48 protein-coding genes (2 of these 48 only partly in view) are annotated in these 57,343 nt (G+C 70.5%); 19 read left to right on the top strand and 29 right to left on the bottom strand.

The window, feature by feature from the left end; all coding sequences use genetic code 11:
• From ACZ4N5_RS03850 to ACZ4N5_RS03840, 3 genes are all read right to left on the bottom strand, one after another.
• Positions 1-1,543, bottom strand: partial view of an AAA family ATPase gene (locus ACZ4N5_RS03850; RefSeq protein ID WP_467755529.1) — the 5' portion only. 98 nt of this gene lie to the left of the window's left edge; only the first 1,543 of its 1,641 coding nucleotides appear in the window; the start codon lies at positions 1,541-1,543; the stop codon falls past the left edge of the window.
• Between the two features lie 441 nt (positions 1,544-1,984).
• The gene (gene cpaB, locus ACZ4N5_RS03845) at positions 1,985-2,698 is read right to left on the bottom strand and encodes a Flp pilus assembly protein CpaB (protein WP_467755528.1); all 714 of its coding nucleotides are present in this window, start codon (positions 2,696-2,698) and stop codon (positions 1,985-1,987) included.
• A 172-nt stretch (positions 2,699-2,870) separates the two neighbouring features.
• Positions 2,871-3,752: a hypothetical protein gene (locus tag ACZ4N5_RS03840; RefSeq protein ID WP_467755527.1), complete on the bottom strand. Its 882-nt coding sequence runs from the start codon at positions 3,750-3,752 to the stop codon at positions 2,871-2,873.
• A 375-nt stretch (positions 3,753-4,127) separates the two neighbouring features.
• Here ACZ4N5_RS03840 and ACZ4N5_RS03835 point away from each other — a divergent pair, with 375 nt between their 5' ends.
• Both ACZ4N5_RS03835 and ACZ4N5_RS03830 read left to right on the top strand, forming a co-directional pair.
• Positions 4,128-5,813 (top strand): chitinase, encoded by a 1,686-nt coding sequence (locus tag ACZ4N5_RS03835; protein WP_467755871.1) that lies wholly within the window; start codon positions 4,128-4,130, stop codon positions 5,811-5,813.
• A 261-nt stretch (positions 5,814-6,074) separates the two neighbouring features.
• Entirely contained in the window at positions 6,075-7,451 is a 1,377-nt protein-coding gene (locus tag ACZ4N5_RS03830; protein WP_467755526.1) for a M14 family metallopeptidase, read from the top strand.
• A 93-nt stretch (positions 7,452-7,544) separates the two neighbouring features.
• Here the strand turns inward: ACZ4N5_RS03830 and ACZ4N5_RS03825 are convergent, their stop codons facing one another.
• The 5 genes from ACZ4N5_RS03825 to ACZ4N5_RS03805 form a co-directional block, all read right to left on the bottom strand.
• Positions 7,545-8,303 (bottom strand): hypothetical protein, encoded by a 759-nt coding sequence (locus ACZ4N5_RS03825; protein WP_467755525.1) that lies wholly within the window; start codon positions 8,301-8,303, stop codon positions 7,545-7,547.
• Between the two features lie 177 nt (positions 8,304-8,480).
• Positions 8,481-10,004, bottom strand: coding sequence for a GntP family permease (locus ACZ4N5_RS03820; protein ID WP_467755524.1), 1,524 nt, complete (start codon positions 10,002-10,004; stop codon positions 8,481-8,483).
• 157 nt (positions 10,005-10,161) lie between these two features.
• Positions 10,162-10,572 carry a RidA family protein gene (locus ACZ4N5_RS03815; RefSeq protein WP_467755523.1) on the bottom strand — a complete coding sequence of 137 codons (411 nt, stop codon included), beginning with the start codon at positions 10,570-10,572 and terminating at the stop codon, positions 10,162-10,164.
• Between the two features lie 7 nt (positions 10,573-10,579).
• Complete coding sequence (locus ACZ4N5_RS03810) at positions 10,580-11,347, bottom strand: IclR family transcriptional regulator (protein WP_467755522.1); 768 nt, start codon at positions 11,345-11,347, stop codon at positions 10,580-10,582.
• Positions 11,344-12,603, bottom strand: a complete 1,260-nt coding sequence (locus ACZ4N5_RS03805) for a sugar kinase (protein WP_467755870.1) — start codon at positions 12,601-12,603, stop codon at positions 11,344-11,346. Before ACZ4N5_RS03805 ends, ACZ4N5_RS03810 begins: the two co-directional genes overlap by 4 nt.
• 263 nt (positions 12,604-12,866) lie before the next feature.
• Between ACZ4N5_RS03805 and ACZ4N5_RS03800 the strand changes: the two genes are divergently transcribed.
• Positions 12,867-14,144 carry an amino acid deaminase gene (locus tag ACZ4N5_RS03800; RefSeq protein WP_467755521.1) on the top strand — a complete coding sequence of 426 codons (1,278 nt, stop codon included), beginning with the start codon at positions 12,867-12,869 and terminating at the stop codon, positions 14,142-14,144.
• Between the two features lie 16 nt (positions 14,145-14,160).
• On the top strand, positions 14,161-15,789 hold the full coding sequence (locus ACZ4N5_RS03795) for an N-acyl-D-amino-acid deacylase family protein (protein WP_467755520.1): 1,629 nt from the start codon (positions 14,161-14,163) through the stop codon (positions 15,787-15,789).
• Between the two features lie 20 nt (positions 15,790-15,809).
• Here ACZ4N5_RS03795 and ACZ4N5_RS03790 read toward each other — a convergent pair whose 3' ends face one another.
• From ACZ4N5_RS03790 to ACZ4N5_RS03780, 3 genes are all read right to left on the bottom strand, one after another.
• Positions 15,810-16,709 (bottom strand): S1 family peptidase, encoded by a 900-nt coding sequence (locus tag ACZ4N5_RS03790; RefSeq protein ID WP_467755519.1) that lies wholly within the window; start codon positions 16,707-16,709, stop codon positions 15,810-15,812.
• Positions 16,710-16,845: 136 nt separating this feature from the next.
• The gene (locus ACZ4N5_RS03785) at positions 16,846-18,624 is read right to left on the bottom strand and encodes a P-loop NTPase fold protein (RefSeq protein ID WP_467755518.1); all 1,779 of its coding nucleotides are present in this window, start codon (positions 18,622-18,624) and stop codon (positions 16,846-16,848) included.
• 46 nt (positions 18,625-18,670) lie between these two features.
• The gene (locus tag ACZ4N5_RS03780; RefSeq protein ID WP_467755517.1) at positions 18,671-19,306 is read right to left on the bottom strand and encodes a hypothetical protein; all 636 of its coding nucleotides are present in this window, start codon (positions 19,304-19,306) and stop codon (positions 18,671-18,673) included.
• 126 nt (positions 19,307-19,432) lie between these two features.
• On the opposite strand from ACZ4N5_RS03780, the gene ACZ4N5_RS03775 reads away from it, so the two are divergent.
• The 6 genes from ACZ4N5_RS03775 (at position 19,433) to ACZ4N5_RS03750 (ending at position 25,809) form a co-directional block, all read left to right on the top strand.
• The gene (locus ACZ4N5_RS03775; RefSeq protein ID WP_355847556.1) at positions 19,433-20,644 is read left to right on the top strand and encodes a pyridoxal phosphate-dependent aminotransferase; all 1,212 of its coding nucleotides are present in this window, start codon (positions 19,433-19,435) and stop codon (positions 20,642-20,644) included.
• 124 nt (positions 20,645-20,768) lie between these two features.
• Positions 20,769-21,191: an SCO4983 family protein gene (locus tag ACZ4N5_RS03770; protein WP_467755516.1), complete on the top strand. Its 423-nt coding sequence runs from the start codon at positions 20,769-20,771 to the stop codon at positions 21,189-21,191.
• 223 nt (positions 21,192-21,414) lie between these two features.
• Entirely contained in the window at positions 21,415-22,488 is a 1,074-nt protein-coding gene (locus ACZ4N5_RS03765) for a hypothetical protein (protein WP_467755515.1), read from the top strand.
• 12 nt (positions 22,489-22,500) lie between these two features.
• Positions 22,501-23,673, top strand: a complete 1,173-nt coding sequence (locus tag ACZ4N5_RS03760) for a toxic anion resistance protein (protein ID WP_467755514.1) — start codon at positions 22,501-22,503, stop codon at positions 23,671-23,673.
• Positions 23,670-25,214, top strand: a complete 1,545-nt coding sequence (locus tag ACZ4N5_RS03755; protein WP_467755513.1) for a substrate-binding and vWA domain-containing protein — start codon at positions 23,670-23,672, stop codon at positions 25,212-25,214. The genes ACZ4N5_RS03760 and ACZ4N5_RS03755 overlap by 4 nt, the downstream gene beginning before the upstream one ends.
• Positions 25,201-25,809, top strand: coding sequence for a hypothetical protein (locus ACZ4N5_RS03750; protein ID WP_467755512.1), 609 nt, complete (start codon positions 25,201-25,203; stop codon positions 25,807-25,809). The genes ACZ4N5_RS03755 and ACZ4N5_RS03750 overlap by 14 nt, the downstream gene beginning before the upstream one ends.
• Before the next feature lie 77 nt (positions 25,810-25,886).
• Here the strand turns inward: ACZ4N5_RS03750 and ACZ4N5_RS03745 are convergent, their stop codons facing one another.
• From ACZ4N5_RS03745 to ACZ4N5_RS03715, 7 genes are all read right to left on the bottom strand, one after another.
• The gene (locus ACZ4N5_RS03745) at positions 25,887-27,047 is read right to left on the bottom strand and encodes a hypothetical protein (protein WP_467755511.1); all 1,161 of its coding nucleotides are present in this window, start codon (positions 27,045-27,047) and stop codon (positions 25,887-25,889) included.
• Positions 27,044-27,850 carry a PP2C family serine/threonine-protein phosphatase gene (locus ACZ4N5_RS03740; RefSeq protein WP_467755510.1) on the bottom strand — a complete coding sequence of 269 codons (807 nt, stop codon included), beginning with the start codon at positions 27,848-27,850 and terminating at the stop codon, positions 27,044-27,046. The genes ACZ4N5_RS03745 and ACZ4N5_RS03740 overlap by 4 nt, the downstream gene beginning before the upstream one ends.
• Before the next feature lie 27 nt (positions 27,851-27,877).
• Positions 27,878-28,639, bottom strand: coding sequence for a vWA domain-containing protein (locus ACZ4N5_RS03735; protein WP_467755509.1), 762 nt, complete (start codon positions 28,637-28,639; stop codon positions 27,878-27,880).
• Between the two features lie 17 nt (positions 28,640-28,656).
• Positions 28,657-29,832 (bottom strand): hypothetical protein, encoded by a 1,176-nt coding sequence (locus ACZ4N5_RS03730; RefSeq protein ID WP_467755508.1) that lies wholly within the window; start codon positions 29,830-29,832, stop codon positions 28,657-28,659.
• A gap of 115 nt (positions 29,833-29,947) precedes the next feature.
• Entirely contained in the window at positions 29,948-30,412 is a 465-nt protein-coding gene (locus ACZ4N5_RS03725; protein WP_467755507.1) for a hypothetical protein, read from the bottom strand.
• Positions 30,399-31,361, bottom strand: coding sequence for a serine/threonine-protein kinase (locus ACZ4N5_RS03720; RefSeq protein WP_467755506.1), 963 nt, complete (start codon positions 31,359-31,361; stop codon positions 30,399-30,401). The genes ACZ4N5_RS03725 and ACZ4N5_RS03720 overlap by 14 nt, the downstream gene beginning before the upstream one ends.
• A gap of 245 nt (positions 31,362-31,606) precedes the next feature.
• Positions 31,607-33,424, bottom strand: coding sequence for a phosphoenolpyruvate carboxykinase (GTP) (locus ACZ4N5_RS03715; RefSeq protein ID WP_467755505.1), 1,818 nt, complete (start codon positions 33,422-33,424; stop codon positions 31,607-31,609).
• 323 nt (positions 33,425-33,747) lie between these two features.
• Between ACZ4N5_RS03715 and trhA the strand changes: the two genes are divergently transcribed.
• The 4 genes from trhA (at position 33,748) to ACZ4N5_RS03695 (ending at position 37,662) form a co-directional block, all read left to right on the top strand.
• Positions 33,748-34,461, top strand: a complete 714-nt coding sequence (gene trhA, locus ACZ4N5_RS03710; RefSeq protein WP_467755504.1) for a PAQR family membrane homeostasis protein TrhA — start codon at positions 33,748-33,750, stop codon at positions 34,459-34,461.
• 234 nt (positions 34,462-34,695) lie between these two features.
• Complete coding sequence (locus ACZ4N5_RS03705) at positions 34,696-36,264, top strand: MFS transporter (RefSeq protein ID WP_467755503.1); 1,569 nt, start codon at positions 34,696-34,698, stop codon at positions 36,262-36,264.
• 5 nt (positions 36,265-36,269) lie between these two features.
• Positions 36,270-36,932, top strand: a complete 663-nt coding sequence (locus ACZ4N5_RS03700) for a TetR/AcrR family transcriptional regulator (RefSeq protein ID WP_467755502.1) — start codon at positions 36,270-36,272, stop codon at positions 36,930-36,932.
• Positions 36,933-36,936: 4 nt separating this feature from the next.
• Complete coding sequence (locus tag ACZ4N5_RS03695; RefSeq protein WP_467755501.1) at positions 36,937-37,662, top strand: Mut7-C RNAse domain-containing protein; 726 nt, start codon at positions 36,937-36,939, stop codon at positions 37,660-37,662.
• A gap of 107 nt (positions 37,663-37,769) precedes the next feature.
• Here ACZ4N5_RS03695 and ACZ4N5_RS03690 read toward each other — a convergent pair whose 3' ends face one another.
• The 6 genes from ACZ4N5_RS03690 to ACZ4N5_RS03665 form a co-directional block, all read right to left on the bottom strand.
• Positions 37,770-40,034: a galactose oxidase-like domain-containing protein gene (locus ACZ4N5_RS03690; RefSeq protein ID WP_467755869.1), complete on the bottom strand. Its 2,265-nt coding sequence runs from the start codon at positions 40,032-40,034 to the stop codon at positions 37,770-37,772.
• Between the two features lie 143 nt (positions 40,035-40,177).
• Positions 40,178-41,383 (bottom strand): glycosyltransferase, encoded by a 1,206-nt coding sequence (locus ACZ4N5_RS03685; RefSeq protein WP_467755500.1) that lies wholly within the window; start codon positions 41,381-41,383, stop codon positions 40,178-40,180.
• Positions 41,380-43,056, bottom strand: coding sequence for an ArnT family glycosyltransferase (locus tag ACZ4N5_RS03680; RefSeq protein ID WP_467755499.1), 1,677 nt, complete (start codon positions 43,054-43,056; stop codon positions 41,380-41,382). The genes ACZ4N5_RS03685 and ACZ4N5_RS03680 overlap by 4 nt, the downstream gene beginning before the upstream one ends.
• Positions 43,053-44,315 (bottom strand): glycosyltransferase, encoded by a 1,263-nt coding sequence (locus ACZ4N5_RS03675; RefSeq protein ID WP_467755498.1) that lies wholly within the window; start codon positions 44,313-44,315, stop codon positions 43,053-43,055. Before ACZ4N5_RS03675 ends, ACZ4N5_RS03680 begins: the two co-directional genes overlap by 4 nt.
• 184 nt (positions 44,316-44,499) lie before the next feature.
• Complete coding sequence (locus tag ACZ4N5_RS03670; protein ID WP_467755497.1) at positions 44,500-46,536, bottom strand: thioredoxin domain-containing protein; 2,037 nt, start codon at positions 46,534-46,536, stop codon at positions 44,500-44,502.
• Positions 46,517-47,101 (bottom strand): ArsR/SmtB family transcription factor, encoded by a 585-nt coding sequence (locus ACZ4N5_RS03665; protein ID WP_467755496.1) that lies wholly within the window; start codon positions 47,099-47,101, stop codon positions 46,517-46,519. The genes ACZ4N5_RS03670 and ACZ4N5_RS03665 overlap by 20 nt, the downstream gene beginning before the upstream one ends.
• A 114-nt stretch (positions 47,102-47,215) precedes the next feature.
• Between ACZ4N5_RS03665 and ACZ4N5_RS03660 the strand changes: the two genes are divergently transcribed.
• Entirely contained in the window at positions 47,216-47,659 is a 444-nt protein-coding gene (locus tag ACZ4N5_RS03660; RefSeq protein ID WP_467755495.1) for a hypothetical protein, read from the top strand.
• 78 nt (positions 47,660-47,737) lie between these two features.
• Entirely contained in the window at positions 47,738-50,932 is a 3,195-nt protein-coding gene (locus tag ACZ4N5_RS03655) for a tetratricopeptide repeat protein (RefSeq protein WP_467755494.1), read from the top strand.
• Positions 50,933-50,999: 67 nt separating this feature from the next.
• On the opposite strand, the gene ACZ4N5_RS03650 is transcribed toward ACZ4N5_RS03655, so the two are convergent.
• Both ACZ4N5_RS03650 and mca read right to left on the bottom strand, forming a co-directional pair.
• The gene (locus ACZ4N5_RS03650; RefSeq protein WP_467755493.1) at positions 51,000-51,296 is read right to left on the bottom strand and encodes a hypothetical protein; all 297 of its coding nucleotides are present in this window, start codon (positions 51,294-51,296) and stop codon (positions 51,000-51,002) included.
• Between the two features lies 1 nt (position 51,297).
• The gene (gene mca, locus ACZ4N5_RS03645; RefSeq protein ID WP_467755492.1) at positions 51,298-52,179 is read right to left on the bottom strand and encodes a mycothiol conjugate amidase Mca; all 882 of its coding nucleotides are present in this window, start codon (positions 52,177-52,179) and stop codon (positions 51,298-51,300) included.
• A gap of 151 nt (positions 52,180-52,330) precedes the next feature.
• Here mca and ACZ4N5_RS03640 point away from each other — a divergent pair, with 151 nt between their 5' ends.
• The gene (locus ACZ4N5_RS03640; RefSeq protein WP_467755491.1) at positions 52,331-52,732 is read left to right on the top strand and encodes a DUF4307 domain-containing protein; all 402 of its coding nucleotides are present in this window, start codon (positions 52,331-52,333) and stop codon (positions 52,730-52,732) included.
• Positions 52,733-52,941: 209 nt separating this feature from the next.
• Entirely contained in the window at positions 52,942-53,439 is a 498-nt protein-coding gene (gene greA / locus ACZ4N5_RS03635) for a transcription elongation factor GreA (protein WP_467755490.1), read from the top strand.
• 153 nt (positions 53,440-53,592) lie between these two features.
• Here the strand turns inward: greA and ACZ4N5_RS03630 are convergent, their stop codons facing one another.
• The 3 genes from ACZ4N5_RS03630 to ilvA all read right to left on the bottom strand — a co-directional run bounded on the left by ACZ4N5_RS03630 (position 53,593) and on the right by ilvA (position 56,899).
• Positions 53,593-54,450 carry an ABC transporter permease gene (locus tag ACZ4N5_RS03630; protein ID WP_467755489.1) on the bottom strand — a complete coding sequence of 286 codons (858 nt, stop codon included), beginning with the start codon at positions 54,448-54,450 and terminating at the stop codon, positions 53,593-53,595.
• A complete protein-coding gene (locus tag ACZ4N5_RS03625) occupies positions 54,447-55,481 on the bottom strand; it encodes an ATP-binding cassette domain-containing protein (RefSeq protein ID WP_467755488.1) in 1,035 nt (344 codons plus the stop codon). Before ACZ4N5_RS03625 ends, ACZ4N5_RS03630 begins: the two co-directional genes overlap by 4 nt.
• 188 nt (positions 55,482-55,669) lie before the next feature.
• A complete protein-coding gene (gene ilvA, locus ACZ4N5_RS03620; RefSeq protein WP_467755487.1) occupies positions 55,670-56,899 on the bottom strand; it encodes a threonine ammonia-lyase in 1,230 nt (409 codons plus the stop codon).
• Positions 56,900-57,064: 165 nt separating this feature from the next.
• Here ilvA and ACZ4N5_RS03615 point away from each other — a divergent pair, with 165 nt between their 5' ends.
• Positions 57,065-57,343 carry the 5' portion of a MarR family winged helix-turn-helix transcriptional regulator gene (locus ACZ4N5_RS03615; protein WP_467755486.1) on the top strand. It continues 228 nt past the right edge of the window, so only the first 279 of its 507 coding nucleotides appear in the window; it begins with the start codon at positions 57,065-57,067; the stop codon falls past the right edge of the window.

Genomic DNA, 57,343 nt, shown 5'->3' with positions numbered 1-57,343 from the left:
GCGGGACGTCGACGTCGACGGTGGCCTTCATGACCGGGCCCGCCGCGCCGCAGTCGATGCCCGCGTCCTTCCAGGAGCCCGGCAGATGCTTGCTCCCGGCCGCCGCGCAGGCGCCCGGGACGTCGCCGTGCACCGCGTACGCGGCGGTGGCGGCCCGTGCCGCCTCGTCCGCCGCGTTCCCGGCCAGCGAGTACGAGTAGCCGTACAGCACGCACTGCCACAGGATCGTCATGACGACGAGCAGCAGCGGGAACATCCCGGCGAATTCGAGGGTGACCGCTCCCCGGTCGCCGCCCCGGCGGCGGAGCGAGAGCGCGCCCCGGTCCGACGCGGACGCCTTGCGACGCCTGCCGCCGCCCCCGCTTTCCTGGGGGACCACGAGACCCAGCTCGGCGGCGAGTTCCCACAGCGCCTGCTTGACGGTCGAGCGGGTGTCCAGGTCCTGCAGCCGCCCCGCGTCGACGACCGACTGGAGTTCCTTGAAGGCGGCGGGGACCGCGGAGCGGGCGACCTTGGTGCCGGTGACGCGTTCGACGAGGGACGGCTGGATCTCCGTGCCGCGGGCGAAGCGGTTCACGACCGTCGTGGTCTCCTCGGCCTTGCGGATCTGGAGGCGGTCCCACATACGGACCATGCGTTTGGCGGCGCGGACGGCGATGACGTCGGGGGTGACGAGGAGCAGGGCCTGGTCGGCCATCTCGACGGCCGCCGCGGTGGCCGAGTTCATCTGGGAGCCGCAGTCGACGACCACCAGGTCGTGACGGGAGCGCAGCGCGCCGATCACCTGGCGGGCCACGCGGTCGGTGACCTCCTCGCCCCGTTCGCCCTCGGCGGGGGCCAGGAGCAGGGCGATGCCGGTGTCGTGGGTGTAGACGGCGTCCTGGAGGACGCGCGGGTTGATGTCGGTGATGGCCGCCAGGTCGGCCACCGACCGGCGGAACTGCACATCGAGGTACGAGGCCACGTCACCGGACTGGAGGTCCAGGTCGAGCAGCGCCACGTCGCGGCCGGACGCCCGTGCGGCGAGGGCGAGTTGGACCGCCGTGACCGTCGCGCCGACGCCGCCCTTCGCGCCGGTCACCGTGACGACGGTGCCGCCGGGGCCCACGTACATTTCGGGCGCGCCGCTGTGCAGGTGGCGGCGCATGCCGGCGGACCAGGCGGCGGCCGCCTGGACGCGCTCGGCGAGGGCGTCGTAGCCGAGGGGCAGGCCGATGATGCCGCGGGCGCCGGAGTCCATGGCGGCGGTGAGGACGCTGTTGCTGGTGTCGGCGGTGATGAGGACGACGCCGACCGCGGGGAAGCGCATCACCAGGTCACGGATGAGGTCCAACGCCGGTACAGGGCCTATGCGTTCATGGACCAGGACCACTTCGGGGAGCTCGTCGAGGGACTCGGCGGCGAGGCGCGCGAGGGTGTCGAGGAGGGCCGTCGAGTCGGGTACGGGCGGGGCGGGTTCGGTGTCGGCGAGCTGGCTCAGCAGGGTGGTGAGCGCGCGGGCCGAGTCGATGTCGCCGACGGCGGGAAGGATACGGATGGTCATGGGCGCAGCCCCTCACTCGCGTACCGCACGCCCGACCATCGGCCCCGCGACCCGTCGGCCTGCCCCACACAGGCCCCCCGGCCCAGCACCCAACGAACCTGCCGCCGTGCCCCGGGCCCGCGGTCCGGCAACCCCCCGACCTGCCGCACACCCGGGCCCCGGCCGAACGTCCCCCGGGTTCCGCGCACGCCGGACCCCTGGGCCGGCACCCCACGAACCTGCCGCCGGACGCCGCGCTCCCGGTCCGGCACCCCGTCGGCCAGCCCCGCATCGGGGCCTCGGTCCGGCACCCAGGGACGCCGTGGCGCGGCCGGTCGTCGGTACCGTCCGTCGCGCGTCCGGTGCGGCGACGCCGCCGGCCGTCGGTCCGGACCCGTGCGCGTCGGCCTCGTACGCGACCCTCCGCACCGCCCCGTGGGCATGGACCTCATGCGCGGCCTCCTACTTGTCCTCGTCGAGGGTGTACGTACGGTCGCCGGGCGCCACGATCGTGTCGGAGCCGCCGGCGACCAGGGCGAGCCGCACGTGTTCGGCGAACGACTCGGCGTACGCGACGCGTTGGGCGTCGGCGGTGTCGAGCGCGAAGGTGATGGGGACGGCCTGGGTGGCGCTGTTGCGCCGGTCGGAGCTGGACTGGGCGGGGTCGAGGGCGGTGAGTTTGCCGACGTCGATGACGCGGGCGTTCTCGACGATCACCTTGGACTGGTCCTTGCCCTTGTCGTTCGGGGCCTTGAAGGTGGCGTAGATGTTGACCCGCGAGCCGGGGTCGATCTTGCCCGCGACACCGGTCGACGCGTCGATCATGATGGCGATCTCCTGTTGCCCGGCGGCCAGTTGGGGCTTCTCCACGATCATGTCGGCCTGCAGCAGCGAGCCCTTCTCCAGTTTGGTGACGGCGATCTTGCCGCGGATGCGGGAGAGGTCGGTGACGGCGGTGGACGACAGCCACCGCTCGGGCATCGAGATCTTCTCGAACTGGTCGGCCGACAGCTCCTTGTAGGGCGGGATGTCGCTCTTCAGGCGGTACGCCGTGACCTCCGGGCCGACCTTGGAGTTCACGTCGCGGATCACCGAGAGGACTCCGGCGAAGGCGCCGAGGGCGCACAGGACCGAGAGGACCAGCAGGATGACGCCGCGGCGCTGGCGCGAGTTCACTGAATCTCACCTCGTGGGGCGGTACCGGGGAGTGGACCGAGCTGTCGTTCCTGCCGGGGATCCGGGGGGTGACCTCCGGGGTGATGCAGCATGTTCCGGACAACCTCGATCTACGGGGACGGCGGGGTCGAGCGGGTCGTGCCTGGTGCTGTTCAGATGTGCCCGAGGGTGCCTATGTGGCGCCTCGGGGCAGAGCGCGTACCGAAGAGGCTGCCCGGACGACGGTGGCCGGAAGCTCCTGAGCGGACGGCGGCGGCAGCGGTGCGGCGCAGAACCCGCAGCGGTCACCGATGAGTTCGAGGCCGCACCAGCGGCACTCGTCCCGCCGCACGGACGAGACGAGCTGATAGAGGACGGAGACGTCGTACAGTCCGGCGGCGAATTCGACGAGCCGTGACGTCCCCCACCAGCGGACCGATTCCTCGGGTAGCGGGACGGTCGCCACGCCCTGGACCTGCCAGGCCTGCGCGAGGGTCGAGGTCACCCAGTCGGAGGGCGGCTGGCCCGCGGCCGAGAGCAGCCGGGTGCCGAACTCCGGTCCGGGCAGCTCGTCCTGGCCGACTCTGATCAGCTCGGGCCGCGGATTGGCGAGTACGGCGAACTGGGCGCCCGGCACCCACGACTTGGCGTGCGACTTCAGGGAGACCGGGACCCGGTCGAGCTTGGCGACCGAGCCGAGCAGGGCGCCGGCGTAGATGTAGTGGGCGAGCAGCCGGGCGGCGGAGGCGAGCACGCCGGGGCTGAAGTCGCAGACGGACAGCTGGCGCAACTGCTGGGCCAGCAGCGCGATTCCGAGCGGTGGCAGGTCGATGCCGAGCAGCGCGATCCGGTCGCTCTCCAGGACGGAGCGGACGGTGTGCAGCCGCTGGGTGACGGCGCTCTCGGCGGAGGACGGGTAGAGGGAGATGACATACCCGTGCTGTTCGATGAGCCCGTGCATCCCGGTGAGGGAGTCCTCCAGGGTGCCGAGCGGCTGGACGGCCGCCGGCGGGGTCTGCCGGTCGTGCGGTGGGAGCACCAGATCGGGACTGGTGACGGCTATCGCGGTCGGCACGCTGCACACACCCCGTTCGCTGCGGCGGGGTGGTCAACCACCGCCTCAGATCGCCCCTTTATCGCCATGGAGCATCACGGACGACCAGATACGGCCGCAGATCGCCACTGTGACGTCCTCTTGCATCAGCACCATATCCACGGCATGGCCCGCTCAACACCGAATCTCCGAGATCATCTCACCGAAGGTGCGGGCGTGATCAACGGAGAGTAAGCCGGGTTGAGACAACTGGACGCCTCCGCAGGGACGTTGAAAGCTCCACAGGTCTTGACAACCCGATTGGTCTGGACCAACTTGTATCCACCGGCGGTGGCCACCGTTCCGTTCCCCCTCCCCCACCTCTCCCTGGAGGACCCAGTGGACCGCGTCATCCGTATGCCCGGGCGGAGATGGGCGGGAGCCCTCGCCGCCGTCGTCACCGCGTCCGTTCTCTCCCTCACCGGTCTGGCAGGCCAGGCCCAGGCCGCCGACGTCAACAACGCCAAGAACGGCGGCTTCGAGTCCGGCCTGAGCAACTGGAACTGTTCGGCGGGCAGTGGTGCGACCGTCTCCTCGCCGGTGCACAGCGGCTCGTCCGCACTGAAGGCCACGCCCGCGGGGCAGGACTTCGCCCAGTGTTCCCAGTCGGTCGCCGTGAAGCCCAACTCGACGTACACACTGAGCGCCTGGGTTCAGGGGGCCTACACCTACATCGGCGCAAGCGGCACGGGGACGACGGACGTCTCGACCTGGACGCCCAACACCACCTGGACGCAGCTCTCGACCACCTTCACCACCGGCGCCTCGACGACATCGGTGACGGTCTGGACGCACGGCTGGTACGGACAGCCCGCCTACTTCGCCGACGACGTCTCGGTGTTCGGCCCCGACGGCGGCGGTGGCGGCGACCCGGCCCCGACGGTCCCGGCGACCCCCGCGGGCCTCGCGGTGTCCGGTACGACCTCCTCGTCCGTCTCGCTGGCCTGGAACACGGTGTCGGGCGCGACCGGCTACAACGTGTACCAGGGCGGCTCCAAGGTCCAGGCGGTGACCGGGACCTCCGCGACCGTCTCGGGGCTCACCGCCTCCACGGCGTACTCGTTCCAGGTCAGCGCGACCAACTCGGCCGGTGAGTCGGCGAAGTCGTCGGCCGTCACGGGGACGACGACCGCGTCCGGCGGTGGGGGCGGCGGCGGTTCCGTGCCCGCGCACGCCGTGACGGGCTACTGGCAGAACTTCAACAACGGCGCGACCGTCCAGAAGATCTCCGCCGTGCAGTCGCAGTACGACATCATCGCCGTCGCCTTCGCCGACGCCACCAGCACGCCGGGCGCGGTGAGCTTCACCCTCGACTCGGCCGGGCTCGGCGGCTACACCGTCGACCAGTTCAAGGCCGACATCAAGGCCAAGCAGGCCGCGGGCAAGAAGGTCATCATCTCGATCGGCGGCCAGAACGGCACCATCTCGGTGAGCGACTCGGCATCGGCCACGAACTTCGCCAACTCCGTCTACTCCCTGATGCAGACGTACGGCTTCGACGGCGTCGACATCGACCTGGAGAACGGTCTCAACGCGACCTACATGTCGCAGGCGCTGCGGTCCCTGTCCGCGAAGGCGGGCTCGTCCCTGGTCATCACCATGGCCCCGCAGACGATCGACATGCAGTCCACGTCGAACTCGTACTTCCAGACCGCCCTGAACATCAAGGACATCCTGACCGTCGTCAACATGCAGTACTACAACAGCGGTTCGATGCTCGGCTGCGACGGCAAGGTCTACTCGCAGGGCTCGGTCGACTTCCTGACGGCGCTCGCCTGCATCCAGCTGGAGGGCGGTCTCGCCCCGGCCCAGGTCGGCCTCGGCCTCCCTGCCTCCACCAGCGGGGCGGGCAGCGGTTACGTCTCCCCGACGATCGTGAACAACGCCCTCGACTGCCTGACCAAGGCCACCAACTGCGGTTCCTTCAAGCCCTCCAGGACCTACCCGGGCCTGCGCGGCGCGATGACCTGGTCGACCAACTGGGACGCCTCGGCGGGCAACGCCTGGTCGAACGCCGTGGGCCCGCACGTGCACGCGCTGTAGTTCCGCCCGCTCCCCTCACCCTTCTCCGGCAGCCCTTCCCCTCCCCCTGGCCCCGCCCGTCGCAGCCGCGACGGGCGGGGCCGGAACCGTTTCCGCGGCCGATTCCCGCCATCGGCTCTTTGTCGTCTCTTGACCTGCTCATGCCATCCCCCTCACCATGAGCGCCACACCCGCACCAGGCACGTCGCCATGAGCCACCCCCCCAGCTCCACTCCCCACATTCCGGAGATCCCGGAATTCCTGGAGAAACTAGGAGACTTCATGCGACTTCGCATCCGCGGCAGCGGCAGGGCCGACGGCACGGGCAGAGGCGGTCGGCGTACCGCCGCCCTCGCCGTCCTCGCGGCCCTCGCCCTCGCGGCTCCCCTCACCGCCACCGCCACCGCCACCGACGCCACGGCGAGCGGAGCCAAGGCCCTCGCGCCCTCGTCCGACGACGTCAAGCAGTACGAGATCCACCAGAGCTCGACTCCCGTGTCCCGTACGGCGATCCAGCGGTCGGGCGTCACCGTGGACGAGGCCGACGAGGAGACCGTGGTCGTCTCGGGCCGCGCGGACCAGATCACCACCTTGCGCCGACAGGGCTACGACGTCTCGCTGTTGGGCTCCGCGCCCAACCGTGCCGCCTCCGCAGGCGACGTACGCCTCTTCGACTTCCCGACGGCGGACTCGAAGTACCACAACTACGCCGAGATGAACGCGGAGATCGACCAGCGGCTCGCGGCCTACCCGAGCATCATGAGCAAGAAGGTGATCGGCAAGTCCTACCAGGGCCGGGACATCGTCGCCATCAAGGTCAGCGACAACGTCGCGACCGACGAGAACGAGCCCGAGGTGCTGCTCACCTTCCACCAGCACGCCCGCGAGCACCTCACGGTGGAGATGGCGCTGTATCTGCTGCGCGAACTCGGAGCCGGGTACGGCAGCGACTCCCGTGTCACCAACATGGTGAACAACCGCGAGATCTGGATCGTCCCGGACCTCAACCCGGACGGCGGCGAGTACGACATCGCGAGCGGCTCCTACCGCTCGTGGCGCAAGAACCGCCAGCCCAACTCCGGCTCGTCGTACGTCGGTACGGACCTGAACCGCAACTGGAACTACAAGTGGGGCTGCTGTGGCGGCTCTTCGGGTTCCACGTCCTCCGAGACCTACCGCGGCGCTTCGGCCGAGTCCGCGCCCGAGGTGAAGGTGGTCGCCGACTTCGTGCGCGGCCGGGTCGTCGGCGGCAAGCAGCAGATCACCGCCGGAATCGACTTCCACACCTACAGCGAGCTGGTGCTGTGGCCGTTCGGGTACACCTACTCCGACACGGCGACGGGGATGACGGCGGACGACGCGAACGCCTTCAAGGCCGTCGGCCAGAAGATGGCCGCGAGCAACGGCTACACGGCCGAGCAGTCCAGTGATCTGTACATCACGGACGGCTCGATCGACGACTATCTCTGGGGCACTCAGAAGATCTTCGACTTCACCTTCGAGATGTACCCGACGTCCAGCTCCGGCGGCGGCTTCTATCCGCCCGACGAGGTCATCGAGCGGGAGACGTCCCGCAACCGGGACGCGGTGCTCCAACTCCTGGAGAACGCCGACTGCATGTACCGGTCCATCGGCAAGGCGGCCCAGTACTGCGCCTAGGACCTGTCCTGGGCGGCGACGCGCCGGCCGCACCGGCCGGTGACCGGGGATCCACGCGCCCCTCGTGATCGGGCGCGTGGATCCCCGTACCGCTTACGGCTTTTCGCCCTCGTTCTTGCTCTCGGCCGCGACCTTGACCTCGGCCTTGACCTCGGCCTTGACCTCGTCCGCCGTCTCTGCCGACTCGGACACCTCGGACGTGTCGGTCGCCTCGGACGGGGCGGCGGACGTGACGTCGTCGGCGTCCTCAGTGGCCTCGGCGTCGTCACCGTCCTCGAAGTAGGCGTCCAGGACGGCGTCGAGCTGCTCCTCCCACTCCTTGAAGCGTGCTCGGGCGTTCGCCTCGATCTCTATCGGATACCAGCGGCGCTCCGGCGTGTGCACCGTGATGGTGAACCGCTTGCCGAAGCGCGGCGACTCCGTCTCGACGGCGCCGATCTCGTCCCAGCGGAACTCCGCCTCCTGGTCGTCCAGGCGGAGACGAACACCGCTGTGGTCGGCCGTGATCGAGGCGCGCCGGTCGGAGGCCTCGAAGACGGGGACGTCGGGGGCGGGGCCGGATTCCGGGTCGGTCCCGGACTCCGTTTCCGTCCCGGAGCCGGTCTCCTCCTCGGACACGGGCTCCTCTTCGGAGACGGACTCCTTCGGGGTCTCGGCGGCGGGCGCCTCGTCGGACGCCGCGTCGTCGGAGACCGTCTCGTCGGAGACGGTCCCCTCGGCGGCGGCCTCCTCGGTCTGCTCGACCGCGTCCTTCGGCTCCGCCGGCACGGGTGACGTAAGCCCGGGGATGTACGCCGGGTTCACCGCGGCGGCGTCCAGGGGCTGGCTCTTCGAACCTATGCGCTGCTCCACAGCGGGAAGTATGGTCGAAGATCCTGTGTCGGACACAGCCAGCCCCTACTTAGCTATGCCTCTGTTACACGAAGAGACTCATCCGACCGCGCGAAGAGGCTCACAGGGCGGTACGAAGGAGCCGGCCGCGGCCGTGGGAAGACACCGGCCGCGGCCTTACGAGGACGCCGACCGCGGTTACACGAAGACGCTGACCACGGCGGCCACGGCGAATCCCGCGACGGACAGCACCGACTCCAGGACGGTCCAGGTCCGGAGGGTGTCGCGCTCGCTGATGCCGAAGTACTTGGCCACCATCCAGAAGCCGCCGTCGTTGACGTGCGAGGCGAAGATGGAGCCCGCCGAGATCGCCATGATGACCAGGGCGACGAAGGCCTGCGAGTGGTTGCCCTCGACGAGCAGCGGCGCGACGATGCCGGCCGTTGTGACGATCGCGACCGTCGCCGAACCCTGGGCGACCCGCAGGGCCAGGGAGATCAGATAGGCCAGGACGATCACCGGGAGGCCGACGTCGTTGAAGGTGTCCGAGAGCGCCTGGGCGACTCCGCTCGCCTTCAGCACTGCGCCGAAGACGCCGCCGGCGCCGACCACCAGCAGGATGTTGCCGACCGGCTTGAGGGACGAAGTCGAGACCGTCTCCAGGGACTTGCGGGACCAGCCGCGCCGGATGCCGAGCAGGTAGTAGGCGAGGAGCAGGGCGATCGTGAGGGCGACGAACGGGCTCCCGAAAAACTCGATGACCGAGCGAAGGGTGGAGGGGTCGAGGGCGATCGAGGAGAAGGTGGCGGCGAGGATCAGCACCAGGGGCGTACCGATGATGCCGAGGACCGTGCCGAGCGGCACCGGCTTCTCCTGCGGCTCGACCTCGTCCCCCGGGCTCTCGGCTTCACCCGGCAAGGGGGCGCCCGCACCGCGCTGTTCGGCCACGACGGCCCGCTTGGCCTCGGCCGCCGCCTCGACCATGTCCTGCGGTACGGGGACGAAGATCCGCTTGCCGATCCAGGCGGCGTAGACCCAGGCGGCCAGTACGGCGGGGATGCCGCAGACGATGCCCATGAGGATGACCCAGCCGAGCTGGACGTGCAGCAGTCCCGCGGCGGCGACCGGGCCGGGGTGCGGCGGCAGGAAGGCGTGGGTCATCGACAGGCCGGCGAGCAGCGGCAGGCAGTAGAGCAGGATCGACTTGCCGGAGCGCTTGGCGGCGGCGTAGACGAGCGGCGCGAGGACGAAGATGCCGACGTCGAAGAAGACCGGGATGCCGAAGATCAGGCCGGTCAGGCCCATGGCGAGCGGGGCCCGCTTCTCTCCGAAGAGGTTGAGCAGCCGGGAGGCCAACACCTCGGCGCCGCCGCTGACTTCGAGGATCGCGCCGAGCATCGTGCCGAGGCCGATGATGATCGCGACATGGCCGAGGATGCCGCCCATGCCGGTCTCGACGACCGACACCGCGGTGGACCGCTGGACCGTGCCGAACAGCTCCGTGACCGAGAGTCCGGCGGCGAGGCCGACGGCTATGGAGACGGCGAGCAGGGCGACGAACGGCTGGAGCCTGACCTTGATGATCAGGACGAGGAGGAGAGCGATACCGAGGGCGGCGACCGTGAGCAGTCCGGCCGTGCCGTCGAGAAGGAGCAGGAGACCACCGGTGTGCGGTGGTGTCTCCGGGGCCGGGGCTGTCGCGGCGAGCGGATACGACGACATGTCGGGGGGCCTCGCTTTCTTGGGTCCATGGAGCTTTCGGGCAGGGCGGATCGCGGTGCGGCACCCCGGGTTCTGCGGGTGCCGCACCGTGACGTCGTACGCGGTGCGGGAGTTGCGCGGGCGTCGGCCCGGAGGGAGGACGCCCGGAGGGGCGACGTCAGCCGAGAACGGCGAGTACGTCGATCTCGACGAGGAGTCCGGCCGGCAGGCCGACGTAGACCGTCGTGCGGGCGGCGGAGGGCGCGGTGAGGCCCTGCTCCTCGAAGTACTGGTTGTAGATCTCGTTCATCTCGGCGAAGTGGCCGACGTCCGTGAGGTAGACGCGGATCATCATCGCGTCGTCCCAGCCGGAGCCGCCCTCTTCGAGGATGGCCTTGACGTTGGCGAGGGTCTGCAGGGTCTGCTCGCGCAGGGTCGGGCCGACGGGCGTCGGGGGCTTGCCGTCCTCGGCGGGCAGGAAGCCGACCTGTCCGGCGACCTGGAGGATGTTCCCCTTCCGCACACCGTGCGAGAACTTGGCGGGCGGGGTGGTGTGGGTCGTGGGGGTGAGGGCGATCTTGTCGGTCATGCGGTGATCATTCCTTCGGGTCTTCCTTCGTGGGGGCTTTGCCGGAGTAGTCGCGGCTGATGGCGTCCGCCGTACGGCGGACCAGCGGGAGCAGGGCGAGGAGTTCCTCGGCGGTGACGACGACGTTGGGCGCGGAGACCGACATGGCGGCGGCGACGCGTCCGTCGGCGCCGCGGACGGGGGCGGCCACGCAGTTGATGGATTCCTCGTGGCCGCCGAGGTCGGTGGCCCAGCCCTGTTCGCGCACCGTCGCCAGCTCCTTCAGGAAGGCGGGGGCGTTGGGGGTCGAACGGGCCGTGTACATGGGGTAGTCGAGCTTGTCGGCGACGGCGCGGCGCTCGGCCTCGGGCAGGTCGGCGAGGAGGAGTTTGGCCACCGCCGCGACCGTGATGGCGACGGGCTTTCCGATCCGCGAGTACATGCGCACCGGGTACCGGCTCTCCACCTTGTCGATGTAGAGCACCTCGTTCTCCTCGTACACGGCGAGGTGGACGGTGTGTCCGCAGCTCTCGTTGAGTCGGACGAGGTGGGGGTGGGCGATCTCGCGGACGTCGAGGTTCTCGACGGCCTCCTGGGCGAGGGCGAAGAGCCGGGCGCCGAGGCGGTAGCGCTGGTCGGACTGGCGGTACACCAGGCCGTGTTCGTGCAGGGTGCGCAGCAGGCGGAGCGCCGTGGACTTGTGGACGCCGAGGCGGTCGGCGACCTGTCCGAGGTCGGCGGGGCCCTCGGCGAGCAGCGGCAGAATGCTCAGCGCTCGGTCGACGGTCTGGCTCATGGCGTACGTTCCTCCTCCGCGGCCCGTGTGTCGGCTTCGGTCCAGCCGGGGCCGAGACGAAGTGTCTCCCAGGCACGGTCGTCGAGAGCGGCCAGCCGGTCGGCGTGCCCCCGGGCGGGCGGCTCGGCGAGGTCGCCCGGCACGGTGAGGGCGGCGGCGGCCATCAGGTGGCCGTGCCGCAGCCGGTCGCGGACGGGAAGGCCGCGCAGAGTGGCGGAGAGGAATCCGGCGGCGAAGGCGTCACCGGCGCCGACGGCCGCGACGACGTCGACCCGCAGGGCGCGGACGAAGGTGGCGGTGCCAAGGGCGTCCCCGGCCCCGTCGACGACGCCCTCGGTCCCCTTGATGTCGCCCCGGGCCCCTTCGGTGTCGCCCTCGGCCCCCTTGATGTCAGTCCCGGTCCCGTCGACGACGCCCCCGGCCCCCTTGAGGTCAGTCTCGGTCCCATCGACGACGCCCCCGGCCCCCTTGGCGGCGCCCTCGGCCTCCTTGGTGTCGCCCCCGTCCCCCTTGGCGGTGTCCTCTGTCCCGTCGGTGGCTCTCTCGGTCCCCTCGATGGCGTCCGTCCCGTCGTCGGCGTTCCTGTCGAACACGACGGCGCCGTCCTTGCCGTACTTGACGACCAGGACGGCCGGTTCGGGCAGCGCGGCACGGATCGCGTGCGCGCCGCTCAGACCCCAGGCCTCGCGGGCCTCGTCGTCGCCGACGAAGACGATGTCGGCGCCGCGCGCGAGGTCGAGCAGGACGCGCGGTCCTTCGGGGCCGCGCCACAGCCCCGGCCGGTGGTTGACGTCGAAGGAGACGAGGGGGCGGCCGGGCCGGGCGGCGGTCAGTTCGCGCATCAGGGCCAGGCAGTCGTCGGAGAGTGCGGCGGTGATGCCGGACAGGTGCAGCACACGGCCCGACCGGGCGGCGGCCAGGTCCACGTTCCCGGCCGTCATGGCCGAGGCGGCGGATCCGGCGCGGTAGTAGGCGACTTCGTGGGCGTCGGTCGCCCGGTCGCCCGCGGTGCGGAAGTAGACGCCGGTCGGGCGGTCGGGGTCCTGGCGTACGGCGGAGGTGTCGACGCCGTACGCGGTGATCGCCTCCACCAGGTGGTCGCCGAACCCGTCGGCGCCGACCCTGCCGACCCAGCGCGCGGAGTGTCCGGCACGGGCGAGCACGCACGCCACGTTCGACTCGGCGCCGCCGATGCCCCGCTCGAACGACGGCACGTCGGCGAGGCGTCCGGCCCGGGTGGGCAGAAAGGTGACCATGGACTCGCCGAGCGCCACCAGGTCGACCGTGCCGATGCCGGTGACGGCGTCGACATCGATGTCGGCGTCGGCGTCGGCGTCGGGGGACGCGGCACCTGCGGGTCCGTTGCTGGTCACGGCGGTCGGGGCTCCTCGCTCTGGCGGCCGACGGCGGCGAACGGCACCGTTGACCCTGCGTTGGCTGGGATGTTAGACAGCAGTGAGCGACATACGCAATGAGCGTTGCGCATGATGCAACGCAACTGGCCCATCAGGGAGGCTCCATGAGCGCCGACACCGCCGCCGCACCGCTGGCCGCTCTCGCGGCGGAGCGCGTCGACCACCGATTCAAGGGCCTGCCTCCGGACGCGGACGGCCTGAGCGTCGGCGAGTTGGCCGCCCAGCGCCGCAACCTCTTCACGGACGGCTTCACCACCCCCGTCCTCGCGCTCTCCGCAGAGCGCCTGACGCACAACCTCGAACTCATGGAGACGTACGCCACCCGGCACGGCCTCGCCTTCGCCCCGCACGGCAAGACGTCCATGGCGCCTCAGCTGTTCTGGCGGCAGATCGAGCACGGCGCCTGGGGCATCACCCTCGCGGTCCCCCACCAGGTGAGGGTGGCCCGGGAGTTCGGCATCGACCGGATCTTCCTCGCGAACGAACTCGTCGACCCGGCGGCCCTGCGCTGGATCGCCGCCGAGCTGGCCGGGGACCCGGACTTCCGGTTCGTCTGTTACGTCGACTCGGTGCGCGGTGTCGAGCTGATGGACGCCGCGCTGCGCGGGAGCGCCCACCCGGTGGACGTCGTCGTCGAACTCGCCGCCGGTGCGGGCGCCCGTACCGGCGTGCGTACGGAGGCGGAGTGCGCGGCCGTGGCGGACGCGGTGGCCGCGACGGCGACGCTCCGGCTGACCGGTGTCGCGGGGTACGAGGGCGAGGTCCCGGACGCGAACCCCGAGCGGGTGCACGCCTGGCTGCGGCGACTGACCGCGCTCGCGGCGGAGTTCGACGGTGCCGGACGCTTCAAGGGCCTCGACGAGATCGTCGTCAGCGCGGGGGGCAGCGCCTGGTTCGACGCGGTCGCCGATGTCTTCGCGGAGATCCCCGGACTCTCGCTCCCCGTGCTGAAGTTGCTGCGGTCGGGCGCGTACGTCTCGCACGACGACGGCCACTACCGGAAGCTGACCCCCTTCGTCCGCGTCCCGGAGGAGGGCGCCCTGCACCCGGCGTTCCGCCTCTGGTCGCAGGTCGTCTCCCGGCCCTCCCCCGAGCAGGCCTTCACCAACGCCGGCAAGCGGGACGCGGCCTACGACCTCGGCCTCCCCTTCGCCCAGGTGGTCCGCCGGGACGGCGAGGAGCGCCCGGCGGCAGGCATCGAGGTCAGCGGGCTCTCCGACCAGCACGCGTGGCTGCGTACGGCCCCCGGGGCGGACCTGGAGGTCGGCGACTGGTTCGGCATGGGTCTGTCCCATCCGTGCACGTCCTTCGACAAGTGGCAGCTGATCCCGCTGGTCGAGGCGGACGGCACGGTCGTCGACTACATCCGTACGTTCTTCTAGAGCCGGGAGACACCCCATGGATCACGCCGATCTCGTCATCCAGGACGTGGACGTCGCCGACGGGAGTGGCGCCCCCACCTACCGCGCCGACGTCGCCGTCAAGGGCGGCCGGATCGTCGCGATCGTCCAGGAGGCCGCGGCGGCAGGCTGTCAACGGCCGCGCGGCACACGGGAACTGGACGCCGAGGGTCTCGTCCTGTCCCCCGGCTTCATCGACATGCACGCGCACAGCGACCTCGCGCTGCTGCGGGACCCGGACCACAGCGCGAAGGCCGCCCAGGGCGTGACCCTCGAAGTCATCGGCCAGGACGGCCTGTCGTACGCCCCCGTCGACGACCGCACGCTCGCCGAGGTCCGCCGGACGATCACCGGCTGGAACGGCCACGGCGACGACATCGACTTCACCTGGCGCTCCGTGGGCGAGTACCTGGACCGCCTCGACCACGGCTTCGACGGCGAGGGCATCGCGGTGAACGCCGCCTACCTCGTCCCCCAGGGCACCGTCCGCATGCTCGCCGTCGGCTGGGAGGACCGCGAGGCGAGCCCCCAGGAGCTGGACCGGATGCGGCAGTTGGTGGCGGACGGGCTGCGGGAGGGCGCGGTCGGCATGTCCTCCGGACTGACGTACACCCCGGGGATGTACGCGAAGGACGCCGAACTCACCGCCCTGTGCCGGGTGGTGGCGGAGCACGGCGGCTACTACTGCCCGCACCACCGCTCGTACGGGGCGGGCGCCCTGGAGGCGTACGAGGAGATGGTGACCCTCACGCGAGAGGCGGGCTGCCCGCTCCATCTCGCCCACGCCACCATGAACTTCGGCGTGAACGAGGGAAGGGCGCCGGAGCTCCTCGCCCTGCTGGACAAGGCGCTGGCGGAGGGTGCGGACATCACCCTGGACACCTATCCGTACACCCCGGGGTGCACCACCCTCGTGGCGATGCTGCCGAGCTGGGCGGGCGAGGGCGGACCGGAGGCGGTCCTCGCCCGGCTGCGGGACGACGCGACCGCCGAACGCGTCCGGCACCACATGGAGGTCGTGGGCGCCGACGGCTGCCACGGCGTCCCCATCGAGTGGGACACGATCGAGATCTCCGGGGTGTCCGGCCCGGACCTCGGGCCGTACGTCGGCCGGACCGTCCAGGAATCCGCCGACCTGCGCGGCGAGACCCCCTGGACCACCGCCCGCCGTCTGCTGATCGAGGACCGGCTCGGCCCGACGATCCTGCAGCACGTCGGACACGAGGAGAACGTCCGGGCGATCATGCGGCACCCCGTGCACACCGGCGGCTCCGACGGCATCCTGACCGGCGACAAGCCGCACCCGCGCGCCTACGGCACCTTCCCGCACTATCTCGGCCGGTACGTACGGGAGTTGGGCGTCCTCTCGCTGGAGGAGTGCGTCGCCCATCTCACCGGCCGCCCCGCCGCCCGGCTGCGGCTGCCCGACCGCGGCCTCGTCCGCGAGGGGTACCGCGCCGACCTGGTCCTCTTCGACCCGGCGACGGTCGCGGCGGGTTCGACCTTCGCGGCGCCGCGCACCCTGCCGACCGGTGTCCCGCACGTCCTGATCGACGGCCGCTTCGTCGTCGAGGACGGGCGCCGGACGGACGTCCTGGCGGGACGGGCGGTCCGCCGCACGGCGTGACCGCCCGCCCTCCCGCCGCACTACGGCTTGGGCAGAACGCACCCGCTCGCGCTCAGGTTGAGTTTGTTGCCGGTCGTGAAGCACGCCGGGATCTGGTAGGTCTCCTCGGCGTAGTTGATGCCCTCACGAACCGTGACGTTGCCGCTCGCGTCGACCTCGCACGGGTTGTTCACCGTGCAGGTCTCGCCGTCCTCGTTGCCGGTGTTGTTGACGGCGACGACCTTGCCGGTCGACTGGTCGATGACCGGCGAGCCCGAGGTGCCGCCGATCGTGTTGCAGGCGGAGGTGTAGCGGACCGAGTCCTTCCAGGTCCAGCTGCCCTCCTTGAGGCGGTACACGAACCCGTCGATGCTGCAGTTGTAGAGACGCTTCCAGTAGCCGGAGGCCACGGTGATGGCGGCGCCGGCGGTCGGGTGCGTGTCCTGCACCGTCAGCGCGGTGATGCCGTACGAGTTCTTGATGGTCGCGTACGTACTGGTGAGCTGGTAGATCGTGATGTCCGTGTCGGTCATCGTCGAGTACGCGACCTTGCTCGCGCGCAGGGTCGCGACCTTGGTGCCCGCCGAGTTCAGCAGACCGAAGGTACGGCTGGACGACTGCCCGACGATCACCTCACCGGGGTCCGGGAAGCCGGTCTCCAGGCAGTGGCCGTTGGAGAGCACGAGCGCCGGGTCGGTGTCCGCCGAGTTGGGGAAGCGGATGACCGAACCGGAGCAGTTGCTGAGCGCGACGGTCCCGGCCAGGCCGACGGCCTGGACGGTGGGCGCAGCCGCCCTGCTGCCCGCCGCGGTGTCCGTCGTGACGGCGGAGGCCGACACGCGCGCGGGAGCCGAGTGGGGAGCGGGTGCCGCGACCGCGGGTGCCGCGCCCGCCCCGGCCATCACCAGGGCGAACAGAGCGGCGACGAGAGGCTTTCTCATGTGGGGGTCCCCTCTTGCGACGTGGGCGACCGAAGGTCATCCGATCGCCTTCTGTTGACCGGAGGTCTTCCGGCCATCTGTTTGTCATGCGCATTGTGAGGGGGGAGGGAAAGGCGGACAAGGAGCCGTTTTCGGCCTAAGCGGCGGAAACCTCGTAGGCCTCCTCGGCGTAGCGGAAGAGCAGCGCGCCGCTCGTGGCGACCTTCGCGTCGAGGGCCGCGGCGCGGGTTTCGCGGTTCGGGGTGGTGCGGCTGGTGAAGAAGACGGCGGGCCCGCGATACCGTCCGCTCTCCCGCCAGCGGCCCAGATCGGTGAGGCCCGCATCCCGGTCCAGTCCGCGCTGTACGTCGGAGATGAGCAGGTCGATCCGGGTGACGTCGAGGATCTGTTCGGCGCGTTCCCGGTCCGTGGCCACCCGGACGCGGGCGCCCCGCGCCTCCAGCAGCTCGACGAACTGGGTGTTGCGCTCGGGGTGGTCGTCGACCCAGAGCACCTGCATCCCGGCGTACGGCATCCCGGCGTACGAGGGGTCGACGCCGCCCGGCTGCACGGACGAACCGGGCTCCGGTGCCCGGTCCGGAGGAACCGCCGCGAGCTGGGGCGCCCCCTGCTGCAACTGCCCCACCAGGTCGTCCACCTCGGACAATTCCATGAGTTCCTCGATGAGCCGGACGAAGTTCGGGTCGAGCGCCAACTCCGGGAATCCGGTGGGCAGATGCTCCTCCAGCCGGGCGAGCAGCGTGCCCCAGTCCCCGGGCCGGTCCGGCTCCGGCGCGACCAGGTCGTACGCGCGCAGACAGCTCACCGCGACCGGCCAGGTCCCCTCCGCGGGCTGGGCGAACGGCTGGCTCAGCACCCGCCGGGTCGCGCGGTAGCGCAGGAACTCCCGGGCCGCGTGCACATCGGCGCCGTCGCGGGCGAGCAGCACCCGGTAGAACTCGGGGTACAGCTGCTGGAGCAGCAGAACCCGGATCACCGCCTCCGACCTGAACGACTCCCAGACGGGATTGAGCGCGCACTCCAGGCCGAAGCCGTTGATGAGCCGCTTGATCCGACGCGGGTTGCGGGCGGAGCGCAGGGCGATCAGTTCGGCGAGGTGGTCCCCGAGCAGATCCTGGATGCCGGAGCGCTCCGCGCACCGGTCGACGTACGCACGGACCTCGGCGACCGCCGGGATCGGCACCCGGTAGCTGGTCTGGAAGATCTTCTCCATGAACGCCGACCCGGCCGGCGACAGATCCCGCAGCAGCCCGCTCGGTCCCAGCGCGGAGCGGTCGCACCCGATGACGAAGGCGAGCCCCGGCACGTCCAGGTACACCTTCACCGCCTCGCACACCGCGAGCACGGTCTCCTCGGAGCAGCGGTCGAGGTCGTCGACGAAGACGACGAGCAGACGCCGGGTGTCGAACGACGTGGACTCGGCCCAGTCCGCCGTGAGCCGGCCCAGCGCGTCCCGCATGGCGTTGCGGGACCGGGCGTCGATGGAGAGGTCCCGCCAGAGCCGGTCGACGAGGGCGGCGGCCCCGAACAACGCGGCCCCGAGCGTCAGCACCACCCGGATCCAGCCGAGGAGCGCCCGCTGCCCCGAGACACGGCGCACCGCCCGCAACAGCACCCGCCGGTCGAACCGCATCAGGACGGACTTGATCAGGCCTTCGAGGGCGTCGGCGCCCGTCGAGGTCCAGGCGTTGTACCAGACGGTGTGGACGCCCTCCCGAGACCGCAGCTCGGCGTCCACGAGCCGCATCAGACTGCTCTTGCCCATGCCCCACCCGGCGTCCACCGCGAGGGTGAGCGGGGTCGCGGCGCGCGAGTCGTGGAGCAGTCTGGCGAGTTCGCGGGCGGCCCGTCCGGTGCCCAGCAGATCGTCACCCGGCCCGGCCACCGGCTCGTCGTTCAACAGCGAGAATTCCATGCCCTGCCTCCCCCTTGCGGCAGGGCCAACCTACTGGGGAAGGAACCTACTTGGGCCAGCTGCCGCCTCGCCCGTGGCCGTGCCCGCGCCCGGCGGTGCCGCCCGTCGCCGAGGACGTCGGGGTGGACGGCGCGGGGGCCGTGGAAGCGCCCGCAGGTGCGGAGGCGTCCGCGGTCGAGGGCGCGCCCGGGGTGGCACCGTCCGCGGAGGATGCGGCCGAGGCGGTGGACTGTGCCGCTCCCGACGTGGTGGCCGAGGGGGCGGCCCCCGGCTGTGCGGAGGAGCCCGCGGTGGTCCCGTCGTCCGGCTGCGCGGGTCCGGTGGCGAGGTGCGCGGGCCCGGGCGTCCGCAGGGGCCTGCCGCCGGATCCGTCGGCACCCCCGGAGCCGAACGCCCCCACGACCACGACGCCGAGGACGACGACGCCCGCCGCGCCCCCGGCCACGGCCATCCGCCGGTTCAGCCGGGCGCGCCTGCGGCGCAGCAGCCGTTCCTGGCGCCCGGCCGGGTCACCGGGCACTGCGGCCAGGACGGCGGTGTCGTCGCCGTCCGCGTACGCCTTCCGCCAGCCATGCGCCTCGGCCGGATCGGTGTACGTCTCATAGGCCGGAGGCGTCTCCCCGTCGCTCTGCGGGAGGTACACCTTCGGCCGGGCTTCGGGATCTCCGGACTGCCAGGACATGATCGCGCATTCTAGGGACCACCAGGGCCTACGGCGTAGCCCGCGGACAAAGATGCTCGAACCGACACGTCTCACGTGGTGAAAAACACGCCCCGGAGCGCGTTACGCGGCCGTAAGCTCACGGACATGCAGGTGATCCAGTCCACGAAGCTCGCCAACGTCTGCTACGAGATCCGGGGCCCGGTTCTTGAGGAGGCGATGCGGCTCGAAGCGGCCGGTCACCGCATCCTCAAGCTCAACACGGGCAACCCGGCCGCCTTCGGGTTCGAGTGTCCGCCCGAGATCCTCGAGGACATCCTCCGCAACGTCTCCTCGGCGCACGGCTACGGAGACGCCAAGGGCCTGCTCGCCGCCCGCCGCGCGGTCGTCATGCACAACCAGACCCTCGGCATCGAGACGGACGTCGACCACGTATTCATCGGCAACGGCGTCTCCGAGCTCATCGTGATGGCGATGCAGGGACTGCTGGACGACGGCGACGAGGTCCTCGTACCGGCCCCGGACTACCCCCTGTGGACCGCGGCGGTCTCCTTGTCCGGCGGCACCGCCGTGCACTACCGCTGCGACGAGCAGTCCGACTGGATGCCGGACCTCGCCGACGTGGAGCGGAAGATCACCGACCGCACCAAGGCGATCGTCATCATCAACCCGAACAACCCGACCGGCGCGGTCTACGACGACGCGATGCTCCGGGGGCTCACGGACATCGCCCGGCGGCACAACCTGCTGGTCTGCTCCGACGAGATCTACGACAAGATCCTCTACGACGGCGCCACGCACACCGCGACGGCCAAGATCGCCCCGGATCTGCTCACCCTCACCTTCAACGGCATGTCGAAGGCGTACCGGGTGGCGGGCTACCGCGTCGGATGGATGTCGGTCTCCGGGCCGCGCGCGCACGCCGCCTCGTACATCGAGGGACTGACGATCCTCGCGAACATGCGGCTGTGCGCCAACATGCCGGGACAGCACGGAGTGGTGGCGGCGCTCAGCGGGCGCCAGACGATCAACGACCTGGTCCTGCCGGGCGGGCGCCTGAAGGAGCAGCGCGACGTCGCGCACGAGCTGCTGACCCAGATCCCGGGTGTGACCTGCGTGAAGCCGAAGGGGGCGCTGTACCTCTTCCCGCGCCTCGACCCGAAGGTCTTCAAGATCAAGGACGACCGGCAGATGGTGCTCGACCTGCTGCGCCGCGAGAAGATCATGGTGGTCCAGGGGACGGGCTTCAACTGGCCCGAGGCGGACCACTTCCGGGTGGTCACACTCCCGGCGGTCGCGGATCTGACGGACGCGGTGACCAGGATCGGCACGTTCCTGGACGGCTACAGCCAGCCGTGACACCCGCGGGGAGCGCCCGGTGCGCTCACCCTGCGTACGCGGCGCGTCCCATTGCGCGAACCGGCTCAACTTTAGACGAAATCCAAGCTAGGATGGCTTCCTGTCAGGCACAGGAGGCCATCCCATGTACGAACCGATCCGCACGAAGTCGGTCCACACGATGGCCGGCGCCCCCTCCCCCGACTTCCCCCACCGGTCGCGCGAGGAGGAGCTGGACATCCAGCTCGCCGGTCACCTCGCGGCGCTGCTCGCCGTCACGGACGAGATCCGGGCACTCGCACCGTCCGCCGACCTGGACACCGGCGCCGAGCGGCTCACCGAGCAGGTGACCCGGCTGCGCGGCGGCTCCGCCCCGGTCCGTGCCCCGGCCGCCGACGCGCCCCCCGCATCCCGTCTCGCGACACTCCACCGGCGTGCCCACGCCCTCGCGGGCCGTGCCCTCGTCGTGGCGGCCTCCCGCGCCGACACGGCCGCGGCGATCCTCTCCGCCGAGCGCATGGACGCCCACGCGCAGGCGGTCGGGCCCCGCGAGCTGGCCGCCCACTGAGCCCCGGGCTCCCCGAGCCCGAGGCCCCCGCACGGCCCCGGTCCGCGCGCTTCCGAAGCGACGCGCGGACCGGGCGCCACACACACCGCGCCCGCCCCGCACACGGCTGCGCCCGCCCGAGTAGCGGCACTCCCCCCTCCGGTTGCGTACCGGGACCCGGTGGTCACCCCGTGTTCACCCCCCGAGACGGGGAACGTTGGATTCCGAGGTGCACGCTCCAGGCGTGAGACGCATCGCGGGAATCGTCCTGGCGGTCCTGTTGATCGGCGGAGTGGCAGCAGCCGTCGTCGCAGGCCGCAATGGTCAGGACAAGAGCACGGCAACGAAGACCGTGCAAGGAATGATCGGTTCGGAGAAGGCGGAGTTCTTCGCCGATCCCGATGTGGTGAAGGCCCTCGCCGCCAAGGGCTACACCGTGAAGACGGAGACCTCCGGGTCCTGGGCCATGGACGGCCTCGACCTCAAGGGATACGACTTCGCCTTCCCCTCCAGCCAGGCCCCGGCCGACGAACTCGCGGACAAGTACCACGTCCGCAAGCCGCTGCCCCGGCCCTTCTATTCGCCCCTTGTCGTGGTGGCCCACCGCAGCGCGGCGCAGGTCCTGGCCGCCAATGGCCTCGCCACCCTCGACAAGAACACCGGCACGCTGAAGATGGCCGCCTACCTGGACGCGGCCCGGCACGCGCGGACCTGGCAGCAGCTCAAGGGCGCCAAGGCACACGGTGAACTGACCGGCACGCTGTACATCGCCAGCACCGACCCGGAGACCTCCAACTCCGGCGCCCTCTACCTCGCCGCCGCGTCCTATGTCGCCGACGGCGGGCGCGTCGCCGCCGACAACGCCGCCGTCGGCCGCACCGCGCCCCTGATGCACCGACTCATCAGCGTCCAGGGCGCCCAGCAGTCCAGCACCGACGCCGAGTTCGGGGACTTCATCAGCGGCGCCGGCAATCCGCTCGTCCTCGTCTACGAGTCCCAGGTCGCCGCGCTGCTCGCCGAGGGCCAGGACACCGGCGACCTCACGGTCCTCTACCCGGACACCACCGCCAACAGTGACCACACGGTCGTACCGCTCACGCCCGAGGGCCGCGCGCTGGGTGAACTCCTCAGCACCGACCCGACGTTGCGCAGGCTCGCCGTCCGGCACGGGTTCCGGCCGCAGGGCGCGACAGCCGAGTTCACGGCGGCGACCGCCGACCGTGCCACGTACCTCAATCAGAAGCTGACCGGCGTCCGGCAGGTGCCCGTGCCCACCTACAAGGTGCTGCACGAGATGGCACGCCGGGCCGGGAACTAGGGGGAAGCGCACATGACCACCGAAGACACATTCACCCTCACGCCACCCGAGGCGGTCGCCCCCGTGCCCCGCGAGAAGGCCGGCGGGCTCGTCCCCGTCGACCCGGGTGTGCGGGACGAGATGGCACGCCGGGCCGCGGAGTACATCGACGGGCTCGCCGTCCTGGACGCCCGCTCGCCCGAATTCGCGGGCAAGGTCGGGGAGATCGCGGGTCTGGGGGCGAGCGAGATGCGCGGCGCCGCCGCCCAGTCCAACCGCATGCTGGAACGGACGGTCCGCAGTCTGCCCTCCAAGGGCGAGGACGCCCAGTCGCACGTCGCCGGCTCGCTCGTCGAACTCCGGCGCGTGGTCGAGGACCTGGACCCGCGCGACCTGTCCGCGAGCAAGGGCCGCAAGTTCCTGTCCAAGCTGCCGGGCGGCAACAAGCTGCGCGACCACGTCGCCAAGTACGCCTCCGCACAAGGCACATTGAACAAAATCGTCGGCTCGCTGCGCGGCGGCCAGGACGAACTGCGCCGGGACAACGCGGCCTTGCAGACCGAACGCGTCCGGCTCTGGGAGACGATGGGCAAGCTCCAGGAGTACGTCGTGCTGACCCAGGCGCTGGACACCGCGGTCGAGGGCCACATCACGGGCGTCGACTCCGCCGACCCCGCGCAGGCCGACACGCTCCGCTCCGACCTGCTCTTCCCGGTCCGGCAGAAGCACCAGGACCTGCTCACCCAGCTCGCGGTGTGCGCCCAGGGCTATCTGGCGATGGACGTGGTCCGGCGCAACAACGAGGAACTCATCAAGGGCGTCGACCGCGCGGCCACCACCACGGTCTCCGCGCTGCGCATCTCCGTGATGCTCGCGTCCGCGCTCGACAACCAGCGCAAGGTCGTCGAGCAGGTCAACGCCCTGCGCGGCACGACGGAGGACCTCATCCGCGGCAACGCCGAGATGCTCGCCACCCAGAGCGGCGAGATCCAGCGCATCGCCGCCGACCCGGCCGTCGGCGCCGAGACCCTGCGCACCGCCTTCCAGGAGATCTACCGCACCCTCGACGCGATCGACACGTACAAGGTTCGGGCCACCGAGACGATGGCCGCGACGGTGGAATCCCTGACCTCCGAACTTCAGCACGCCGGTGCCTACTTGGAGCGCAGCCGCACGCAGGGCGCCCTGGAGGGCGGGAACGGATGAGACCACTTCGACAGGCGGCCTGCGCCACCGTGGCCCTGCTCGCCGTCACCGCCTGCACGGCCCAGGGCGAGCGCACCTCCGGAGGCGACGCAGCGCCGCAGCCCGGTACTCTCCGCGTCCTCGCCTCCAGCGAACTCAGCGACATGAAGCCGGTGCTCGACCGGATCAAGCGGGACACCGGCATCACGGTCGAGCCCACCTACATGGGCACCCTCGCCGCAGTGGACCTGATCGCGCGGGGCACGGCGGACGGCAGGTACGACGCCCTGTGGCTCTCCTCCAACGCCTATCTGCAGCTGCGCCCGGACGCCGCGAAGAAGGTCGTCTCACAGACGCCGGTCATGTCGAGCCCGGTGGCCATCGGCGTCAAGCCGGCGAAGGTGAGCAGCCTCGGCTGGAAGCCGGACGACGTCACCTGGTCGCAGGTGGAGAAGGCCGTGGCGGACGGAAGGCTGACATACGGCATGACCGACCCGGCACGCTCCAACTCCGGTTTCTCCGCACTGATCTCGGTGGCCTCCGGACTGTCCGGCGCCCAGTCGGCGCTCACGGACGCCGACGTGGACAAGGCGACGCCCCGACTGCGGGAGTTCTTCAAGGGACAGAAGCTGACATCGGGTTCGTCGGGCTGGCTGGCCACCGCCTATCGGCGCCGCGGCACCGTGGACGCCCTGCTCAACTACGAGTCCGTCCTCAAGGGCGTGAAGGGTCTGACGGTCATCCGCCCGCGCGACGGGGTGGTGACCGCCGACTATCCGCTCTCCTCGCTCGCCGCGTCCTCCAAGGACACCCGCGAGACCGTCCGGCGCCTTGCCGAGGCACTGCGCGCGCCGGCCACGCAGAAGCGGATCACCGAGCAGACGCACCGCCGCCCGATCGTCGCCTCCGTCGCCCCGGCCGCCGGACTCGACACCGGACGTCGGCGTGAACTCCCCTTCCCGGGAAGCCGGTCCGTCGCCGACCGGCTCCTCGACTCCTACGAGAACAAGCTGCGCCGGCCGTCCAGGACTGTATACGTCCTCGACACCTCGGGCTCGATGGACGGCGACCGCCTCGACCGGCTGAAGAAGTCGCTCGGCGATCTGACCGGCGACTTCCGCGACCGCGAGGAAGTGACGCTGATGCCGTTCGGCTCACAGGTCAAGAGCGTCCGCACCCACGTGGTCCGCCCCGAGAACCCGAAGGCCGGGCTCGACGCCATCCGCGAGGACACCCGTGCGCTGAGTGCCGACGGGGCCACCGCGATCTACACCTCGCTGGAGAAGGCGTACGAGCATCTGGGCGCCGGCGACGACACGTTCACCTCGATCGTGCTGATGACGGACGGCGAGAACACCAAGGGCGCGAGCCCCTCCGACTTCGACGCCTTCTACGGCCGGCTGCCCGGCGGACAGCGAGAGATCCCGGTCTTCCCCATCCTGTTCGGCGACTCCGACCGCGGCGAACTCCGGCACATCGCCGACCTGGCCGGCGGCCGTCTCTTCGACGCCCAGCAGGGCTCGCTCGACGGCGCCTTCGAGGAGATCCGTGGCTACCAATAGGTTCGTCCGCTTCCTCGAGTCCCGTAAGAACCTCACCGGCAGCGCGTGCGGGATCGCCGGACTCGCGCTGACCTTCGCCGGGGTGGCGGGCCCGTACTGGCCGGTCGTCGTCGCGGGTCTGTACGGCGCGGGCGCGCTGATCGCCCCGCCGGAGCGCCCCGCCCTTCCCGACTTCCCGTCCCCCTCCGCCCAACTCGCCGAGTTGCGCGCCGACTTCGACAAGCTGCGGGAGTATCTGGACGGCGTCGAGCTGCCCCCGGCGGCCGCCGGCCGGCTCACCGAGCTGACCGAGGTCCTCACCGCCCTGCTCGACCCCGGCTGGGTAGCCGAGGTCCTCGCCCAGGACCCGGAAGGCGTGCACGCCCTGTCGCGTGCCGTACGGCAGGACATCCCCGAGGCGGTCGACACCTTCGTCCGCACCCGGTGGTGGACCCGGCTGGCCCCCGGCACCGAACCGCCGGAGCGCCACCTGGAGCGTCAACTCACGTTGCTGCACGAGGAGTCGGACCGGCTAGCGACGGCACTGCGGGAGACGGAGGCACGGCGCCAGGAGTCGCACACGCGCTACCTGGAGGACCGCGGCCGCTCGCAGTGACCGGGACCGCTCACGGTCCGGGACCGCTCACGGTCCGGAGCCGCTCGTACTCCGGGGCCGCGCACGATGACCGCGGCTCACGCGTTCGCCGCGATCACCACCAGGATCACGACCGCCAGGATCAGCAGCGCCACCTTCAGCGCGGTGGGCCACGGCTCGCCCGGCGCCGGCGGCTGCGGGGGCCCGCCCGGCACCGGGACCGCCGCAGGCCCGTTGAACACGTCGTGCCCGGTGAGCGCCGCCCGGGTGCACCAGGGGCACGCGGTCAGATGCGAGCCGAACGCGTGCAGCGGGCGGGTCGGGCAGACCCGTACCAGCGCGCGCTCCTTGTCCAGGGCGCGCAGCCAGGCCTCCGCCGGGGGCCGGGTGGCGGGATCGTGCACACCGGGGCCGAAGGCGGAGCGGGCCAGCGCGAGGAGTTCGGGCGGCAGCACGGAGGGGTCGATGGTGCCGCGCGGGATGACGACCCGCTCGGGGCGCACGACGTAGGAGCAGCTCGCGGCGATGTTGTCCTTGACGGTCGACTCGGAGGCGCTGTCGTGCGGGACGCCGCCGAAGGGGTGGTTGCCCGCGGTCAGCAGCTGGTAGACGAGGACCGCGAGGGCGAACTCGTCGGTGGCGCGGGTGGCGGGGCCGCCGGCCTGCCGCTCGGGTGACGAGTAGTCGGTGGTGTGCATCAGGCAGGGGAAGAGCTCCCCGGTCACCGGGTCGTTGAAGGCGATGGAGTCGCAGTCGAGGAAGGTGACGAAGCCGTTGGCGTCGACGACGACATTGCTGCTGGAGAAGTCGCCGATGACGAGGTTGTCGTAGTGCATGCGGGCGGTCATGAAGGCGAGGTTCCAGGCGACGCCGAGCAGGAAGCGCCAGTCGGCCCGGTCGGCGAAGAGCTTGAGGCGCTGGGCGCGGGTGAACAGGCCGATCAGCTGCACGTGCTGGGGTTCGCCGAAACGGCGCATGGCGTAGCCGAGGAACTCGCCCTGCGCTCCGCGGGCGAGGGCGGTCGGCCAGGCCAGCTCGGGCGGCTGGGAGGCGTCGGTGGGACGGGTCACGAGCGGGGACATGGTCAGCATCCGCATCAGCCGCCGCTCCTGCTCGGGGCCCGGCGGTTCGCGGTACAGCTTGACGACGATGCCGTCGTCACCGACGACCGGGAAGACGGCCGCCTGGCCGCCGCCCTTGAGGGGCAGTTCGGCGAGGGTGACCGGCTTGCCGTCCAGGAACACGGTGAGGCCGCTCATGGCCGCGCCTTGAGCACGGCCCGCAGCAGGGTCTTGTCGTCGGCGTTGAGGGCGGTCAGCCGGTCCGAGCGGAGCAGGGTCCCGAGGCCCTCGTGGGCGCTCGCGGTCACCGGACCGGGAACGTCGAGGGAGCGGAACACGGCCTCGGCGAACGACGTGTTCGGGGACAGCGCGCCACCTCCGGAGGGGTTGAGCGCGGCCTGCGCCAGTCCGTCGGTGGACAGCAGCACCCCGTCGATCCCGTCGTCGGACACACAGTCGGTGTGCACCCAGCGGGCCGCGTCCGGCGAGGTCAGGAAGACCGTCTCGTTGCTGTACTCGCTGGCCGCCGCAGGCTGCGGCAGCAGATGGAACTGCCGCTCACCGTCCTCCGTGCCGGCCCGCAGGACGACGAAGCCGTCGCCCACGGACAGATGACCGAGCCAGCCCCGCGCGAGCACGACCACGGTGAGCGTGGTCGCGAAGTCCGCCGCGTCGGCGCCCGTCCGGTCCAGGAACACCTTGCAGACGTCGTGAAAGGCGTCCTCCAGCAGCTCGTGCACCGCCTGGCCGGGACGGCGGTCCGCCGCGGTGGCGGCCCGGCGCGCGAAGTGCTCGGTGGCCAGCTCCACCGCGAGCCGCGAACCCTCCTCGGAGCGCGGCCTGCTGCCCGCGCCGTCCGCTACGGCGAGGACCGCCACGGACGCCGACACCGTGTAGGCGCAGGCGTCCTGGCAGGGCATCCCCTGCCGGCGGTGCCGGTATCCCTCGACGCTCATTCCGTGGATCCGCCACGGCGTCTCCCGCTCGTCGACTCCGGTCATCAGTCAGGAATCCCATCCGGTCGTCGGTCACGATTCCCAGGCCGGGCGCTGCGTCTTGAACTGGCTGAAGATCTTCTCGAAGACCTCGTCGCCCGCGCCCTTCTGCTCGGCGTTGGCACTGGCGGACATCATCTGGAGCAGCTCGCGGAAGGGGAATCCCTGCAACCGGGCGTTGAACTTCGGCGCGAACGACTGGAGCACCTGCTCGCCCCGGTCCGTGATGCCTCCGACGCCGATCGCGTACAGCCGGAAGCGGCGGGCGCGCTGCTCGTCGGCGAGCACCGGGATCAACCGGTGCCAGGAGTCGGTGAGATGGCCCGTGGCGTCGGTCGGCAGCCCGTCCGTGACCAGACAGATCTGCGGCCGGTAGTACTGGAGTCCGGAGGCGCGCAGCTCGGCCTTGCGGGCGGCGACGATGTGCATCGACAGTTCGAGGGCTTCCGTCATCAGCGTGACCCCGGCGGCGGCGAGCTGCGGCGGCCGGAACATGTGCGCGGGCACGAAGGGGCTCACCGGGGCGCGTGGGGCGAGGAGTTGGGGCCCACGCCAGGCCGCTACACCGTTGCCGCCGAAGGTGACCACGGCGACCTCGACGCTGTAGCTGAGGCTGACGTCGTCGTGCAGTTCCCGGGTCCACTCCGCGAGCGCGTTGTTGAGCGTCTGGATGGGCTGACCCGCCATGGAGCTGGAGATGTCGAGACAGAGCACGAGCGGCAGCCGTTGCGCGTTGTTCTCGAACTCGATGTCGGCGTACTCCGCCGGCAGGGTGGGCGGGTATTCGCTGTGCATGGGGATCTCTCCTGGTCTCAGGGCCGGCCGGCTTTGGCGTGCCGTCCGGCCGTCGGCGGGAAGGCGTAGAGGACGTCGGAGTCCCGCTCCCCCGCCTCGGTGACATCGACGAGTCCGCCGGGTGCGGGCGGCGGGCGGCCCGGCTCGGCCCACACCGCCCGGTACAGCACGTGGTCGATCTCGACATAGCCCTGCGGGTGCAGTTCGGTGCGGACGACGGCGGGCCGGGCGGGGCCCGGTACGTTGCCGACCCGCCGTCCGTGGTTGCGGGGTGTCGGCGTGACCCTGAGGCGGGTGGTGGCCTCGTCGGGCGCCCGGGTACGCGGGCGGGGCGCCGTGGCGGCCGGTACGGCGCCGACGCCGGGGGCGGCGAGCGATCGACGGGACAGGGTGCCGACAGCGACGGCACGGGCGGAACGGCGGATCAGGAAGAGGAGCAGGCCGAGGAGGAGGACGAGCACGACGCAGAGGACGGCGAGCACCTGGGTGGCGGTGTCCCAGCCGGAACCGGCGCCCGAGTCGGTACCGGCGTCGGTGCCCGTACCGGGGTCGCCGGGGTCGCCGACCTTCCCGGTCGCCTGGCCCTGGCTCTGCCCGTGCCCCTGGCCCTGGCCCTGGCTCACCTTGCCGGAGTCGGTCTCGGTGGGGGTCGAGGTGGCGGACGGCCCACCCAGGGTGCCGTCGACGCCGTACGCGTGCCGGGAGAGGTCGGCGGCCAGGCCCAGGTCGACGAGGTCGCCGCCGCTCAGCGAGTGGCCCTTGCCGAGCCGGGCGCACGGGTCCGTCTCGTTCTTGGGGTCGCAGGCCCCGAGGGCGGCCAGCTCGTCCACGGCCTCGGGCTTCAGCGGGTCGATGGTGGCGTCGTTCGCGACGAGCCTGGCCGTCCGGTTCGCCAGCAGGAGAAGTGCCGTTCCGCCCTGTCCGGTGTGACCGTGCCGCGGGACCTCGACCACGAGTCTCGCGCGCCGGCCCAACAGGGTCTGCTCGAAGCCCTTGTGGCTCCCGGCGTCGCCGTCGAACTGCAGCGCCCGGTCGAGGGTGATGTGAACCGTTCCCTCGCCGATCCACCGGGACCAGCACTTGAGGTGTTCCCCGAAGGTCGCGCCGCACGACTCGTCGGCCGCCGCGGGCACCGCCGGAGCGAGCGCGACCAGGAGTCCGGAAAGCATGAGGAAGGAAAGGCGACGCCGCATGGAGACCCCCCGTGGCCCTAAGAAAACACCCCCGTGGCCCTGAAAGGCACTCGCCCATAGTGGCGGAAAACGGCGGGCGTCCGAAAGGGTTTGAGGAACGCAGCGGCCATCACTTCTACAACTCGAACACCTGATGGCATCGGGTGAACATTTGTCTCGCCCGTTCCACCCAATCGCTGGCCAAAGCATCGAAATCTGTTTGCGTGATGCGACAGGTCAGGGGGAGGTCGCACACTCCCGCGAGACAGGGACGCGGCCCCCGCACGTCCCAGACGGACAGCATGGGACGCAGTTGTTCGGTATTCCACGCGTTCGACGCGGCTGCGGCGACGGCCAGTTGGTCCTGGCGCAGAAAATGCCCGTCGGTCGCGAAAGCGACCAGCAGTCTCTTCGTCGTCATGAATCGCACGGTGACCATCCGGCCCGTTTCCTCGAGGTCGAATCGCATGGAGACGGAAACGGTGTCGGTCGCCGTGTGGAAATTCCGTCTGGTCACCCAGTTCTGCACCAACTGCCGCCAGTGCGTGCCGATTTCGAGGATCTCGTGACCGCGGCCGGGAAAGGACTCAGGCGTCGCCACGGCCCACCGCCTCGGCGACCATCGCGTCGGTCAGCCCGGCGTCGAGCAGTGCCTGGGCGTGCGACAGCAGACAGGAGGGTACGGACACGCTGGTGCTCTCCTTGCGGCGCTTCATCAGATCCTGGGTGCGCACCTTGATGCTGTGGGCCACCGTGGGCGGCGGCCAGATTGCCGACCGGGGCTCCTCCTCCAGCAACCCGGCCAGGAGTGCGTCCAGTTGGGGCCGGTCCTCGGGCCGCTTCGCCAGACAGCGCGCGACGAGTTCCCGCATCGGCCCCGCCATGCCGTCGAGTTCGGGTTCGGCGAGGACGACCCGGTAGCGCACCGCCTCTCCGCTGCCGTGCGGAGGTCGTCCGGTGAGCGCGTACACCAGGACCCCGCCGAGGGAGAAGACGTCGCTCGCCGGGCCCACCGTGGCCCCCTTGATCTGCTCGGGCGACATGAAGGGCGGGGTGCCGACGACGACGCCGACCTGGGTGAGGCCCGGGGCGCCGTCCACCCGGGAGATCCCGAAGTCGATGACGCGCGGGCCGTCGGAGGCGAGGAGCACGTTCGCCGGTTTGAGGTCCCGGTGCACCACACGTGCGGCGTGGATGGCCTGGAGCGCCTCGACCAGGCCCGCGCCGAGCCGTCGTACCTGCGGCTCGGGCAGGGGACCGTCGGTGTGGACCGCCTCGGCTAGCGAGGGGCCGGGCACGTACAGGGTGGCCAGCCAGGGCAGTTCGGCCTCGGTGTCGGCGTCGACGACGGCCGCGGTGTAGGCGCCGCTGACCACACGCGCCGCCGCGACCTCACGCGCGAAGCGCTCCCGGAACTCGCTCTCCGCGGCCAGTTCGGGCCGCACCACCTTCACCGCGACCTCGCGCCCGGCGGGCGAGCGGCCGAGATACACCCATCCCATGCCGCCGGAGCCGAGCCGGCCCACAATGCGGTACGGACCGATCTTCATGGGGTCACTGACAGGCGTACGCACCCCGCCCACCTCATTTCGGGGTTCACTGCAGGATGTCAGGAGTGTCCCCCGAAATCCGCGCTTTTTCAGCCGTTCCGGCACGGGCGGGGCGGAGGGGACGAAAAAAACCGGGGCCCCGCACAGATGTGCGCGGAGCCCCGGCGGGGTGCTGTCACCGCGGCCGACCGCCACAACGGTCGCAGGTCAGGGCAACTCGGTCGGCCGCGGAGTAACAGGGGGCGTCAGCCCAGTCGCTGCACCAGGGCGCGGTACTCGTCCCACAGCTCCGTCGGCGTGTGCTCGCCGAAGGTGTTGAGGTGCTCGGGGACCAGGGCGGCCTCCTCGCGCCAGACCTCCTTGTCGACCGTGAGCAGGAAGTCGAGGTCGGTGTCGGCCAGTTCGAGACCGTCGGTGTCGAGGGACTCCCGGGTCGGCAGGACGCCGATCGGGGTCTCGACGCCCTCGGCCTTGCCCTCGAGGCGCTCGACGATCCACTTCAGGACGCGGCTGTTCTCGCCGAAGCCGGGCCACACGAACTTGCCCGCGTCGTTCTTGCGGAACCAGTTCACGTAGTAGATCTTCGGGAGCTTCGCCTGGTCCTTGTCCTTGGCGACGTCGACCCAGTGCCCCATGTAGTCGCCCATGTTGTAGCCGCAGAACGGCAGCATGGCGAAGGGGTCGCGGCGCAGCTCGCCGACCTTGCCCTCGGCGGCGGCGGTCTTCTCGGAGGCGACGTTCGCGCCGAGGAAGACACCGTGGTTCCAGTCGAAGGACTCCGTCACCAGCGGTACGGCCGTGGCGCGGCGGCCGCCGAAGAGGATCGCCGAGATCGGCACGCCCTTGGGGTCCTCCCACTCGGGCGCGATGATCGGGCACTGCGAGGCGGGCGTCGTGAAGCGGGCGTTGGGGTGCGCGGCGGGCGTCGCGGACTCCGGCGTCCAGTCGTTGCCCTTCCAGTCGGTCAGGTGTGCCGGAGTCTCCTCCGTCATGCCCTCCCACCAGATGTCGTTGTCGTCGGTGAGCGCGACGTTGGTGAAGACGGAGTTGCCCCACAGCGTCTTCATCGCGTTGGCGTTGGTGTGCTCACCGGTGCCGGGCGCGACACCGAAGAAGCCGGCCTCGGGGTTGATCGCGTAGAGCCGGCCGTCCTCGCCGAACCGCATCCAGGCGATGTCGTCACCGATGGTCTCGACCGTCCAGCCCGAGATCGTGGGCTCCAGCATGGCGAGGTTGGTCTTGCCGCAGGCGCTCGGGAAGGCGGCGGCGACGTACTTCGACTCGCCGTGCGGCGGGGTCAGCTTGAGGATCAGCATGTGCTCGGCGAGCCAGCCCTCGTCGCGTGCCATCACGGAGGCTATGCGCAGGGCGTAGCACTTCTTGCCGAGGAGCGCGTTGCCGCCGTACCCGGAGCCGTACGACCAGATCTCGCGGGTCTCGGGGAAGTGCGAGATGTACTTCGTGGAGTTGCACGGCCACGGCACGTCCGCCTCGCCCTCGGCCAGCGGCGCTCCGAGCGTGTGCACTGCACGCACGAAGAAGCCGTCGGTGCCGAGTTCGTCCAGGACGGGCTGTCCCATGCGGGTCATGGTGCGCATGGAGACGGCGACGTAGGCGGAGTCGGTGATCTCGACGCCGATCGCGGAGAGGTCCGAGCCGAGCGGGCCCATGCAGAACGGGACGACGTACATCGTCCGGCCCCTCATCGAGCCGCGGAAGACGCCCTGCTCACCCGAGAAGATGTCCCGCATCTCGGCGGGGGCCTTCCAGTGGTTGGTCGGGCCCGCGTCCTCTTCCTTCTCGGAGCAGATGAACGTCCGGTCCTCGACCCGCGCGACATCGGTCGGGTCGGAAGCGGCGTAGTACGAGTTGGGGCGCTTGATCGGGTCGAGCTTCTTGAAGGTGCCCTTGCGGACGAGCTCCTCGCTCAGTCGCTCGTACTCGGCCTCGGATCCGTCACACCAGACCACACTGTCCGGCTCGGTCAGTTCGGCGATCTCGTTGACCCACGAGATCAGTTCTTTGTGGTTGGTCGGGACGGGAGCCGCGATGTCGCGCGCCACGATTGCTCCTAAATGAGGGGTTTTGTTTTGGTGCCCCGTGGGGGCTGCGACCCGGATGCTTCACGGTGATTGAACCCCTGGCGCTCATCCGGTGCCGACCGCACTCATTTGATGATCCGACTGAGTCGCGCATATGTCCAGAGGGCCTCACACCTGAGCGGAGTGAGCATCGCCACTCACCGGAAGGTTTCCCCCCGCTCGCTCCGGATTCACCGCGCGTACCCCGCGCCGCCCGCCCACCCGCGTGAGATCATGGCCACTATTGCGGCTCGCTTACGCGGGACTGACACGTAACTTACGGTTCCGTAGGTACGATGCGGCCCATGACTGCGTCCGTCCCCGACGCGCCCACGGACACGCCGGCCGCCGGCCACGCGTCTGTCGCGCACTCCCTGTCGGAAGAGATCAAGCCCAAGCTCCGCGGCTGGCTGCACCTCGGCATGTTTCCGGCCGCCCTCATCTCCGGACTGATCCTCACCGCGCTGGCGAACTCGACCCGCGGTCGCATCGCTTGCGGAATCTTCGCCCTGACGGCCTGCCTCCTGTTCGGGGTGAGCGCCCTCTACCACCGCGGCGACTGGAGTCCGCGGATGGACGGCATCCTTCGCAGACTCGACCACGCGAACATCTTCCTGATCATCGCGGGCACCTACACCCCGCTGACGATGCTGCTGCTGCCGGAGGCCAAGGGGCAGTGGCTCCTGTGGAGCATCTGGGCCGCCGCCGCGGCGGGCATCATCTTCCGGGTGTTCTGGGTCGGCGCCCCGCGCTGGCTCTACACGCCCTGCTACATCGCGATGGGCTGGGCGGCCGTCTTCTTCCTGCCCGACTTCATGCGCACGGGCGGCATCGCCGTCCTCGTCCTGGTGATCGTCGGCGGTCTGCTCTACAGCGCGGGCGGGGTGATCTACGGGATCAAGCGACCCAACCCGTCACCGCGCTGGTTCGGATTCCACGAGGTCTTCCACTCGCTGACCCTCGCCGCGTTCACCGTGCACTACGTCGGCATCTCCCTGGTGGCCTACCAGCACGGCTGACCAACCCACCCCCTTCCTCAGTGGCCGCGGCTCCCCAGCCGCGGCCACTGCGCGTTTTCCGGTCCCCAGCCGCGGCCACTGCGCGTTTCCGGCCTCCGCGTGCTTTCAGTCGCTGCGCGTTCCCGGCCACTGCGCGTTCGACGCGACGACACCCCTCCCCCGCGACACCCTCTCCCCCAACTGAAAGCCCCACTGGATTGACAGTAACTACCTTTTGAGAGTTACTCTCATTTCATGGCGACTCCCACGCAAGACGACGACGCCGTTCGGCGCGATCCCCGCCGCTGGTGGGCCCTCGGGGCCCTGGTCGCGAGCATGCTCGTGCTCGGCTTCGACATGACGATCCTCAATGTGGCGCTGCCGACGATGGCCCGGGACCTCGGCGCGTCCACCGGTCAGCAGCAGTGGATGGCGGACGCGTACGTCGTCGTCTTCGCCTCGCTGATGCTCCCGGCGGGCCTGCTCGGCGACCGCTTCGGGCGGCGCCGGATGCTCATCACCGGCCTCGGCGTCTTCCTGGCCGGCTCTCTGGCCGGCTCCCTCGTCGACGACGTCACCTGGGTGATCGTGGCCCGCGCCCTGATGGGTGTCGGCGGCGCGCTGGTGATGCCGCTCGCGCTCGCCGTGCTGCCCTCGCTGTTCGGACCCGACGAGCGCACCAAGGCGGTCGGAGCCGTCTCCGCCGCCTCGGCGCTCGGCCTGCCGCTCGGCCCGATCATCGGCGGCTGGCTGCTGAACCACTTCTGGTGGGGCTCGGTCTTCCTGGTCAACGTACCGATGGCCGCCATCGGCATCACCGCCTGCGTCTTCCTGCTCCCCGAGACCCGAGACCCCGCCTCGCCCAAGGTCGACGCCGTCTCCACGGCGCTCACCGCGGTCGGCCTCAGCGTCCTTGTCTACGCCATCATCGAGGCCCCGGCCCGCGGCTGGGGCGACCCGCTCGTCCTCGGCTGCTTCGCCGCCGCCCTCGCCCTGATCGGACTGCTCGTCGTCCGCGAACGCCGCAGCCCCCGCCCGATGCTGGATCTCTCCCTGCTCGCCCAGCGCGGCTTCCTGCTCAACACGCTCGCCGCGACGCTCGTCATGTTCGTCCTGTCCGGCCTGATGTTCGTGCTGCCGCAGTACCTCCAGGCGGTGCTCGGCCACGACGCGCTCGCGACCGGGGTGCGGATGCTGCCGATGATGGGCGGACTGCTGATCGCCTCCCGGGGCGCGCAGCCGCTGGTCACCCGCTTCGGGGCGCGCGCGGTGATCAGCGCGGGTCTCGTCGTCCTCGCCTTCGCCGCGTTCCTCGGCAGTCGCACGACCGTCGACGACGGGTACGGCGCCACCGCCCTGTGGCTGTCCGTCGCCGGGCTCGGCTTCGGATTCGCCGTGGTCCCCGCGATGTCCACCGCCCTCGGCGCACTCCCCCGCGACCGGGCCGGCAGCGGCTCCGGGCTGCTGATGACGGTGCGCCAGGTGGGCAGCGCGATCGGTATCGCCCTGCTCGGCTCACTGCTGGCGAGCACGTACGCCGACCGCCTCGACAGCTCCGCGCTGCCGCGCGCCGCCGCGGCGGCCGCCGGCGACTCGTTGGTCGGCGCCCATGTGGTCGCGGGCCGGCTCAGCGACCCCGCGCTCGCCGCCTCCGCGAACGCCGCGTACATCCACGGCATGGACCTGGTCCTGCTCGTCAGCGGGGTCGCGGCGCTGGTCACCGCACTGCTGGCGGCGGCGCTGCTGCCGAGCCCGCACCAGCCCGCGCCGGTGCCGGAGGAGGACACCGCCATGGCCCCGGCCCCGGCGGATGCCGGACAATAGGAACCATGGCCGCCACCGCACAGAGTTCCACTCCCGCCGCGGAACCCCAGCCGGGGCTCCGCGAGCGGAAGAAGATGAAGACCCGCATCGCGATCCGCGAGGCGACGTACCGGCTGATCGAGGAGCAGGGGTACGACGCGACGACGATCGAGCAGATCGCGGAGGCGGCCGAGGTCTCCCCGTCCACGGTGTTCCGCTACTTCCCGACCAAGGAGGACATCGTCCTCACGGACGAGTACGACCCGCTCCTGGAGCAGGAACTGCGGGAGCGCCCCGTGGACGAGCCGTGGTTCGAGTCCCTGCGCCATGTGCTCAGGAAGGCCATCGGCATCGGCGCCGCCGAGAACCCCGAGATCACCCGGCTCCGCACGCGGCTGATGGTCGAGGTGCCCGCGGTGCGTTCCCGGATGATGGAGAGCATGTCCGTCACCGGGCGGCTGCTGAGCCGGGCCATCGGGGAGCGCTCCGGCCGGGACCCGGACAGCCTGGAGGTCCGGGTCTTCGCGATGTCGCTGATCGGCGGGCTGATGGAGACCTCCCTGTACTGGGCCGAGACCGGCCAGGGGGACGACCTTGCCGATCTCGTCGAACGCACCGTGAACGTCCTGGAGCACGGTCTGCCGCCGCGAAACCCGGAGGCCCGGGGCGCGCCCCGCATGACATCCTGACCGCGTGAACGGACCGGAGATCCACATCGAATTCGCCCCCGAACTGGGGCTGTTCGTCCCGCACGCCCGCCGCGCCGGAGTAACCCCCGTCGGCACCGACGGCTCCTCCACCCTCGGTCATGTCGTCGAGTCGCTCGGCGTCCCGCTGACAGAGGTCGGCGCCCTGGTCGTGGACGGGCGCGAGGTTCCCTTCTCGCACATTCCGGCGGCGGACGAGTCGGTGCGGGTCCGCGCGGTCGAACGCCCGCAGCGGGTCCCCGGCGCCCCACTGCGCTTCCTCCTCGACGTGCACCTCGGCACCCTCGCCCGCCGGATGCGCCTGCTCGGCGTCGACACGGCGTACGAGTCCACCGACATCGGCGACCCGGCTCTCGCCGCCCGTTCGGCGGCCGAGCGGCGGGTGCTGCTCAGCCGCGACCGCGGACTGCTGCGGCGCCGCGAGCTGTGGGCGGGCGGCTTCGTCTACAGCACCCAACCCGACGACCAACTCCGCGATGTCCTCGGCCGGTTCGCGCCGGAGCTGAAACCCTGGACGCTCTGCACCGCGTGCAACGGACTGCTCCGCAAGGCCACCAAGGAGCAGGTCGCGGACCAGCTGGAGAGCGGCACCGAGCGGTCGTACGACGTCTTCGCCCAGTGCGCGGAGTGCGGGCGCGCCTACTGGAAGGGCGCGCACCACGACCGGCTGGAGACCGTCGTGGAGCGCGCCCTGGCGGAGTTCGGGACCTGACGGGCCGGCGCCGGATACGTCCGGCGCTCGACCGGCCCCGTCACCGACCGGCCCCGTCACCGACCGGATCCTTCACCCGACCGGATCCGGTTCCAGGCCCTGATCCCCTAACGCTTGATCAGATCCTTTGCCCCGCAGGCCAGTCCGTCCCCGCTGGGGTCGAGTCCGAGGGGATCGTCCTTGCCGTTGATCCTGAGCCGCCCGTAGTCGTTCTTCTTCAGCCAGGCGCAGCGGGAGGCCGTCGTCTTCTTCACCCCGTCGGGGAAGACCGTCGGCACACAGACGTTGATCGTGCCGTAGTGGCGGTCGCAGCCGGAGATGGTGGTGGACACCTTCTGCGAGGTCCGCTTCTTGCCCGCCCCCGTGACGGTGCCCGCCGGGGAGTCGGCGAAGGAGTGGACGTGGGCCGAGGCGGTGTCCGTGGCGAGCGCGGACGGGCCCTGGAGATGCACCCACTTGGCCACCGAGGGAACGCCGTTGGCGTCGACCGCGAAGAGCATGTACCAGCCGGGCGGCGCCATATTGGGGTTGCTCGTCACATTGAGGTCGACGTTGTTGCCGTCCACGCTCAGCGGCAGGTCCACGAACCGCTGGTTGGGGTCGGACGAGTGCGTCACGGCGGCGGGCCGGATCAACTCCGCCTTGACGATGGGCCGGTCGACCGTGATGCGCTGCGTGTCCCCGTACACCCACTCGTTGTCGATCACCGAAGTGATCGTCGGGCGGGTTCCCTTGAGGAGGTACGGCGGGGTGTAGATGGACACGTCGTGGTTCCAGGTGCCGTTGCCCGGGTTGTCGCCGGTGGCCATTACCCGGCCGTCGGGCAGCAGGAACGCGGAGGAGTGGTACCCGCGGGCCTCCGGGTCGGCGGCCACTGGGTCGAAGGCCGAGGTCGCGGGGTCGAAGATCGACGCCTCGTAGACGGGATTGGCGCGGTTGTGCAGTCCGCCGCCCGTCTCCAGGACCTTGCCGTCGGGCAGCAGGACGGCGGATACGTACATCTTGCCCTGGGCGCCGGTCTCGGCCACCTTGCCGTTGCCGAGGTCCACCGTGCCCTGGGGGATCTGCGGGCCCACCGTGTAGGCCGGGTTGGCGGCCTTGAGGTCGATGATGTCGGTGAGCCGATTGGCGTCCGGGTTCGAGTCGATGTTGCCGCCGCCGATGGTCAGGACCTTCTGGTCCTGCGCGGGAGGCAGCAGCACGCTCGCGGACTGGTCGCGTTGGTCCTTGTTCTGCAGGCCCGAGACCGCGGTCGTGGTGTTGGCGTCGTAGTCGTAGATCGCCGATCCCGTCCCCGGGGTGCCGTTGCCGAAGACATGGCTGCCCGAGTAGAAGAGCCGGCCGTCCTGCATCAGGATCATCGACGGGTACAGACCCCAGAACGACCACGTCTGGTTGACCTGCCACAGCGGCAGCCACTGCTGCTGCGCGTTCGACCAGCGCTCGGCGGTCACCGAACCCGAGGAGTCCTCGCGCAGCCCGCCGAACGAGATGATGTCGCCGTTGCCCAGCTCGGTGGCGGACGGATACCAGTGGCCGTCGTTCAGGTCGTTCGTCCTGCTGTACGTCTCGGTGACCGGGTCGAAGATGTACGAGTCCTTGTATCCCTCGTACCCGTGCCCGCCCGCGACGGGGAACGCCTTGTTGCCGCTCATCACCAGCACCCGCCCGTCGGCGAGCTGGACGTGTCCGGAGCAGAACATGTCCTTGGGCGTGGGGATCACCTTGTACGAGCCGGTCGCCGGGTCGTACACCGCCGACGTGAACGTGCCCGCGTTGAAGTTCTCCTCGCTGTTCCCGGAGCCCGCGATCAAGAGCACCTTGCCGTTGTTGAGCACGACGGAGTGCATGGAACGGACCGGGTTCTGCGTGGGCAGGACCGTCCACTTCCCGTTCGCGCACTCCTCGGCCGTGCCTGTGCAGGTGGCCGGCGGAATGGGATCGGAGACCTGTTCCATCGTGTAGTCGTCGGTGGTCGCCGAACCCGTGCCGTACACGGAGACGCCCCAGGTGATGCGGTCGGTGCCCGCCGGGACGGCCGGGGTGCGCACCGTCGCCTGCGTCCAGGCCGCCGCCATGTCCAGGGTCTTGAGGTCGGTCCAGTACTGCCAGCCCGCCGTGGTGTCGTGCCGGAAGAGCGTGATCGCCGCGTCGGGCGTCGTCGTCTTGTAGTAGAGCCCGAGGTCGTACTGCTTGCCCGCGGTGACCACCGGCGCGCACGCGGTGGACTCGGTGATCAGCGCCTTGCGGTCACCGTCGACCCGGCGGGTCAGCGTGACCTTCATGGCCTTGGAGCCGGAATGGGCGTCGGTCACGGTCGCGAAGCTGAAGTCGTTGTCGCCCCAGCCGGACTTCTCCCAGCAGGACGGCATCCCGTCCGTTCCGGCGGTCTCGAAGCCGGGATTGGTGACGAGGTTGACGGCCGACGCGGGCTGCGGTGACACGAGCAGCAGCCCGGCGGCGAGGCCCGTCACGGCCAGCAGGGCGGTTCTCCGTCGTGGTCTCACCCGGAATTTCACACGGTTCTCCTTGCTGTACGGCTCCCACGCCCGCTCTCGCTGCTGCGGCGCGGCAGATAGACCAGCGCTTCGGTCCCGGCGAAGCGCAGGACGAAGGTCGTCACCAGGGCCAGTGCCGTGGCGGACAGCGCACCCATGCCGAACTGGTGGACGAAGAACGCGATCAGCGGGATGCGCAGCACCAGATCGGCGTTGGCGAGCAGCGCGAACCGGCCCGTCCGGTCCCACCGGTTGCGGTGCTTGCGGCGCTCGCGGAACAGCAGATGCTCGATGAGCAGGAAGTTCCAGGCCACGCCCAGCTGGTTGGCGAGGATCTCCGCCGGTACGTAGTGCAGTCCGGCGGCGGTGAGCGCGTACAGGCCGAGCAGGTTCGGCACGAAACCGGTGGCGCCGATCAGCCCGAAGACCACCATGCGGGCGACCGGCGAGGCGGTGCGCAGCCCGACGAGGTGGCGCAGGAACCTGAAGCCCTCCTGCGCGCTCGACTTGGACTCGCCCGCGAAGCGGTCCTGGAAGACGAAGGGCACCTCGGTGACCTGACGGGGCCGGCTGCGTACGGCGAGTTCGAGCAGGATCTTGTAGCCGAGGGGCTGCAGGACCTCGGCGGTGACCGCACTGCGGCGGATCGCGAAGAATCCGCTCATCGGGTCGCTGATGCCCCGCAGCTTGCGCGGGAAGAGCGTCTTGGTCAGCCAGGTCGCGCCGCGCGACACCGCGATCCGGTAGCCGCCCGCGAGTCCTTCCCGGCTGCCGCCCTTGATGTACCGGCTGGCGACCACGAGGCCCGCGTTCGCACGCTCACCCGAGGCGACCAACTCCGGTATCAGGGACGGCGGATGCTGGCAGTCCCCGTCCATGACGACGATCCACTGGGAGCTCGCCGCCTTCAGCCCCTCGACGACCGCGCCGCCGAGCCCGCCCTCGGGCACCTCGCGGTGCAGCACGGTCACCGGGAACGGGCAGTCCCGCGCGGCCTCGGAGATCACCTCGGGGGTGTCGTCCGTGGAGTCGTCCACGAAGACCACCTCGCAGGGCAGCCGCGCCGGCACGGACTCGGATATCTGGTGCAGCAACTCCCGTATGTTCGCCGACTCGTTGAAGGTCGGTACGACGATGGTGACGGCACCGGGCTCCGGGACCTCGGCGCCGCGTACCGCCGGATCACCCAGTTCGTCCGGGACGGTGCTCTCGAAGCTGCTCATCGACTGCCTCCGGAACGTGCCGTGTTGGTGGTGTCGTTGGTGTCGGCGGTGTCGTCGATCCGCCGGATCTCGATTCGGTCCTCGCCCGTGCCGAAGGTGGCGACGGCCGTGGAGTGCTCGATCGCGGCCTTCACGTTGGGCAGGTCGACCGCGTCGCGCCGTACCGTCGGGGACGCGACCACGTAGTCGAGGTCCTTCCAGCCGCGCGGCATCGTCTTGGTGACCGCGGGGTCGAGGTCGGCCTTGTAGAACCAGATGGCGCCGAGGCCCGGCCGGTAGCCGTCGTGCACGAGGTCGAGCCAGAGCGCGTCGTCGACCAGGACCCGGGTGTCCCGCGGGTCCCGCACCTCGGTCCTCAGCCAGGAAGAGGCCGCCCGGTAGGGGGCGTTGGCGTCGGCGGTCACGGCGGTGCGGTCACCGTCGTACCAGTGGGGCACGACATAGGCGCCGGCGGCCACCACCAGCACCGCGGCCAGCCCGCGCCGCCCCCATGTCAAGTACGTCCGCTCCTCGGCGGTCCGCCGTCTGCGCAGCACGGCGTGGGCGACGCTCGCGGTGCCTCCGGCGAGGACCAGGGCGAGGAAGGGGAGCGCCTGGATGACGTACATCGCGGGCAGATAGCCGTTCGGCCGCATGGCCACCAGGGCGAGGATCGCCACGGTGAGCGCGGGTCCGGCCAGGGCGCGCGCGGTCACCGACCAGCGGAGGGTGGCCAGGAGCAGCAGGGCGCCCGCGAGTCCGCCGAGCGGCAGGACCCGGTCGTAGTACAGCCAGGAGTGGAGCACCCCGTACGAGCCGGTGCCTCTCTCCAGGATGAAACCGGAGCCGGGTCGGCTCATCTGGTAGGTGATGCCCTCCCAGAGCGAGACATGTCCGCCGCCCGGGAACAACTCGCCCTTGAGCAGGGCGAAGAGCGGGTACGCGGTGCCGATCAGCACGCAGGCCGTGACGGCGCCGGTGATCGCGAACTTGCGGGTGTCGCGATGGCTGTGGCGCCACATGGTGATGAACAGCGCGGGCAGGACGACGAGCATCGTCTCCTTGGTCAGCACCGCGGTGGCGGCGGCGAGGCCCGCGCCGAAGTGGTGCCAGAGATGACGGCTCGGCGACGCGGCCAGGCAGAACGCGAGCAGCGTCCACATCACCGCGATGTTGTCGAGGAAGATCTCCCGCTGGAGCACGACCGAGAGCGGGGAGAGCCCGAACAGGACCATCGCGAGGCCGGCCGCCCACTGCGGCAGCGACAGCCGGCGCGCGAGGACGTACAGCAGGACCGCGCTCACCGCGCTGACCACGAGCATCGCGAAACGCATCGAGCCGACCGTCATCAGCGACGGGCTGATGTGCGCGGGAATCCAGGTCAGCACGGCTATCTGTATCCAGCCGAGCGGCGGATGGTCGTACCAGTACGTGTAGTGGGCCAGGCCCTTGCCCTGCTGGACGGCCCAGGCCTGGGCCAGGTAGGTGCCCTCGTCGTCGCTGAGGGTCGGGTAGGCGGCGATGTTCCAGCCCTGCACGACGAGGATCGCCGCGAGCAGCACCGCGCACAGGATCAGATCGGAGCGCGAGCCGCGAAAACGCCGGCCCGGCAGGGACGTAGGGACGATTTTGGGCGCACGAGGCCGCTGCGCGGGGACCGTTGGTGTGGTCGCCGCGGGAAGGGTGGAGGTCACGCAGGAACGTCCTCTCGGATCACGTCGGTGAGATGCGCGCCGACATGACTGGTCAACTCCCAGTCGTTGCGCCCCCGTTGTTCACGCCAGACGGCGCGCACGGCGGCACCCGCGAGCAGCACCTGATAGAAGGGACCGCCGACGACGAGCTTCAGGTAGTGCACGGGCCGAACGCGAAGCCCGTACTGCTTGCCGAAGTCGTGCAGTCCGACGATCTCGAAGACAAAGGTGACCAGGGCGGTCACGGCCGGCAGGAACGTGATGAAGGCGATCCCGACGGGCACGTCGAGGAAGAGCGCGACCGCCACGTTGAGCGGGATGATCACTCCGGAGATCGCCTGGAGATAGGGCGTCATCAGCGTGTAGCGGGCGAGCAACCGCTGTCCGAAGCCCGGCAGTTGCTTCCAGTCGCGCTTGCGGTAGACCTGCAGGAAGCCCTGGTTCCACCGGGTGCGCTGCTTGAGCAGCGACATCAGGGAGCCGGGCGTCTCCTCCTTGGTCACCATGTCGGAGTCGTACGCGACGACGACCTTCTTGCCGACACTGGACAGCCGGACGCCCAGATCGCAGTCCTCCGCGAGGCAGTTGGGATCCCAGCCGTCGGCCTCCCGCAGGACCTTCGTCCGTACGAAGACGGTGTTGCCGCCGAGCGGGATGAACCCCTTCTGCGCGTGCAGATGAAGGCGCGAGCGGAACCAGAAGAAGTACTCCAGGCAGTTGCGCAGGCTGTACCAGCTGGAGTTGAAGTTGATGAGCTGCACCCCGCCCTGGACGACGTCCGCCTCCGTCGTGCGGAACGCGTGGTCGACATGGGCGAGCAGCTCCGGATGGACCTGGTCCTCGGCGTCGAAGACCCCGACCACATCGCCGCGGCAGTGCGGCAGGGCCGTGTTCATGGCCTTCGGCTTGTTCTTCTTCTCGTGGTGGTCGACGACGACACGGACCCGCGGGTCGCGCGCCTCGGCACTCCGGGCCACCTCGGTGGTCTCCGGGTCGTCGTGCCCCACGATGACGATGATCTCGAAGTCGGCGTGGCTGGATTCCAGCAGCCGCTGGATGGTGTGGTCGAGCACGGCCTGTTCGTGCCGCGCGGGCAGCAGCAGCGAGAAGGACAGGCTCTCACCCCCGTCCGGACTGCTGAACCGGGTGGAGGCGAGCACTTCGGGCGTACGCCACGCGTGCATCTGCCACCACAGAGTGAAGGCCGCCATCCAGAAGAGCGCCAGAGAAACGGCAGCGATAAAGACAGACGTGAGCAACAGATCCCCCCAGATCCCCAAATACCCCCAGTCGCGACAGCGTGTCACTGCCGTCGCGTCACCGGGCTGAGACTATGGGCGATCTGTGAAGCGCACAGGTTCTTCCGGTGAAGAGCGTGTTTCATCACACTCGGTCGACTTGCTGAACAATCCGCTCTCTAGGGGCGTTTGGACCGGTTGGTCATCACGCGTTTCGGCCGTTCAGAGCCGTGCGCAGTCGGTCGGGATCGGTCGTCGGGACGTCGCACGCGAAGTTACGGCAGACATACGCGGCCGGGTTGCCGTCCACCAGGGAGCGACCGGAAAGCAGCGGCAGCTCGTCACTCTCCGGCGTTCCCACCGCCACGACGGCGCCCGGCGCGGTGCCCAGAAGTGCCGCGCGCCGCAAGGCCGTTGTGGCCGGATCGCTTCCCTCCCCCACCACCGCGACCTCCCGGGGACCGTCGAGCAGCGCCTCGGCCACCGCGAGCCCCCACCCGATGAAACGGGGCGCCCGCGGCCCGAGCGCCTTCACCACGCCCAACGCCCGCTCGGCGGCGGTGCGATGGGGCTCCGCGCCGGTCTGCGCGGTATACGACAGCAGCGCTCCGGCCGCCGCGCTCCACCCCGAGGGCGTGGCGTTGTCGGTGGGGTCCTGCGGGCGCCGGATCAACCGCTCGGCATCGGCCGCCGTGTCGTACAGGGCACCCGACCCGTCGTCCGTGAACTGCGCCAGGACGTGGTCGAGCAGGAACCCGGCGAACTCCAGCCAGACCCCTTCCCCGGTCACGGACGTCAGCGCGAGGAAGCCCTCGGCGACGTCCGCGTAGTCCTCCAACACCCCGGCGTGGGCGCCGACCCGGCCGTCCTTGCTGGTACGGGCCAGCCGCGCCCGGTCGTCCATGTGCAGCCGTACGAGGAGGTCGGCGGCGCCGATCGCGGCCTCCACCAGATCGGGGCGGTCGAAATAGGCGCCGGTCTCCGCGAGGGCGGCCACCGCGAGCCCGTTCCAGGCGGCGACCACCTTGTCGTCGCGCCCGGGGGCCGGCCGCTCGGCCCGCGCCGCGAGGAGCCGCTCCCGCACGGAGGCGAGCTTCTCGGCGTCGAAGACACCTTCCTGCTGCGGGAGTTGCAGTACGGACGCCCCCTCCTCGAAGGTGCCCTCCTCGGTGACCCCGAAGTACTGGGCGGCGAGTTCGGCGTCCGCGTCCCCGAGCACCTCACGCAGCTGCTCGGGCGTCCACACGTAGTAGGCGCCCTCGACGTGCCTGCCGGTGCCGTCGTCGCTGTCGGCGTCGAGCGCGGAGGCGAACCCGCCCTCGTTCGTGCGGAGTTCGCGCACCAGGAAGTCCGCCGTCTCCAGAGCGACCCGCCGGGCGAGCTCGGACCCGGTGGAACGCCAGAGATGTGCGTAGACCCGGCAGAGCAGGGCGTTGTCGTAGAGCATTTTTTCGAAGTGCGGGATCACCCACTCGCGGTCGACGGAGTACCGGGCGAATCCGCCGCCGAGCTGGTCGTAGAGGCCACCGCGCGCCATCCGCTCGCAGGTGTCGACGGCCATCTGGAGGGCGCCCTCGGAGCCGGTCCGCGCGTGGTGGCGCAGCAGGAACTCGATCACCATGGACGGCGGGAACTTGGGCGCCCCGCCGAATCCCCCGCGCGCCGCGTCGTAGTCCCGGGTGAGTCCGAGCAGCGCGGCGGCCAGCTCCTCCTCGCCCGGCACCTGGCTGTCCCCGAAGGTCAGCTCCCGCTCGGCGAGATCCCGCGTGATCTTCCCCGCGACCTCGGCGACCTCGTCCCGCCGGTCGGTCCAGGCGACGGCCACACCCTCCAGCACCTGCCGGAAGGACGCCATGCCGTGGCGGGGCTCGGGCGGGAAGTAGGTGCCGAAGTAGAAGGGCTCGGCGTCCGGCGTGAGGAACACGGTCATCGGCCAGCCGCCCTGCCCGGTCGCCGCCTGCACCGCCTCCATGTAGACGGCGTCGACGTCGGGCCGTTCCTCGCGGTCGACCTTGATGCTGACGAAGTGGTCGTTCAGATACGCGGCTGTCGCGTCGTCCTCGAAGGATTCGTGGGCCATGACATGACACCAGTGACAGCTGCTGTACCCGACGCTCAGCAGAACGGGTCGGTTGCTTCTGCGTGCCTCGTCGAAGGCCTCGGCCGACCACGGCCACCAGTCGACGGGGTTGTCGGCGTGCTGGAGCAGATACGGGGACGTCTCATGGGCCAGTCGGTTCACCCTGCCACTCTCCCACGGTGTCCGGGACGGCGTAGAAGCGCAGGTGCACCGGGCGTGCCCCTGCGGGGGCATCTTCACGAGGGTGGCCGTACCGGTCGAGGAGCGCCCGGTATTCGCGTACGAAGTCCAGGAGTTCGTCCCTGGTCATCCAGTTGCCGGCGCGCTGGACCTGAGCCCACCCCTCGGGACCCGCGTACTCCTTGTGCGCCCGCAGGTACAGCCCGGTGTCCATCTCGATCTTCAGGCGCGCCAGGCCCTCGGCGGCGGCGCGCTCCTCGTGCGTCATCGTGGCCGGATCGGGCGTGGTGTGACGGAACGGCAGCGCCCGCCACCAGCGTTCGCGGCCGCCCGACTTCTCCGGGATCTCCTCGATGAGGTGCTGGTCCGCCAGCTTGCGCAGGTGGTAGCTGGTCGTGCCGGAACTCTCGCCGAGCTCCTTGGCGAGCACGGTCGAGTTCGCCTCGCCGTGCCGGCCGAGGTAGTCGAGGATGCGGCGGCGCAGCGGGTTGCCGAGGGACTTGTACAGGGCGGTGCGTTCGAGACTGGTCAGCTCGGGGTCGGGCATACGACAACGGTATCCCCCGGCCCGCCTTCTCCGCAGAATAAATTCTGCAGAATTTTCTTTGCAGAATTTCCTCTGCGGCTCTATCGTGGAGGCATGCGGACGAATCGTGCTGTCATGCGAAGCAACTGGGCTCTCGTGCTGCTCGGCGTCACCGCCGTGGCGCTCGTGCCATGGATGGTGCTCCTCGTGCGTACGCTCCCGGCGAGCGCCGAGGTGCGGAACTGGCAGGTGGCCTGGGTGGGACTCGACGTGCTGATGGCCGCCGGCTGCGCGGCCACCGCCGTGCTGGGGCTGCGCGGAGTTCAGCACGCGCGGCTGACCGCTTCGGCGACGGCCGCGGTCGCGGTGCTCGACGCCTGGTTCGACATAACCACCGCGCAGCCGGGCGCCCCTCTCGTCCAGGCCCTGGCCTGCGCGGTGGCGGAGGCGGCGCTCGCCTGCGCATGTGTCTTCTTCGCCCTCTCCAAGGAGCGTGTCCCGCGCAAGGAACACCCCAGGTCCTGTGCCCTTGAAAAGGCGGGCTCCACGGCAGCCGGCGGTAGTGGTCCGCGGGATTGATCGACGGCCCTCTCGCGCTCGCGTCCTCCCCGAAGGACACTCATAGGCCAAGGAGTTGCTGCCGGAGGGGGACGTGACATGCGGGACAGCCATCGGGCGGAGGCCGAGCGGCTGTTGGTCCGGGCCGTCGAGGAGGAGGTACGCCGCTCCGGAGGGCGCGTGGACGGGAGCGCGCTGCTGTCGCGGGCGCGGGCCGCGCTCGACGCGATGGCGGAGACCGCGGCCGAGGAGTACACGGCGTACACACGGGCGCTGGACGAGTCGGAAGCGGGCCGGCAGACCTTCGGGCAGCGGTTCGCGCGTGAGGGATCCGGAACCGCCCTGCTCGTGGCGGCCGTTGGTGCGCTCACGGCCGTCGTCGCCGACCTGGCCCTCGGCACCGGCGCGGGCACGGCCGTCGGCAGCGGAGCGGCGGTGGCCGTGGCGGGCGCGGCGGCGACCGTCCTCAAGGTGACGGCCTCACACGTGCCGGCCGCGAGCCGCCGGGCCGGAGCCCTGGGGCAGCCCGGGGGCCCCGAGCAGTTGCGCCTCCAGTGGCTGACGGCCCTGGAGGTGCGGGGCGTCCGCCCGTTCCTCGACCAGCAGCGCGTGCTCAACGCTTCCACCGGCGCCAAGAAGGGTGCGCCCCAGTTACGGCGCACCGACAAGAGCGCGGCTGCCCGCCGGCGCAGTGTGCTCGAGCAGTCCTTCGGACAACTTCCGGAGCGAGAAGGCCCGTTCACCGGGCGCCGGACCGAACTGTCGCGGGTCGCGCAGTGGGTGCACGCGGCCCGGGCGAGCACGGAGACGAGACCGACGGTCGTGGTACTGCACGGCGCGCCCGGCTCCGGCCGCAGCACGCTCGCGGTCCGGGCGGCGCACGCCCTCAGGGACCAGTTCCGCGGCGCGTGCGTGGTCGACCTGCGGGGCGACAGCCCGGACGACCCGCCGCTCACCACCCGCGACGCGCTGCTGCACCTGCTGAACCGGCTCGGCGCCCCGCGCGAACAGCTCCTCTTCCGCGAGCGCTCCTCGCAGGATCAGCAGGTCAGACGTCTGAGCGAGCTGTACCACCAGCATCTGACGGGACTGCCCGTGACGATCGTGCTGGACGACGCGAGCGACGCCGAACAGGTGCGCACGCTGGTCCCCGAGCGCTCGGACAGCCTGGTCCTGGTCACCGCGCGCAAGCCCCTCGACCTGCCCGCCGACCTCCCCGCCTGGGTGCACCAGCTCCCCGTCGAGGCGCTGGACGCGGCGGGCTCCGAGGAGCTGCTGGCCGCCGCGGCCGAGGACGTGTCCGGTCCGTACGACGCCGAATCCATCGACCGGATAAGGGAGTTGTGCGGGGGCCTGCCGCTGGCCCTGCGTGTCGCCGGCTCCTCGCTGGGCCCGCGCACCCCGCGCGGACTCGCCACCGACCTCGCGGCCTACGGCCCCGTGGAACCCGTCGAGCGGGTGCTGTGGCTGCGCTACACGGACCAGTCGGACATGGCGCGCCGGCTGCTGCGCCGGCTCGCCCTGGCCGGTCGCGCCTCCCTGGGCGCGGCAGCGGCGGCATCCCTCCTCGCGACGGACGAACCCGAGGCCGTCCGTCATCTGACCGCCCTCTCCCGGGCGGGCTTGATCGACCATGTGCGCGGCAGCCGCTATCGCCTGCACGATCTCGTGCGGGCCTTCGCCGCGGCCCGTCTCCTCGACGAGGAGGAGCCCTCGGAGCGCACGGCGGCGCAGGAGCGCCTGATCGTGAACTACGCGGAGCTCGCCGACTCGGTGATCCGCCTGGTGGACGGCAAGACGTCGACGCGCGCCGACCAGTTCGGGCCGCACGGCTTCACCTCCCTGGACGCCGCGCTGCGCTGGCTGGACGACGAGTCGAGCTTCATCACGGCGGCCCTGCGGCACGCGGAGGGGGTGAACCAGGCGGCGGTGCTCAACCTGCTGGGCGCCCTGTGCGACTACTGCCTGCTGCGCGGCGACCTCTACCGGCTGGGCGAGATCAGCGAGCTGACCCAGGCTGTCGACCAGGGGCTCCTCGTCCGCTCGGTCCAGTGGCGCACCGGTATCGCGGCCCGCCAGCTGGGTGAGCTGGACAAGGCGCGGACGACCCTGGCGGCGGTGGTGGACCTCTATTTCGAGGCCCATCACGACGCGGGGGCGGCCAGGGCGCTGTGTTCCCTCGGCATCACGCTGCACCACCAGGGCAACCTCATCGAGGCGGCGGCCAAGCTCCAGGAGGCCATGGATCTCCAGGCCTCACCCGAGCTGGCGGCCGACCGCGCCTGGACGATGCACGCGCTGGCGGCGGTGGAGCGCGACAGATCCCGGCTCGCGCAGGCCCTCGACCTCCTCACCGAGGCCCTGGTCCTGCATCGCGAGAGCGGCTCGGTGCACGGCGAGGCCTGGGCCCACTTCCAGCTCGGCCAGCTGGGCCTGCGCATGGGCGACGTGCCGCGCGCCGAGCGCGAACTGCGCGAGGCGCTCGACCTGTACGGGCGTACGCGCGACGCCCGCGGCGAGGCCTGGGCACTCACTCAGCTGGCCCGCGCCAGGCTCGTCGAGGGCGACCCGTCCTCCGCGGTCGACGGGCTGCGCCAGGCGGCCTCCCGGCACCGCGAGAACGAGGACGCGCGCGGCGAGGCCTGGACGGTCTACTACCTGGGCCAGGCCCTGGAGGAGACCGGCAACCTGAACCAGGCGGTGCGCGAGCTGGAGCGCTCCCGGACGATGTTCTCCCGTATGCGGGACGTCTACGGCCTGGCCTGCGCCCGCCACCACTCGGCCCGCGTGACCCGCGACCAGCGCGCCGCGCAGACGGGCTCGCTGCGGAACTCGGGCTTCGCCCGCCAGCTCCTCGTCGACGCCCGCGCGGACTTCCAGCGCATCGGGGTGGCACACGGCGAGGCGTGGACCTGCCTGGAGCTCGCCGTCGTCGACGCGGGCAACGCCCGCACCCAGCAGGCATTGTCCCTGTGCGACGAGGCCGTCGGCCTGTTCGCCTCGTACGGCGACCATCGCGGAGAGGACTGGGCACGCTTCCTGCGCTGCACCCTGCTCCCGTACGCGGCCCCGGGCGGCCACGAGGTGGGCGCCGCGGTGGCGGTGGAGGAACTGCGGCAACTCTCGCGCGCCGGCCACTCCACCCGCGACGGCAGGCTCGACGACTTCATCGAGGCGTATCAGCTGCTGCTGGAGCGGGGAGTGGACCTGGACGCCGGCTGGCAGGCCTGGCGCCTGGGCATGGTGCCGGGACGGCACGCCCGCGATGTGATGGGCGTGACCGTGGTGACGTGAGGGGTGGCGAGGCGCTCCCGCGGGGGCCGGTGCTCCCGCAGGGGCCGGTGCTCCCGCGGGGGCGGGCTCAGCCCTTCGCGGGAGCGGCCTTCCCGCCGGAGCCGGTGCCGGTGCCGGTGCCCGTGCCGGACGTCGCCGTACCGGAGGCGGACCGTTCCGCGCCGCCGGAGCCCGCCGCCTTGTTCTGGGGGTCCTGCTCGAAGGTGACCTTGCCCATGTGGCGGTTCATGGACTTCATCAGGCCCCAGACGGCCAGGGCCATCGCCGCGAAGACGATGAAGCCGAGGACGCCGGGGGTGACCTTGTTCTGGTCGACCTCCTTGGCGAGGGGGACGAGGTGCGTCAGTGCCAGGCTTGCGCTCATGTCAGGCATTGTCGCGGATGCCCGCAAAGAGGTCGTCCTCGGGGAGGGATGTATCGACGAGGGACTTCGCGAGCTCGTACTCCTCGGTCGGCCAGACGTCCCGCTGGATGTCCATGGGGACCTTGAACCAGCCGCCGTCGGGGTCGATCTGCGTGGCGTGCGCGATCAGCGCCTTGTCACGGATCTCGAAGAAGTCCGCGCACGGAACGTGCGTGGTCAGCGTGCGCTCGGTGCGCTCGAACTCGCTCCAGCGCTTCAGCCAGTCCCCGTACGGCGACTCCATGCCCCGGTCCAGGAGCGCGTGGTGCAGCGCCTCGGTGCGCGGGCGGTTGAAGCCCTGGTTGTAGTAGAGCTTCCGCGGCTGGAACGCCGGTCCGAACTCGGACTCCGGGTACTTCTCGGTGTCCGTCGCGCCCTCGAACGCCACCATCGAGATCTTGTGGGTCATGATGTGGTCGGGGTGCGGGTAGCCACCGTTCTCGTCGTACGTGGTGATCACCTGCGGGCGGAACGAGCGGATCTGCTTGACCAGCTCGCCGGCCGCCTTGTCGATGTCCTCCAGGGCGAAACAGCCCTCGGGGAGCGGGGGCAGCGGGTCACCCTCGGGCAGGCCCGAGTCGACGAAGCCGAGCCATTCCTGCTTGACGCCGAGGATCTCGCGGGCCTCGTCCATCTCCTTCTTGCGTACCTCGTGGATGTGCTCCTCGATGTACTTGTCGCCCTGAAGCTTGGGATTGAGGATGGAGCCGCGCTCCCCGCCCGTGCAGGTCACGACCAGCACGTCCACCCCCTCGGACACGTACTTCGCCATGGTGGCCGCGCCCTTGCTCGACTCGTCGTCGGGGTGGGCGTGAACGGCCATCAGTCGCAGCTGGTCAGTCAAGACTCAATCCTCGGTCAGTCGGCTGTCGCCTGAGTAGGTCGGCTGTCGGCGCCCGGCGTGAATCAGCGCTTTGGGCGGCTTCTATAGTGACGGAATCGGGGGGCGAATAATTCCGGGGTCCGTCTCACGGACCCCAGCCGAGAGGACGATCATGAGTACGGCGAGCACGCAGCTGCCCGAGGGCCGGTACGGCCGCTCCGCGGACGAGCGTGCCGACCGGAAGCTCAAGATCATCGGGAGCGTCCTGGGTGTCGCCCTGATCGGTCTGGTCGGCTGGTTCGGCTACGACTACATCGCCGGGACCAAGATCAGCGCCCAGGTGATCACCTTCAAGGCGGTCTCGGACAGCGCGGTCGAGGTGCACCTGGAGGTGCACAAGGACTCGGGCACGAACGGCTACTGCACGTTGCGTTCGCAGAGCGCCGACGGCATCGAGGTGGGCCGCGCCGACTTCCGCTTCGACCAGGACTCCTCCCGCCTCGACAAGGTGGTTACCCTGCGTACGACGGCCCGGGGCTCCACGGCGGAACTCCTCGGCTGTCACACGGGCTGAGCGGCATCGCCGACCCGGACCCGACGGCATCGGCACGGCGGGCATCACTCTCAGCAAGCGTCGGCTGACCTGCGTTGATGTAATTCTGATGTCTTATGTCCTCCCCTCAGAGCCGCTGAATTGTTAGGCTCGTGGTTTCGCCCACCCGTGAGAGAACATGCTTCTGGGTAGGGCGATGCTTTGTATCCCAGTACCTACGAGGAGCACCTGTGACCCAGACCAGCGAGAACGTCACCTGGCTGACCCAGGAGGCGTACAACCAGCTCAGGGCCGAGCTGGAGTACCTGTCTGGTCCTGCGCGCACGGAGATCGCCGGCAAGATCGCCGCCGCGCGTGAGGAGGGCGACCTGCGCGAGAACGGCGGGTACCACGCGGCCAAGGAAGAGCAGGGCAAGCAGGAGCTCCGAGTGCGCCAGCTGACCCAGCTCCTGGAGAACGCCAAGGTCGGCGAGGCTCCCGCGGCGGACGGCGTGGTCGCACCGGGCATGGTCGTCACCATCGCCTTCGACGGCGACGAGGACGACACCCTGGACTTCCTGCTCGGCTCGCGCGAGTACGCGAGCGCCGCCATCGAGACGTACTCGCCGCAGTCCCCGCTGGGCTCCGGTGTGAACGGCAAGAAGGTCGGCGAGGACGCCCAGTACGAGCTGCCGAACGGCAAGCTCGCCTCGGTGAAGATCCTCAAGGCCGTGCCGTACCAGGGCTGAGCCCAGGACCAGCGACGACGATGCCCCCGGCCGCATGCCGGGGGCATTGTCATATCCGCGTCGACCTCTGCTTCGACGTCCGGGCCGATGTCCAGGCCGACGTCCGGGCCGATGTCCGGGCCGATGTCTACGTCGACGTCCCGGGCGTCCGCGTCACGCCGTCGCCGAGCGGTACTTGCGGACCGCGAGCGTCCGGAAGATCAGCACGATCAGGACGGAGTAGATCGCCGAGGCCCAGACCGGGTGCTGCATGGGCCAGGCGTCGGACGTCGACACCCCGGGGTTGGCGAACAGGACGCGGCAGGCCTGCACGGTGGCGCTGAACGGGTTCCAGTCCGCGACATCCTGCAGCCAGGGGGTCATGTTGCTGGTGTCCACGAACGCGTTCGAGATGAACGTGACCGGGAAGAGCCAGATCAGTCCGCCGGAGGTGGCCGCCTCGGGCGTCCGCACGGACAGGCCGATGAGCGCGCCGATCCAGGTGAACGCGTACCCCAGCAGGAGCAGCAGCCCGAAGGCCCCGAGGACACGGAACGCGTCGGTGCTGCCGTTCGAGCCGACCCGCCAGCCGACCATCAGGGCGACGATCGCGAGAACCAGCAGGGTCAGCGCGGTCTGTACGAGGTCGGCCAGGGTGCGGCCGGTGAGCACCGCGCCGCGCGCCATGGGCAGCGACCGGAAGCGGTCGATGAGGCCCTTGTGCATGTCGTCGGCGATGCCCGCGCCGGCGCCCGCGGTGGCGAACGTGACGGTCTGGGCGAAGATCCCGGCCATCAGGAAGTTGGTGTAGTCGGTGGCGCTGGTGCTGCCGCCGATCTTCATGGACCCGCCGAAGACGTAGGTGAACAGCACCACGAACATGATCGGCTGGATGAGTCCGAAGATGACCATCTCCGGAATCCGGGACATCCTGATCAGGTTCCGCTTGGCGATGACCAGGGAATCCCGGATGGACTGGACGACCGGGTTCGCGGGTGCCGTGACCTGCACGGCGTCGCTGACGGCGCTCACTTCGCGGCCTCCTTCTTGCTCTTGTCGGTCCGGGGTTCCTTGCCCTTGCCGGCCCGGGCGTCCGCCGACGCGCCGTTCTCCTCGGCCTTCGCCTCGGCCACGTGGCCGGTGAGCGAGAGGAAGACGTCGTCGAGGGTGGGGCGGCGCAGGCCGATGTCGTCGATCTCGATGCCGCGGGAGTCCAGCTCGCGGATCACCTCCGCGAGGAGCTTCGCGCCGCCGGTGACGGGCACGGTGAGCTTGCGGGTGTGCTCCTCGACCGTGGTGTCGCCCTTGCCGAAACCGCGCAGCACCTCGGAGGCGGTCTCCATGTGTTCCCGCTCGTGCACGACGACCTCGACGCGCTCGCCGCCGGTCTGCGCCTTGAGCTCGTCGGCGGTGCCGCGGGCGATGACGCGGCCGTGGTCGACCACGCAGATGTCGTGCGCGAGGTGGTCGGCCTCTTCGAGGTACTGGGTGGTCAGCAGCAGCGTCGTACCGCCGGAGACCAGCTGCTTGATGACGTCCCACAGCTGCTGGCGGTTGCGCGGGTCGAGGCCGGTCGTCGGCTCGTCCATGAACATCACCGGGGGCGACACGACCAGGGCCGCCGCCAGGTCGAGGCGGCGGCGCATACCGCCCGAGTACGTCTTCGCGGTGCGGTCGGCGGCATCCGCGAGGTGGAACTGCTCCAGGAGCTCGGCCGCGCGGACCTTCGCGGCCTTCGCCTTCATCTGGTAGAGCTGGCCGACCATCTGGAGGTTCTCGCGGCCGGTCAGGTACTCGTCGACCGCCGCGAACTGTCCGGAGAGGCCGACCCTGCGCCGTACCGCGTCGGGGTCCTTGACCACGTCGATGCCGGCGACGACGGCCCTGCCGCTGTCGGGGCGCAGCAGGGTCGTCAGACAGCGGACCGCGGTCGTCTTGCCCGCGCCGTTCGGCCCGAGCAGGCCGAGCACGGTGCCTTCCGGAACATCGAGGTCGACGCCGTCCAGAGCCCTTACGTCACCGAAGGTCTTCACCAGGCCTTCGGCGTAGATGGCGCCTGGCATGAGAGTTCTCCACGTCGTTGGGGATTTTTCGGATATCCATGCAATTCGAACATTTGCGCGATGAGAATGTCTTTCCGGCTCGACCCCGCCCGGGTGCCGACCCAGGCGCACACCATAACGCGATGTATCGCGTCTCTCAATGGATTTTCCCCGAGAGTGACGACCGGACTCCACGGGTGGCTCCGACCTCAGTCGATGACCGTGTAACCCGCCTCGCGCAGCGCCAGATTCACCTCGGCGCAGTGGTCGTGCCCCTTCGTCTCCAGGTGCAGCTCGACCTCCACCTCCGTGAGCCCGAGCCGTGGATCGGTCCGTACGTGGCTCACGTCCAGGACGTTAGCGTCCGCCACTGACAACACCCCGAGAAGCGTCGCCAGGGCGCCGGGCCGGTCCGTGAGCCGCAGCGTGACCGCCAGATAGCGGCCGCCCGCCGCCATACCGTGGCGCAGGATGCGCTGCATCAACAGCGGATCCACGTTCCCGCCCGACAGCAGAGCCACCACCGGGCCCTCGAAGGACCCGGGCGCGCGCAGCAGGGCCGCGACGGAGCTCGCGCCGGCCGGTTCGACGACGAGTTTGGCGCGCTCCAGGCACAGCAGCAGTGCACTGGACAGGTTGTTCTCGGAGACCGTACGGACCTCGTCGACCAGCTCCTCGACGAGGCGGAACGGCACGTCGCCGGGCCGGCCGACCTTGATGCCGTCGGCCATCGTGGCCGGGTTCTGGATCGACACCGGCCGTCCGGCAGCCAGTGAGGGCGGGTACGCCGCCGCGCCTTCCGCCTGCACCCCGATGATCCGTACGTCCGGGCGCAGCGACTTCACCGCGAGAGCCACGCCCGCCGCCAGCCCGCCGCCGCCGATCCCCAGAACGATCGTGCGTACCTCGGGGCACTGCTCCAGGATCTCCAGGCCGACCGTGCCCTGGCCCGCGATGATGTCGGGGTGGTCGAAGGGGTGGATGAACACGGCGCCCGTCTTCTGCGCGTACTCCTGCGCGGCGGCCAGGGTCTCGTCGACCACCTGCCCATGCAGTCTCACCTCGGCGCCGTAGTCACGGGTGGCCGCGACCTTCGGCAGCGGTGCGCCGGTCGGCATGAACACGGTGGACCGCACGCCGAGCAGCGAGGACGCGAGCGCGACTCCCTGCGCGTGGTTGCCGGCGCTCGCGGCGACGACACCCGCGGCGCGCTCCTCGGGAAGCAGGCCCGCGATCCGCACGTACGCACCGCGCAGCTTGAACGAGCCCGTCCGCTGGAGGTTCTCGCACTTGAACTGCACGGGTGCGCCCACCAGCTGGGACAGGTACCTGCTGCCCTCCATCGCGGTCACCCGCGCCACACCCGTGAGCATCTTCTGCGCGCCGCGTACGTCGTCGAGAGTCACACTGGGAAAGGAGTCAGCCGTGCCGTAGCTCATGACCACCAGTCTCGCAGTTCACGCGGGCGCACTCCCGTCGTGACCACGCTCCGAGACCGTGTTTGCGCAGCCCCGGTACGGCCCGCGCCCCGGCCGCGTACCCTGTCCCCCAACCCCGCTCCCCACGCATGAATTGAGCCCCCGGCCATGCCCACAACACCAGAAATGTCGATGGACATGACGACCGTCGGTGACACCGGTCTTCTCGAAGCCCTGCAGCACGAGGTCGCGGTCTTCGCGCGCCGTGCGGAACAGACCCGGCTCGGCGGGGTGGGGCAGGTGCGCAACTCCATGGACCGTGCCGCGTACCTGCTGCTCAACCGTCTCGACAAGGAAGGGCCGATGGGCGTCAAGGCGCTCGCGGCGAGCATGGGGATCGACTCCTCGACGGTCACCCGGCAGGTCGCCCCGCTGGTCGACACCGGGCTCGTCAAGCGCACCTCG

The sequence above is a fragment of the Streptomyces sp. NPDC026500 genome (assembly GCF_055567635.1).
The sequence above is the reverse complement of the archived record's forward strand: the minus strand, read 5'-3'. Positions and strand labels throughout refer to the sequence as shown.

What these genes read in the sequence shown, in the direction of transcription:
- ACZ4N5_RS03835 (WP_467755871.1), top strand. Translation starts at nt 4,128, where the DNA reads ATGCCCGGGCGGAGATGGGCGGGAGCCCTCGCCGCCGTCGTCACCGCG.
- ACZ4N5_RS03830 (WP_467755526.1), top strand. Translation starts at nt 6,075, where the DNA reads ATGCGACTTCGCATCCGCGGCAGCGGCAGGGCCGACGGCACGGGCAGA.
- ACZ4N5_RS03820 (WP_467755524.1), bottom strand. Translation starts at nt 10,004, where the DNA reads ATGTCGTCGTATCCGCTCGCCGCGACAGCCCCGGCCCCGGAGACACCA.
- ACZ4N5_RS03815 (WP_467755523.1), bottom strand. Translation starts at nt 10,572, where the DNA reads ATGACCGACAAGATCGCCCTCACCCCCACGACCCACACCACCCCGCCC.
- ACZ4N5_RS03810 (WP_467755522.1), bottom strand. Translation starts at nt 11,347, where the DNA reads ATGAGCCAGACCGTCGACCGAGCGCTGAGCATTCTGCCGCTGCTCGCC.
- ACZ4N5_RS03805 (WP_467755870.1), bottom strand. Translation starts at nt 12,603, where the DNA reads ATGGTCACCTTTCTGCCCACCCGGGCCGGACGCCTCGCCGACGTGCCG.
- ACZ4N5_RS03800 (WP_467755521.1), top strand. Translation starts at nt 12,867, where the DNA reads ATGAGCGCCGACACCGCCGCCGCACCGCTGGCCGCTCTCGCGGCGGAG.
- ACZ4N5_RS03795 (WP_467755520.1), top strand. Translation starts at nt 14,161, where the DNA reads ATGGATCACGCCGATCTCGTCATCCAGGACGTGGACGTCGCCGACGGG.
- ACZ4N5_RS03790 (WP_467755519.1), bottom strand. Translation starts at nt 16,709, where the DNA reads ATGAGAAAGCCTCTCGTCGCCGCTCTGTTCGCCCTGGTGATGGCCGGG.
- ACZ4N5_RS03785 (WP_467755518.1), bottom strand. Translation starts at nt 18,624, where the DNA reads ATGGAATTCTCGCTGTTGAACGACGAGCCGGTGGCCGGGCCGGGTGAC.
- ACZ4N5_RS03780 (WP_467755517.1), bottom strand. Translation starts at nt 19,306, where the DNA reads ATGTCCTGGCAGTCCGGAGATCCCGAAGCCCGGCCGAAGGTGTACCTC.
- ACZ4N5_RS03775 (WP_355847556.1), top strand. Translation starts at nt 19,433, where the DNA reads ATGCAGGTGATCCAGTCCACGAAGCTCGCCAACGTCTGCTACGAGATC.
- ACZ4N5_RS03770 (WP_467755516.1), top strand. Translation starts at nt 20,769, where the DNA reads ATGTACGAACCGATCCGCACGAAGTCGGTCCACACGATGGCCGGCGCC.
- ACZ4N5_RS03760 (WP_467755514.1), top strand. Translation starts at nt 22,501, where the DNA reads ATGACCACCGAAGACACATTCACCCTCACGCCACCCGAGGCGGTCGCC.
- ACZ4N5_RS03755 (WP_467755513.1), top strand. Translation starts at nt 23,670, where the DNA reads ATGAGACCACTTCGACAGGCGGCCTGCGCCACCGTGGCCCTGCTCGCC.
- ACZ4N5_RS03745 (WP_467755511.1), bottom strand. Translation starts at nt 27,047, where the DNA reads ATGAGCGGCCTCACCGTGTTCCTGGACGGCAAGCCGGTCACCCTCGCC.
- ACZ4N5_RS03740 (WP_467755510.1), bottom strand. Translation starts at nt 27,850, where the DNA reads ATGACCGGAGTCGACGAGCGGGAGACGCCGTGGCGGATCCACGGAATG.
- ACZ4N5_RS03735 (WP_467755509.1), bottom strand. Translation starts at nt 28,639, where the DNA reads ATGCACAGCGAATACCCGCCCACCCTGCCGGCGGAGTACGCCGACATC.
- ACZ4N5_RS03730 (WP_467755508.1), bottom strand. Translation starts at nt 29,832, where the DNA reads ATGCGGCGTCGCCTTTCCTTCCTCATGCTTTCCGGACTCCTGGTCGCG.
- ACZ4N5_RS03720 (WP_467755506.1), bottom strand. Translation starts at nt 31,361, where the DNA reads ATGAAGATCGGTCCGTACCGCATTGTGGGCCGGCTCGGCTCCGGCGGC.
- trhA (WP_467755504.1), top strand. Translation starts at nt 33,748, where the DNA reads ATGACTGCGTCCGTCCCCGACGCGCCCACGGACACGCCGGCCGCCGGC.
- ACZ4N5_RS03705 (WP_467755503.1), top strand. Translation starts at nt 34,696, where the DNA reads ATGGCGACTCCCACGCAAGACGACGACGCCGTTCGGCGCGATCCCCGC.
- ACZ4N5_RS03700 (WP_467755502.1), top strand. Translation starts at nt 36,270, where the DNA reads ATGGCCGCCACCGCACAGAGTTCCACTCCCGCCGCGGAACCCCAGCCG.
- ACZ4N5_RS03690 (WP_467755869.1), bottom strand. Translation starts at nt 40,034, where the DNA reads ATGCCGTCCTGCTGGGAGAAGTCCGGCTGGGGCGACAACGACTTCAGC.
- ACZ4N5_RS03685 (WP_467755500.1), bottom strand. Translation starts at nt 41,383, where the DNA reads ATGAGCAGCTTCGAGAGCACCGTCCCGGACGAACTGGGTGATCCGGCG.
- ACZ4N5_RS03665 (WP_467755496.1), bottom strand. Translation starts at nt 47,101, where the DNA reads ATGCCCGACCCCGAGCTGACCAGTCTCGAACGCACCGCCCTGTACAAG.
- ACZ4N5_RS03660 (WP_467755495.1), top strand. Translation starts at nt 47,216, where the DNA reads ATGCGAAGCAACTGGGCTCTCGTGCTGCTCGGCGTCACCGCCGTGGCG.
- ACZ4N5_RS03655 (WP_467755494.1), top strand. Translation starts at nt 47,738, where the DNA reads ATGCGGGACAGCCATCGGGCGGAGGCCGAGCGGCTGTTGGTCCGGGCC.
- ACZ4N5_RS03650 (WP_467755493.1), bottom strand. Translation starts at nt 51,296, where the DNA reads ATGAGCGCAAGCCTGGCACTGACGCACCTCGTCCCCCTCGCCAAGGAG.
- ACZ4N5_RS03640 (WP_467755491.1), top strand. Translation starts at nt 52,331, where the DNA reads ATGAGTACGGCGAGCACGCAGCTGCCCGAGGGCCGGTACGGCCGCTCC.
- ACZ4N5_RS03625 (WP_467755488.1), bottom strand. Translation starts at nt 55,481, where the DNA reads ATGCCAGGCGCCATCTACGCCGAAGGCCTGGTGAAGACCTTCGGTGAC.
- ilvA (WP_467755487.1), bottom strand. Translation starts at nt 56,899, where the DNA reads ATGAGCTACGGCACGGCTGACTCCTTTCCCAGTGTGACTCTCGACGAC.